This is a genomic window from Streptomyces sp. NPDC054794, assembly GCF_053611585.1.
Map to the genome: position 1 here is coordinate 54,534 of NZ_JBSHAQ010000015.1, position 57,671 is coordinate 112,204.

At 69.4% G+C, this 57,671-nt stretch carries 49 protein-coding genes and 3 pseudogenes (2 of these 52 cut by a window edge); 29 read left to right on the forward strand and 23 right to left on the reverse strand.

The genetic code is table 11. The features are described from left to right. Together ACWGKT_RS17860 and ACWGKT_RS17865 are read left to right on the forward strand one after the other, a co-directional pair. Positions 1–1,001, forward strand: the 3' portion of a protein-coding gene (locus ACWGKT_RS17860) for a molybdopterin-dependent oxidoreductase (RefSeq protein WP_453274383.1). Its footprint begins 145 nt before the window's first position; only the last 1,001 of its 1,146 coding nucleotides appear in the window; its start codon lies beyond the left edge, outside the window; its stop codon occupies positions 999–1,001. After that, on the forward strand, positions 998–1,411 hold the full coding sequence (locus tag ACWGKT_RS17865) for a hypothetical protein (RefSeq protein ID WP_356151270.1): 414 nt from the start codon (positions 998–1,000) through the stop codon (positions 1,409–1,411). The genes ACWGKT_RS17860 and ACWGKT_RS17865 overlap by 4 nt, the downstream gene beginning before the upstream one ends. 591 nt (positions 1,412–2,002) lie before the next feature. On the opposite strand, the gene ACWGKT_RS17870 is transcribed toward ACWGKT_RS17865, so the two are convergent. Then, positions 2,003–2,737, reverse strand: coding sequence for an HAD family hydrolase (locus tag ACWGKT_RS17870; RefSeq protein WP_453274384.1), 735 nt, complete (start codon positions 2,735–2,737; stop codon positions 2,003–2,005). A gap of 107 nt (positions 2,738–2,844) precedes the next feature. Between ACWGKT_RS17870 and ACWGKT_RS17875 the strand changes: the two genes are divergently transcribed. From ACWGKT_RS17875 to ACWGKT_RS17895, 5 genes are all read left to right on the forward strand, one after another. After that, positions 2,845–3,756: an ADP-ribosylglycohydrolase family protein gene (locus ACWGKT_RS17875; RefSeq protein WP_453274385.1), complete on the forward strand. Its 912-nt coding sequence runs from the start codon at positions 2,845–2,847 to the stop codon at positions 3,754–3,756. A 108-nt stretch (positions 3,757–3,864) separates the two neighbouring features. Next, positions 3,865–4,647, forward strand: coding sequence for a glycosyltransferase family 2 protein (locus ACWGKT_RS17880; RefSeq protein WP_453274386.1), 783 nt, complete (start codon positions 3,865–3,867; stop codon positions 4,645–4,647). Then, positions 4,644–5,291, forward strand: a complete 648-nt coding sequence (locus ACWGKT_RS17885; protein WP_453274387.1) for a TIGR04282 family arsenosugar biosynthesis glycosyltransferase — start codon at positions 4,644–4,646, stop codon at positions 5,289–5,291. The genes ACWGKT_RS17880 and ACWGKT_RS17885 overlap by 4 nt, the downstream gene beginning before the upstream one ends. A 29-nt stretch (positions 5,292–5,320) precedes the next feature. Continuing rightward, positions 5,321–6,373, forward strand: a complete 1,053-nt coding sequence (locus ACWGKT_RS17890) for a class I SAM-dependent methyltransferase (RefSeq protein ID WP_453274388.1) — start codon at positions 5,321–5,323, stop codon at positions 6,371–6,373. After that, positions 6,321–7,685, forward strand: a complete 1,365-nt coding sequence (locus ACWGKT_RS17895) for a glycosyltransferase 87 family protein (protein ID WP_453274389.1) — start codon at positions 6,321–6,323, stop codon at positions 7,683–7,685. Before ACWGKT_RS17890 ends, ACWGKT_RS17895 begins: the two co-directional genes overlap by 53 nt. 238 nt (positions 7,686–7,923) lie before the next feature. Here ACWGKT_RS17895 and ACWGKT_RS17900 read toward each other — a convergent pair whose 3' ends face one another. From ACWGKT_RS17900 to ACWGKT_RS17915, 4 genes are all read right to left on the reverse strand, one after another. After that, positions 7,924–8,790, reverse strand: coding sequence for an AraC family transcriptional regulator (locus tag ACWGKT_RS17900; RefSeq protein WP_453274390.1), 867 nt, complete (start codon positions 8,788–8,790; stop codon positions 7,924–7,926). Between the two features lie 292 nt (positions 8,791–9,082). Further along, positions 9,083–9,865 (reverse strand): hypothetical protein, encoded by a 783-nt coding sequence (locus ACWGKT_RS17905; RefSeq protein WP_453274391.1) that lies wholly within the window; start codon positions 9,863–9,865, stop codon positions 9,083–9,085. A gap of 131 nt (positions 9,866–9,996) precedes the next feature. Beyond that, positions 9,997–10,770 carry a class I SAM-dependent methyltransferase gene (locus tag ACWGKT_RS17910; RefSeq protein ID WP_453274392.1) on the reverse strand — a complete coding sequence of 258 codons (774 nt, stop codon included), beginning with the start codon at positions 10,768–10,770 and terminating at the stop codon, positions 9,997–9,999. Positions 10,771–10,840: 70 nt separating this feature from the next. Beyond that, entirely contained in the window at positions 10,841–12,853 is a 2,013-nt protein-coding gene (locus tag ACWGKT_RS17915; protein WP_453274393.1) for a glycosyltransferase family 2 protein, read from the reverse strand. Between the two features lie 326 nt (positions 12,854–13,179). On the opposite strand from ACWGKT_RS17915, the gene ACWGKT_RS17920 reads away from it, so the two are divergent. After that, complete coding sequence (locus ACWGKT_RS17920) at positions 13,180–13,731, forward strand: hypothetical protein (protein WP_453274394.1); 552 nt, start codon at positions 13,180–13,182, stop codon at positions 13,729–13,731. A 114-nt stretch (positions 13,732–13,845) separates the two neighbouring features. Here the strand turns inward: ACWGKT_RS17920 and ACWGKT_RS17925 are convergent, their stop codons facing one another. From ACWGKT_RS17925 to ACWGKT_RS17940, 4 genes are all read right to left on the reverse strand, one after another. Next, positions 13,846–14,274, reverse strand: coding sequence for a contact-dependent growth inhibition system immunity protein (locus ACWGKT_RS17925; RefSeq protein WP_453274395.1), 429 nt, complete (start codon positions 14,272–14,274; stop codon positions 13,846–13,848). Positions 14,275–14,419: 145 nt separating this feature from the next. Then, positions 14,420–15,433, reverse strand: a complete 1,014-nt coding sequence (locus ACWGKT_RS17930) for a hypothetical protein (RefSeq protein ID WP_453274396.1) — start codon at positions 15,431–15,433, stop codon at positions 14,420–14,422. 192 nt (positions 15,434–15,625) lie between these two features. Beyond that, a complete protein-coding gene (locus tag ACWGKT_RS17935; RefSeq protein ID WP_453274397.1) occupies positions 15,626–16,255 on the reverse strand; it encodes a hypothetical protein in 630 nt (209 codons plus the stop codon). A gap of 236 nt (positions 16,256–16,491) precedes the next feature. Next, positions 16,492–16,986 carry a hypothetical protein gene (locus ACWGKT_RS17940; protein WP_453274398.1) on the reverse strand — a complete coding sequence of 165 codons (495 nt, stop codon included), beginning with the start codon at positions 16,984–16,986 and terminating at the stop codon, positions 16,492–16,494. A 479-nt stretch (positions 16,987–17,465) separates the two neighbouring features. On the opposite strand from ACWGKT_RS17940, the gene ACWGKT_RS17945 reads away from it, so the two are divergent. Beyond that, the gene (locus ACWGKT_RS17945) at positions 17,466–18,896 is read left to right on the forward strand and encodes a selenium-binding protein SBP56-related protein (RefSeq protein WP_453274399.1); all 1,431 of its coding nucleotides are present in this window, start codon (positions 17,466–17,468) and stop codon (positions 18,894–18,896) included. Positions 18,897–19,029: 133 nt separating this feature from the next. On the opposite strand, the gene hisS is transcribed toward ACWGKT_RS17945, so the two are convergent. Both hisS and ACWGKT_RS17955 read right to left on the reverse strand, forming a co-directional pair. Then, positions 19,030–20,352 (reverse strand): histidine--tRNA ligase, encoded by a 1,323-nt coding sequence (gene hisS, locus ACWGKT_RS17950; RefSeq protein WP_453274400.1) that lies wholly within the window; start codon positions 20,350–20,352, stop codon positions 19,030–19,032. A 59-nt stretch (positions 20,353–20,411) separates the two neighbouring features. After that, on the reverse strand, positions 20,412–21,569 hold the full coding sequence (locus ACWGKT_RS17955) for an ROK family protein (RefSeq protein ID WP_453274401.1): 1,158 nt from the start codon (positions 21,567–21,569) through the stop codon (positions 20,412–20,414). A gap of 346 nt (positions 21,570–21,915) precedes the next feature. Here ACWGKT_RS17955 and ACWGKT_RS17960 point away from each other — a divergent pair, with 346 nt between their 5' ends. Next, complete coding sequence (locus ACWGKT_RS17960) at positions 21,916–23,886, forward strand: glycoside hydrolase family 5 protein (RefSeq protein WP_453274402.1); 1,971 nt, start codon at positions 21,916–21,918, stop codon at positions 23,884–23,886. Positions 23,887–24,374: 488 nt separating this feature from the next. On the opposite strand, the gene ACWGKT_RS17965 is transcribed toward ACWGKT_RS17960, so the two are convergent. Continuing rightward, positions 24,375–25,409, reverse strand: a complete 1,035-nt coding sequence (locus ACWGKT_RS17965) for a GlxA family transcriptional regulator (RefSeq protein ID WP_453274403.1) — start codon at positions 25,407–25,409, stop codon at positions 24,375–24,377. A 129-nt stretch (positions 25,410–25,538) separates the two neighbouring features. Between ACWGKT_RS17965 and ACWGKT_RS17970 the strand changes: the two genes are divergently transcribed. Then, complete coding sequence (locus ACWGKT_RS17970; protein WP_356151235.1) at positions 25,539–26,462, forward strand: NADP-dependent oxidoreductase; 924 nt, start codon at positions 25,539–25,541, stop codon at positions 26,460–26,462. Positions 26,463–26,628: 166 nt separating this feature from the next. On the opposite strand, the gene ACWGKT_RS17975 is transcribed toward ACWGKT_RS17970, so the two are convergent. Both ACWGKT_RS17975 and ACWGKT_RS17980 read right to left on the reverse strand, forming a co-directional pair. Beyond that, the gene (locus tag ACWGKT_RS17975) at positions 26,629–28,287 is read right to left on the reverse strand and encodes a penicillin-binding transpeptidase domain-containing protein (protein WP_453274404.1); all 1,659 of its coding nucleotides are present in this window, start codon (positions 28,285–28,287) and stop codon (positions 26,629–26,631) included. A gap of 143 nt (positions 28,288–28,430) precedes the next feature. Beyond that, on the reverse strand, positions 28,431–29,129 hold the full coding sequence (locus tag ACWGKT_RS17980) for a hypothetical protein (protein ID WP_453274405.1): 699 nt from the start codon (positions 29,127–29,129) through the stop codon (positions 28,431–28,433). A 382-nt stretch (positions 29,130–29,511) separates the two neighbouring features. Between ACWGKT_RS17980 and ACWGKT_RS17985 the strand changes: the two genes are divergently transcribed. Beyond that, positions 29,512–30,006, forward strand: coding sequence for a hypothetical protein (locus ACWGKT_RS17985; protein ID WP_453274493.1), 495 nt, complete (start codon positions 29,512–29,514; stop codon positions 30,004–30,006). A 31-nt stretch (positions 30,007–30,037) separates the two neighbouring features. On the opposite strand, the pseudogene ACWGKT_RS17990 reads toward ACWGKT_RS17985, so the two are convergent. Further along, a pseudogene (locus ACWGKT_RS17990) lies at positions 30,038–30,346 on the reverse strand (Ohr family peroxiredoxin); the annotation flags it as partial. Positions 30,347–30,399: 53 nt separating this feature from the next. On the opposite strand from ACWGKT_RS17990, the gene ACWGKT_RS17995 reads away from it, so the two are divergent. Both ACWGKT_RS17995 and ACWGKT_RS18000 read left to right on the forward strand, forming a co-directional pair. After that, complete coding sequence (locus ACWGKT_RS17995) at positions 30,400–30,525, forward strand: hypothetical protein (RefSeq protein ID WP_453274406.1); 126 nt, start codon at positions 30,400–30,402, stop codon at positions 30,523–30,525. 308 nt (positions 30,526–30,833) lie between these two features. Next, positions 30,834–31,028 carry a hypothetical protein gene (locus ACWGKT_RS18000; RefSeq protein WP_453274407.1) on the forward strand — a complete coding sequence of 65 codons (195 nt, stop codon included), beginning with the start codon at positions 30,834–30,836 and terminating at the stop codon, positions 31,026–31,028. Positions 31,029–31,297: 269 nt separating this feature from the next. Here ACWGKT_RS18000 and ACWGKT_RS18005 read toward each other — a convergent pair whose 3' ends face one another. Next, positions 31,298–31,861, reverse strand: coding sequence for a CGNR zinc finger domain-containing protein (locus ACWGKT_RS18005; RefSeq protein WP_453274408.1), 564 nt, complete (start codon positions 31,859–31,861; stop codon positions 31,298–31,300). A 172-nt stretch (positions 31,862–32,033) separates the two neighbouring features. After that, positions 32,034–32,381 (reverse strand): annotated as a pseudogene (locus ACWGKT_RS18010) (ABC transporter ATP-binding protein); the annotation flags it as partial. Positions 32,382–32,588: 207 nt separating this feature from the next. On the opposite strand from ACWGKT_RS18010, the gene ACWGKT_RS18015 reads away from it, so the two are divergent. The 3 genes and pseudogenes from ACWGKT_RS18015 to ACWGKT_RS18025 all read left to right on the forward strand — a co-directional run. After that, the gene (locus tag ACWGKT_RS18015; RefSeq protein ID WP_453274409.1) at positions 32,589–33,314 is read left to right on the forward strand and encodes a molybdopterin-dependent oxidoreductase; all 726 of its coding nucleotides are present in this window, start codon (positions 32,589–32,591) and stop codon (positions 33,312–33,314) included. Continuing rightward, positions 33,262–33,912 carry a cytochrome b/b6 domain-containing protein gene (locus ACWGKT_RS18020; protein WP_453274410.1) on the forward strand — a complete coding sequence of 217 codons (651 nt, stop codon included), beginning with the start codon at positions 33,262–33,264 and terminating at the stop codon, positions 33,910–33,912. The genes ACWGKT_RS18015 and ACWGKT_RS18020 overlap by 53 nt, the downstream gene beginning before the upstream one ends. A gap of 115 nt (positions 33,913–34,027) precedes the next feature. Beyond that, positions 34,028–34,876 (forward strand): annotated as a pseudogene (locus ACWGKT_RS18025) (tannase/feruloyl esterase family alpha/beta hydrolase); the annotation flags it as partial. 76 nt (positions 34,877–34,952) lie between these two features. On the opposite strand, the gene ACWGKT_RS18030 reads toward ACWGKT_RS18025, so the two are convergent. Then, positions 34,953–35,396 (reverse strand): peptidoglycan-binding domain-containing protein, encoded by a 444-nt coding sequence (locus ACWGKT_RS18030; RefSeq protein ID WP_453274411.1) that lies wholly within the window; start codon positions 35,394–35,396, stop codon positions 34,953–34,955. 135 nt (positions 35,397–35,531) lie between these two features. Here ACWGKT_RS18030 and ACWGKT_RS18035 point away from each other — a divergent pair, with 135 nt between their 5' ends. The 3 genes from ACWGKT_RS18035 to ACWGKT_RS18045 all read left to right on the forward strand — a co-directional run bounded on the left by ACWGKT_RS18035 (position 35,532) and on the right by ACWGKT_RS18045 (position 38,849). Continuing rightward, entirely contained in the window at positions 35,532–35,888 is a 357-nt protein-coding gene (locus tag ACWGKT_RS18035; RefSeq protein ID WP_453274412.1) for a hypothetical protein, read from the forward strand. 418 nt (positions 35,889–36,306) lie between these two features. Next, complete coding sequence (locus ACWGKT_RS18040; protein ID WP_453274413.1) at positions 36,307–37,356, forward strand: PP2C family protein-serine/threonine phosphatase; 1,050 nt, start codon at positions 36,307–36,309, stop codon at positions 37,354–37,356. A 689-nt stretch (positions 37,357–38,045) separates the two neighbouring features. After that, positions 38,046–38,849 carry a hypothetical protein gene (locus tag ACWGKT_RS18045; protein ID WP_453274414.1) on the forward strand — a complete coding sequence of 268 codons (804 nt, stop codon included), beginning with the start codon at positions 38,046–38,048 and terminating at the stop codon, positions 38,847–38,849. Positions 38,850–38,949: 100 nt separating this feature from the next. Here the strand turns inward: ACWGKT_RS18045 and ACWGKT_RS18050 are convergent, their stop codons facing one another. Then, on the reverse strand, positions 38,950–39,621 hold the full coding sequence (locus ACWGKT_RS18050; RefSeq protein WP_453274415.1) for a hypothetical protein: 672 nt from the start codon (positions 39,619–39,621) through the stop codon (positions 38,950–38,952). 255 nt (positions 39,622–39,876) lie between these two features. Between ACWGKT_RS18050 and ACWGKT_RS18055 the strand changes: the two genes are divergently transcribed. Together ACWGKT_RS18055 and ACWGKT_RS18060 are read left to right on the forward strand one after the other, a co-directional pair. Beyond that, entirely contained in the window at positions 39,877–40,566 is a 690-nt protein-coding gene (locus ACWGKT_RS18055; RefSeq protein WP_453274416.1) for a DJ-1/PfpI family protein, read from the forward strand. An 89-nt stretch (positions 40,567–40,655) separates the two neighbouring features. After that, positions 40,656–40,985: a hypothetical protein gene (locus ACWGKT_RS18060; RefSeq protein WP_453274417.1), complete on the forward strand. Its 330-nt coding sequence runs from the start codon at positions 40,656–40,658 to the stop codon at positions 40,983–40,985. A 305-nt stretch (positions 40,986–41,290) separates the two neighbouring features. On the opposite strand, the gene ACWGKT_RS18065 is transcribed toward ACWGKT_RS18060, so the two are convergent. After that, positions 41,291–41,626, reverse strand: coding sequence for a hypothetical protein (locus ACWGKT_RS18065; RefSeq protein WP_453274418.1), 336 nt, complete (start codon positions 41,624–41,626; stop codon positions 41,291–41,293). 161 nt (positions 41,627–41,787) lie between these two features. On the opposite strand from ACWGKT_RS18065, the gene ACWGKT_RS18070 reads away from it, so the two are divergent. Beyond that, a complete protein-coding gene (locus tag ACWGKT_RS18070; RefSeq protein ID WP_453274419.1) occupies positions 41,788–43,032 on the forward strand; it encodes an alpha/beta hydrolase family protein in 1,245 nt (414 codons plus the stop codon). A 359-nt stretch (positions 43,033–43,391) separates the two neighbouring features. Here the strand turns inward: ACWGKT_RS18070 and ACWGKT_RS18075 are convergent, their stop codons facing one another. Further along, positions 43,392–44,765: a hypothetical protein gene (locus ACWGKT_RS18075; protein WP_453274420.1), complete on the reverse strand. Its 1,374-nt coding sequence runs from the start codon at positions 44,763–44,765 to the stop codon at positions 43,392–43,394. 1,188 nt (positions 44,766–45,953) lie between these two features. On the opposite strand from ACWGKT_RS18075, the gene ACWGKT_RS18080 reads away from it, so the two are divergent. Next, a complete protein-coding gene (locus ACWGKT_RS18080; RefSeq protein WP_453274421.1) occupies positions 45,954–51,713 on the forward strand; it encodes an RHS repeat-associated core domain-containing protein in 5,760 nt (1,919 codons plus the stop codon). 61 nt (positions 51,714–51,774) lie between these two features. Next, positions 51,775–53,478, forward strand: coding sequence for an FG-GAP repeat protein (locus ACWGKT_RS18085; RefSeq protein WP_453274422.1), 1,704 nt, complete (start codon positions 51,775–51,777; stop codon positions 53,476–53,478). Positions 53,479–53,506: 28 nt separating this feature from the next. On the opposite strand, the gene ACWGKT_RS18090 is transcribed toward ACWGKT_RS18085, so the two are convergent. Further along, positions 53,507–53,875 (reverse strand): helix-turn-helix domain-containing protein, encoded by a 369-nt coding sequence (locus tag ACWGKT_RS18090; protein ID WP_453274423.1) that lies wholly within the window; start codon positions 53,873–53,875, stop codon positions 53,507–53,509. 209 nt (positions 53,876–54,084) lie between these two features. On the opposite strand from ACWGKT_RS18090, the gene ACWGKT_RS18095 reads away from it, so the two are divergent. Continuing rightward, positions 54,085–55,026, forward strand: coding sequence for a DUF2690 domain-containing protein (locus ACWGKT_RS18095; RefSeq protein WP_453274424.1), 942 nt, complete (start codon positions 54,085–54,087; stop codon positions 55,024–55,026). On the opposite strand, the gene ACWGKT_RS18100 is transcribed toward ACWGKT_RS18095, so the two are convergent. Next, entirely contained in the window at positions 55,004–55,495 is a 492-nt protein-coding gene (locus tag ACWGKT_RS18100) for a peptidoglycan-binding domain-containing protein (protein ID WP_453274425.1), read from the reverse strand. The genes ACWGKT_RS18095 and ACWGKT_RS18100 overlap by 23 nt on opposite strands. A 128-nt stretch (positions 55,496–55,623) precedes the next feature. Here ACWGKT_RS18100 and ACWGKT_RS18105 point away from each other — a divergent pair, with 128 nt between their 5' ends. The 3 genes from ACWGKT_RS18105 to ACWGKT_RS18115 form a co-directional block, all read left to right on the forward strand. Then, positions 55,624–56,646, forward strand: a complete 1,023-nt coding sequence (locus ACWGKT_RS18105) for a DUF2690 domain-containing protein (RefSeq protein WP_453274426.1) — start codon at positions 55,624–55,626, stop codon at positions 56,644–56,646. A 158-nt stretch (positions 56,647–56,804) separates the two neighbouring features. After that, positions 56,805–57,008 (forward strand): cold-shock protein, encoded by a 204-nt coding sequence (locus ACWGKT_RS18110; protein ID WP_235454530.1) that lies wholly within the window; start codon positions 56,805–56,807, stop codon positions 57,006–57,008. A gap of 87 nt (positions 57,009–57,095) precedes the next feature. Continuing rightward, positions 57,096–57,671, forward strand: partial view of a DEAD/DEAH box helicase gene (locus tag ACWGKT_RS18115; RefSeq protein ID WP_453274427.1) — the 5' end (the start) only. 1,125 nt of this gene lie beyond the right edge of the window; 576 of the gene's 1,701 nt are visible here — the first part of the coding sequence; the start codon lies at positions 57,096–57,098; the stop codon falls past the right edge of the window.

The window sequence follows — 57,671 nt, forward strand, 5'->3', positions numbered from 1 at the left end:
ATCCGCCGGACTGGCTGGCCGACCACATTCCCAGCCGTCCGGCATGGGGCTATCGGGTCTCTCAGGGCCTGCATGTCGCCTCCGGCATCGCGGCGATTCCGCTGCTGCTGGCCAAGTTGTGGACCGTGTATCCGCGCCTGTTCGAGTGGCCGCCAGTGCGGTCGGTGCGGCACGCGCTGGAGCGATTGTCGATCGCGGTGCTCGTCGCCGGGGCCGGATTCGAGTTGGCGACCGGTCTGCTGAACACGGCCCAGTGGTATCCGTGGCCCTTCTCGTTCGTGCCGGTCCACTACGCGGTGGCGTGGCTGGTGGTCGGGGCCCTGTGCCTGCACATCGCGGTCAAGGCGCCCGAGATTCGTACACATTGGAGCCGACGGTCGTCAGGGACGCTCGCTCTGCCACCGCAGGACGGCCCGGAACGTCGGTCGCTGCTCGCCGCGGTGGGTGCGGCCGTGGGTGCCGTCACCCTCACCACGGTCGGCCAGTCCTTCACTCCTCTGAAGGACTTGGTCCTGCTGGCGCCTCGCCAGCCGGACCACGGCCCGCAGGCACTGCCCGTCAACCGGACCGCCGAGGCCGCCGGGGTCGGCCGGATCGCGGACGAGGAGTACCGCCTGGTGGTGGCCGGGCCGCGACCGTACACCCTGACGCTGGCAGAACTGCGTGCGCTGCCTCAACACGAGGTGGAGTTGCCCATCGCCTGTGTGGAGGGCTGGAGCAAATCCGCGCACTGGACCGGCGTGCGGGTCGTGGACCTGCTGGAGCGGGCGGACGCGCCCGCGCATGCGCGGGTGAGGGTGGTGTCACTGCAACTGCGCGGCGGATACCGGGTGTCGGAGATGGGACACGAGCACGCACGAGATCCCCTGACCCTGCTCGCCCTGCGCCTGAACGGCGAGGAACTCGCTCCCGACCACGGCTACCCGGCGCGGCTCATCGCCCCCGACCGTCCCGGTGTACTGCAGACCAAGTGGGTGGGCCGACTTGAGGTGCTGGCATGAAGGTGACGCGCTTCCTCGCGGGTGCGGGTGGCCTGGCGCTCATGGGCGTCGGCGTGTCCCTGCTGATGGACGTCCGTGACCTGACCGGCGTGCTGGTCTGGTTGGGCGGGGCCGTGGTGCTGCACGACGCGTTGATCGCCCCGTTGGTGCTGCTGGTGGGGCTGCTCCTGGTGCGCGGCGGTGTGCGCGGTGGCCTGCGCGGGCCGGTGCGCGGGGCCCTGGTGGTCGCGGGTGCGTTGACCGTGGTGGCGCTGCCGGTATTGCTGCGGCCGGGCCCGAGGGCCAACTCGTCTGTGCTGCCCCTGGATTATCCGCGCAACTGGCTGATCGCACTGGTGGCTGTGGCCATGGTGACGGTGCTGACGATGGCCGTGCGAAGACTCGCCCGCGGCCGGCGGCCACCGTCGTGAGCAAGGCCGGGGCACATCCCGATCCGCCGTCTTACGGGTGTCTTACGCGTTGCCGGCAGCGGCGCTGCGCGGCGGACCGGCCTCCTACGGTGACCGGATGCGAAACCTCCGAGTTCTTCGTACGACTGCCCTGGTGACAGCCGCTCCACTGGTGCTGGCCGTCGCCGGTCTGGTGCACCCCCGGCACCTGACGGCGGCGACGGCGGGCCAGTGGGCGGGACTGCACATAGCCCTGCTGGCCGTGTTCCCCTTGATCGCCCTGGGCCTGGTGGTGCCGTTGTGGGGCAGACCGCGCCGTGATGCCGAGGGGGCGTTGACGGTCCTCGCCTGGGCCGGGTGCCTCTGCTACGCCGTCTACTACTCCGGGCTCGACGCGGTTGCCGGGATCTCCGCCGGTACCGTGGTGGGCCACGGCGTCCACGGGGCGGCCGGGCGGCTGTTCACGACCGGCGACGCGCTCGGCCGGGCGGGGGTGTACGGACTGACCGTCGCCTCTCTCGCCACGTGCGCGGTGCTCGTGCGGCGGCACGGGGTACGGATACTGCCGGGTGCGATGGTGCTGCTCGCCGCCTGCTGGTCGTTCGTCGACAGTCACATCTTCTGGCCCCGGGGCGTGTTCACCATGCTGGGCTTCGCGGTGGCCTTCGCCTTGCTGACGGTGGCTACGGCGTTCCCGGCACGGCCGGACGCGAAGGCCAGGATGTGCGGAACCGCCTCGCGCAGACTGACGAAGTGACGATGTACGCCCTCGACCGCGACGGCGGCGTTCACGCCCCACACCGTCATCCCACTGCGCAACCCGGACTGTACTCCGGACGGGGCGTCCTCGATGACCAGGCAGTCTTCCGGTGCGGCACCGAGCCGTGCGGCGGCCTGCAGATACGGGACGGGAGAGGGCTTGCCCTCCTCGACAGCGGCCGCGTCCACGATCACGCTCGGCATCGGCAAGCCCGTTCGTAGGAAGCGGCCCCGCACCCGGTGCTCATAGTTCGAGGTCACCAGCGCCCAGGACCCGGATGGCAGGCCGCGCAGCAGCTCCGAGGCGCCGTCGAAAGCCGCGTAGACGCCGGACCGGACGTCCTCGTCCTCCAACTCGTGCAGCGCGGCGAGGCACTCGCTCGGATCCTCGTCCGCAGCGACCTGGGCGAACGTCTCCAACGGCCGTGTCCGCAGGGCCACGTGATAGACCTCGTCGGCATCCTTCCCGTACCGCTCCGCCCAGGCTGCCCAGACCCGGCGCTGGTTGCTCACCGCGTCGATCAACGTGCCGTCGACATCGAACAGGACGTACCTCGTGCGGTCGGGCCCTGCGGGTTCACCATTCACCCGTTGATCATGTCAGGCGGTGCTCCGCGCAGGTACGAGCGGGACCGCTAAGCCCGTCCGCTCCAAAACGGAGCGCGGAAGCGCCGTCGCGCTGCGAAACTGTCCCGATGATCACCGTGCCCACTGCTGTGCTGGATTCGTTGTACGGGCTCGCGTTCGGCGACGCCTTCGGTGACCGTTGGTTCGGCATCCTGCGCCGGGACGGTCAGGCAGGCCTTGAGGCGCGGACGCTGCCCCCGGAACCGCTGTGGCGTTGGAGTGACGACACCGCCCAGGCGCTCGTTCTCGTACGGGAACTCGCCGAGGGCGGCGGCATCGTCGACCAGGACCGCCTCGCCCTACGCTTCGCGGCGGCCTACGCCGACGACACGCACCGCGGGTACGGAGCGTCGATGCATGACGTGCTCCGCCGGATCGGCGCGGGCGAGCCCTGGCAGGAGGTGGTCGCCGGGCAGTTCGGCGGTCAAGGCTCCTGGGGCAACGGCGCGGCCATGCGCGCCGCCCCGCTCGGCGCCTGGCACTCCGCCGACCTCGATGCGGTCGCTGAGCAGGCCGCTCGCCAGGGCGCGGTCTCGCACCATCACCCGGAGGCGCTCGCCGGAGCGATGGCGGTCGCCCTCGCCGCGGCGCTGGCCACCCGCAGCCGGGGCGGGCACACCCCGGCCAGGTCGGACTTTCTTCAGGCGGTCGCCGAACGACTCCCCGACAGCGACGTCCGGTCGGGAGTGCGGATCGCGGCCCGGATGCCGGAGCGCACCTCGGTCCGGCACGCCGCGGAGGTCCTGGGCTCCGGCTACCGGATGTCAGGGCCCGACACCGTCCCGTACGCCTTGTGGTGCGCGGCGGGGCACCTCGACGACCTGCAGGAGGGACTGTGGGTCACGGTCGCCGGGCGCGGCGACATCGACACCACCTGCGCCATCGCGGGCGGGGTGATCGCCGCGCGCACAGGCGTCGCCGCGCTCCCCCCTGCCTGGCACGCGGCCTGTGAACCGCTGCCGCCGGTCGTGACGGAGTAGGAACTCCCATGGGGATGAGTTCGGGCGTCTCCATAGGAACACCGGCGTCAGCGATCCGTAAGAACCTCAAATCCCTTATGTCTGCTTTGCGTTCGTAGGGTGAGTGGGGTGATCGAGACTTCCCCCGTCCCCGTCCCCGTCCCCGCCCCCGTCCTGGTGGACGTCGTACTGCCCTGCCTCGACGAGGCCGATGCCCTGCCCTGGGTGCTGGACCGGATTCCGCCCGGCTGGCGGGCGATCGTCGTGGACAACGGGTCCACCGACGGTTCCCCCGACATCGCCCGCTCCCTCGGCGCGTACGTCGTCCACGAGCCGCGCCGTGGCTTCGGCGCCGCCTGTCACGCCGGTCTTACCGCCGCCACGGCCGATGTCGTCTGCTTCAGCGACTGCGACGGCTCCCTCGACCCCGGCCTGCTGCCCCAGGTCGCCGGGCCCGTCCTCGACGGCTCCGCCGACCTGGTCCTGGGCCGCCGCCGGCCCACCACCGTCGGTGCCTGGCCGGTCCATGCCCGGCTGGCCAACCTGGAGTTGGCCCGCCTGGTTCGCCGCCGCACCGGCCTGCGCCTGCGCGATCTCGGCCCCATGCGCGCGGCTCGCCGGGACGCGCTGACGGCCCTTGACCTGACCGATCGACGCTCCGGCTATCCGCTGCAGATGGTGGTCCGCGCCGCCGATGCCGACTGGCGCGTGCAGGAGACGGATGTGCCGTACCAGCCGCGCACGGGCCGGTCCAAGGTCACCGGCACCTGGCGGGGAACTTGGCAGGCGGTACGGGACATGCGCGCCGTCCTTGCCGAGCGGCCCAGCACCGGCCCGGCCGCGGCGGTCGCGGGAGCCAAGAGAGCCACAGGAGCCGCGGAGGTCACGGAAGTCACGGGGGTCGCGCGATGAGCGCCGCCGTGGGGCCGGCCACGCTGCTGGTCATCGCCAAGGAGCCGGTGCCGGGGCGGGTCAAGACCCGGCTGACCCCGCCCTACACGTCCCAGGAAGCCGCGGCCCTGGCCGAGGCGGCGCTCACCGACACCCTCCACACGGTGCTCCGGGCCCCCGCCCGGCGCCGGGTCCTCGTCCTCGACGGGACCCCCGGTCCCTGGCTGCCGCCGGGCTTCGAGGTGGCGGCGCAGGTATCCGGGGGCCTGGACGAGCGGATAGTGGGTGCCTTCGAGCTCTGCGACGACGGCCCGGCCCTGCTGGTGGGCATGGACACCCCGCAAATGCCCGTGGACCTGCTGTCCCGCGTCGGCCAGGACGGCCTCGACGCCTGGTTCGGTCCGGCCTCCGACGGCGGCTTCTGGGCCTTGGGCCTCGCCGCACCGGCCCGCGCCCGGTCGCTCGTACGAGGCGTGCCCATGTCCACCGACCGCACGGGGGCCATCCAGCGTCTGAGACTGGCTCAGGCAAGGCTGACGGTCCGTGACCTGCCGTCGCTGCGGGACGTCGACACCGCGGCCGACGCCGCCGCGGTGGCCGGCCTCTGCCCGCCCTCGTCTCGTTTCGCCACCACCATGGCCTCACTCGCACAGGCCGTCCGATGAGCGGCACGGCAAGTGGCACGGCCATCGGTATGGCAACCGGTACAGAGTCCTCCGCCGCGGGGCGGGTCGAGCCGGCCGTGGCACGACCGCATGCGCACACCGTCCTCCCACTGCCCACCCACCTCGTCACCGCGCAACAGCGCACCGAGCCGCGAGCGCCCGGGGAGCCGGGCGAGCCCTGGACGGACGACCCCTACGCCCATTCCCTCCGCACCGGCCGCGGACCGCTGTACCTGCGCCGCATCGCGCCACGCATGCCCGGGGCGGCGGAACTGCTCCCTCTGGACGTGGAGCGGTGGTGCGCCACCCCCACCGCCGCCGACATCGGCGTGCTGCGCCGCTGCACCGGCCCCGTCCTGGACGTCGGCTGCGGACCGGGACGCCTGGTGGCCGCGTTGACCGCACGCGGCGTGGCGGCGTTGGGCGTGGACGTCAGCCCGACGGCCGTTGAACGGACCCGCCGGCACGGCGGAGCCGCACTGCAGCGATCCGTCTTCGAACGCCTGCCGAGAGAGGGCAGTTGGGGCACCGCCCTGCTGATGGACGGCAACGTGGGGATCGGCGGCGACCCGGTCGCACTGCTGGCCCGGCTGCGGGGGCTGGTCCGGCCCGGTGGCCGTCTGCTGGTCGAGGCGGCCGGCGACGACGTGGACGAACGTCTCACCGTACGCGTCGAGAACGCCCATGGCCGGTACGGCCGCCCCTTCGCCTGGGCTCGCGTCGGCACGACCGCCCTGCTGCATGCCGCGGACGCCTCCGGCTGGACTCTCACGAGCCGGTGGACGTCCGACGGCCGCGCATTCGTGGAACTCCACCACCCGAACCGCCCGAACCGAGGGCCGCTCCCAGGACGCACGACGAGCACCTCACGGCCCACGGAAGGCCCGCGCACCCATGACCGACACCACAACCCCTCACCGACAGGACTCCGGACCTTCCGCACCTTCCGCACCTTCCGTGCCGCCGCCTCCTCACCCCGCCACTCCGGCGAACCGCCGCAGGTCCCGGATCGCGATCACCGCGACCACGGTGCTCCTGACCGCGCTGACCGCCGCCGTCGTGGACACCCTCAACGCAGGTGACAACCTGAGCGCCCCCGGCCGCCTGCTGTCCGGATACGCCGTCGCCTGGGCCCTGTTCGCGGCCGCCGCGTGGACCGTACGTCAGGTTCCGGCCCGCGCGGCGACCGTCCTGGTCCTGCTCGGCGCGGCGGCGGTGGCGCTGGCCGGCCTCGCCACGCAGCCCCGTACCAGCAACGACATGTACCGCTACGCCTGGGACGGTCGCGTCCAGGCCGCCGGTATCTCCCCGTACGCCTATCCGCCCGCCGCCCCCGAACTGGCCCCCTTGCGCGACAACTGGCTCTTCCCCAGCGGCCCGTCCTGCAAGGGCTGGGCGCTGACCCACACCGACAGTGGCCTGTGCGTCCGCATCAACCGGCCCTCCGTGCCCACCATCTACCCGCCCGTCGCGGAAGGCTGGTACTTGGCCGTCCACGCCGTCTCCCCGCCCGACAGCCGCCACAAGCCACTCCAAGTCGGCGGCGCGGTCCTGACGTTCGGTACGACGGTGGCCCTGCTCGTCGTCCTGCGCCGGCGCGGCGATCCGCAGCGGGCGCCGGCCCGGGCCGCTCTGTGGGCCTGGTGCCCGGCCGTGGCCCTCGAAGCGGTCAACAATGCCCACATCGACACGCTCGGCGTCCTGTTCACCGTACTGGCACTGGGCACCACGACCGCCGGAGCCCGCCGCGGCGCGCTGCTCGGCGCCGCCATCGCCGTGAAGATACTGCCGATCCTCGCGCTGCCCGGTGCGCTGTCCGGGCAGCGCAGTCCGGCACGCGTGATGCGCGTCCTCGCGTCCACCGTCGCGGCGATCACCCTTGCCTACCTGCCCTACGTCCTCGCCTCCGGCACGGGGGTGCTGGGCTACCTGCCCGGATACCTCCACGAGGAAGGCTACGACCCGGGCCACGTACGTCGCTTCGCCCTGCTGCGACTCCTGCTGCCGAACGCCGCCGCGGGCGCCACGGCAGCCGTACTGCTCGCCCTGACCGCCCTGTACGTGTGGCGCCGCGGCGACCCCGCCCGCCCATGGCGCGGGGCCCTGCTGATGACCGGCACCGCCCTTCTCCTCTTCTCGCCCAGCTATCCCTGGTACTCGCTCCTCGTCATCGCCTTCGTCGCCCTGGACGGTCGCTGGGAGTGGCTGACCGTCACCCTCGCCGGGACCGTCCTCTACCTTGCGGGCCGACTCCTGCCGGGCTTCCCGCTCCAGGCATGGGCGTACGGGGTCGCCGCTCTGGCGGTCACGACGGGCGCTTGGCTGCGGTCCGGCGCGGCACAACGCCTGGTGCGCGGGTTCGGCACCGCACAGCCGTCGGTGCGCTTGCGGTGATCGCCACGGGCTGCGGCGCCGCCGACGCCAAGAGTGAAGACACTTGGCAGGCCACGCGGGCTCGGCGCCGGGCTGGTGCGGACCGGGGCGCGATTGCCGGGGTGACCGGCGTCGGCAGAGTGAGCGTGGGGCTCGGCCAAGGCCTGCCGCTGGTCCCTTGGCGGTCGGCCCATCGGCGCTGTCGGGGGCAACAGCGGCTGGAGCGTGCGGCGGGCTCGGGGCCGCCGCACGCTGTCGTTCAGACCTCAGTCCGTTCCACGGGGATCCACAGCTCCGCATCCGCCTGTGTGGCGTCCTGTGACAGCCGGACCCGCAGCATTTCCGGTCCCGGCCGGCTCCGGTATGGATTGGACGGGAACCACTGCGTGAACACGTCTCGCCAGAGGTGCTGGAGTGCTTGCGGAAACGGCCCGGTGTTCTCGAAGACGGCCCACGTGCCGGCTGTCACGGTGAGCGCATCCATGTCCTGGGGCACGGCGGCACGGGTCACCACCCCGTGGTAGTAGTCGAGTTCGGTCCCCTCCGCCCGACTCGGGTCGATGTTCTCACTCACCCCTACGATCCCCTGCGGCTCCTGGTCGGACAGACTCTGAATTCGCTGCAGCGTCTGCTGCCCGATGCCCCGGATGAAGTCGGCAATGGCAGGGTTCACCCCCTCGTGCACGAGGGCAACGCGCGCCTTCCTGCCGACCACACGGAACTCGTCCTTCTCCACGACCCGGTATCGCATGCTGCTACTCCCTTCGACGATGAGACGGAAGGACAGCCGTGGCTGAGACTGCAGACTCGCACCGGACCGTCTGGCCTCGCCGGGACCGACGCCGTGCATGACGCGGAACGCACGCGCGAACGCCTCACCCGACGTGTAGCCGTACCCCACCGCGATCTCCAACAGCGTGCGATCCCCGGCCAGCACCTCAGCACCGGCGAGTGTGAGCCGCCTGCGCCGGATGTACTCCGACAGCGGCATCCCCGCCAGCGCGGAGAACAGCCGCCGCAAGTGGTACTCCGACGTCACCACGATCCGCGCGAGGTCGGTCCCCTCGATCCGCCGATCAAGGTGGCACTCGATGTGCTCCATGGCCTGGTTCAGCCGCTCCAGCACCCCGGCCTCCCTCCCTTTCGATCACCAACGTTAGGAAGGACTCACCTTGCCGCACCCGACATCCTGTGCCCGATCCGGTCGGGTACGCCGAGCGACCGACGATCCGAGCACCTCACACCTGCATCGACCGCAACGGGGGACACGGGACCCTGCGATCACATCTCGAACACGCCCTGGGGCCCTCTTCTTTGCCCGTCATGACGACAGCCTCCCAGCCACCACGCCCGCAAGGGCGCGTCCGGCTCAGGTTCGAGATACAACACCCATGACTGTCTCCTACTCCGGAACCCTGTCAGAAGGGTGGGTGCTCAGAGTAACCGCCCGTCCCAGCGGCGCTGTCATTGCGAGGGTGCCGCACCCGGTCAACGGCTGCCTGAACCTCATGGTGACCGGCTTCCTCGCGGGACCAGATGCGTGTGCGGCGCCGCGGGTTTTCGCGAGCCCAGTTGTCTCGGTCCAGGACGGCGACGGTGTCTGACAGGCGCCAACGTGAGGATGCCCAGGAGGCTTCGGGCACGCCGACGAGCCCGGTGAGGAGTTCAGCAGCCGTGGCGGCAGCGGAGTCGCCCACGGGCCAGGGCCTCCATGCCGAGACCGCGTCGGTGAGGGCGTGGGATTCGATCAGGTGAGGGACCGAGGGTGCGAGTGGGAGGTACGGACTGCCGCCGTCGACATCGGTGCCCACGCTTCCGTCGGTGTGGATCAGGTCTCGGCACGGCTTGGACACCCGCTCTCCGGTCCATTCGAAGTACCAGCCGCCCTGGCCTGGATCCTGCCACGCTCGCGTACGCAGCCCGAGGTGGTCGTACTCCCACCCACGGGTGCTCTCGTACCGCTCCCCGCCCATGACCCAACTTTGTCGGACTTGATAGCGCAGGCCGCCGAACCGCTGCTCGAAACCCTCGCACCGGATGATGAGTTCCATGGGTGCGGGTATCAGCCGGCCTGCGCGGTCGCGTACCCGCCACATCTCTATCGGCGACTCGAATCGAATGGGACGCTCACGCCGGCCTGCGCGGCGCAGGAAGTCCTGTGCGCGTGGGGAGAGACCGGACGCATCTTCCAGGATGTGCATCCCGAACTTCACTTCTCAAGGCAAGTCAGACTGTCGGAGGGGAACTTACCGCACCCGGCCCGACCACCACGGCGGCAACAACGCAGAAGCGCGCGCGACGATATTGGCTCCGCTCGTGATCCGCCGACTGGCTAGTCGTCCGAGCCGACAGCCGACGGCGGTACCTCGACGACGAAGAACAGGAAGCAGGTCTTGGTCGAAAGGTCGTGGAAGTCGTCGGGGAACAGTTCACGGGCGGCCGGGTCGGGCTGCGGCTCGCTGATGGCCGCAATGCGGAAGCCGGCGGTGGTGAAGGCATCGGTCATCGCGTGGAACGGCCTGCGCCAGAACCTCATCGGGCAGGACTGCCCATTGAGCGTCCATTCGAAGGTATAGCTGGTGGTCGCGAAGTAGTCGGGCCGAGGATCCTGGAACGTGTAGGCCACGAAGGGGTGGTCCACCGATGCGATCAGCCGGCCGCCGGGCCTGAGCACTCGCCGCAACTCGGCCAGCGTCGGCCCCCAGTCTTCCAGGTAGTGCAGGACCAGCGACGCGACCACGTCGTCGAACGCACCGTCGTCGAACGGCAGCCTGTCGTTGAGGCCGACCACCTGTAGGTCCGCGTCGTCACCGAGCCGCCGTCTGGCCAGCGTCAGCATCCCGGCGCTGGCGTCGATGCCGGTGACGACGGCACCGCGGTCGCGCAGTGCAGCGAACAGGGGGCCCGAGCCGCAGCCGGCGTCCAGGATCCGGCGGCCGGCCACGTCTCCGGCGAGGGCCAGCATCGCGGGTCGCTCGTAGTACGCGTTCACGAGGCTGTTCTCGTTCTCCGCCGAGTACACCTCGGCGAAGCTGTCGTAGTCGTTCGCCTGGGCCTCGTCTGCAGACTCGGCGAAGCTCTCGGGCACGTCGGTTACGCGTTCCATCGGCGCAGCCTAGTAAGTCGCATGATCCGCCGGAAGACCCTCGTACGCCAACCGTAGATCGTGACTCCCCCTACTTGAGACGGCTGGTGAGTGCCTTGACGAGGTCGGTCTTGGCAACGTGGAGAGCGAACCGATCGCGGCTGCCCGGGGCCGGCTTCGCGTACCACGGCAGACCGCGGCGGCGCCATTTGACCGGAGTGAGGTCCCGGGGGATGGGCGGTAGGGCCCAGGTCCACTGCCCGAGGCGCAGTTCGCCACTCCAGTCACCGATCGTCAGCTCGGTGACGGGGATGCGCACGGTGAAGTGGCCGTCGGCGGCTGCCGTTTGGCGGGCGGGGAACGTCATGCTTGAGCCCTGGCTGTCTGTGAGGACGGCCTTCAGGACACCATCGGGGTAGGCGGCCAGTGCGCACCGCCCTGTCAGCTCCAGCTCGGTCGCCGCGTCCTCGGCCCGGCGGACTTCGTCGAGGCTGAGGAGGGGCAGCACCTTGTGCTTGGCCTCGCCGAGGTCGAGGGTGAAGTTGCCGTACGGCTTCGTGGTGTAGAGGGTGAGAGCCCGCAGCCCGTCCTCGATGGTCGCGACCCGCGTGCTCGCCTTGCCGGAGACCTCGGCGGACCGCTTGCTGCCGATACGGACCTCTTTGGACACACCCTGTGCGCCGATGGCGAGGGAGATGTCCCACAGTCCGTCGCCGAGCGGCCGGCCGTCGGCGGCGGTGGTGACGTCGACGGTCGCCTCGAAGCCGGCCAGGTCGTACGAGAACCGGCCCTGGTCAACATCCCTGCCCAGAGCGGGTGTTGTGATGTGCGTGAGGGGCAGCCGGTACTCGACGGCGCTGTCGCGCTCGCGCAGGACCAGTTCGGTGGTGACGTCGTGGGTCTCCACGCGGTGGATGTAGGCGTGGCCGGCCAGGTGCAGCGTCGTGCCGTGCATCTCGGCGCGGGTGACGTGGTGGCGGAGGCCGAGTTGGGCGGTGACGTCGTAGCAGATGTCGGGGACGGCGCGCTCGGGGTCGCGGAGGTAGGGGTAGCGGGCGAGGGCCCTGCCCTGGTCCACGAGGACGGGGGTGGCCGTCTTGCTCCGGTTGGTTTCCTTCTCGAACTCGATGACGTTCAGCAGTTCGTCGAGCATTCGGTGGCGTACGAGGTGCAGGCGCAGCCTGGCCATCGCCGAGAGGCGGTCGTTGATCCCCTCGTGCCACAGCGGCTCGATGGCCTCGGCCAGCTGGTTCAGCATCTTCTCCTGAACGTCGCGGGGCTCGAAGACGAGTTGGTCGGCGAGGATCTGCTGGACCTCGACGGTCAGATGACGGTGTGCGAGGTGGTCGCGGCCGGGGCCGGGCGGCACGTTGTCCAGGATGAGGTCGACCATGCGGGGCAGGAACCGCAGCCGGCGCTCCGAACCGGTCAGCCGGCGGGTGATGTTGCCCTCGTCCTCGCGCAGCACCCAGTACAGGCAGTCGTAGTCGGCGACCACGGAGATGCCGGAGGCGTGCAGGTAGGCCGCGCCGACGAAGAGTTGGTCCTCGCCGATGGCCAGATCCGTGGGAAACCGGAGCCGGTGACGCTCCAGCAGGTCCCGGCGGAAGAGCTTCATGGGGTTGAGCGTCCAGTACACGCGGGAGGAGAAGACGTCCGTGCGTGGCTGGTTGCGCTTGAACATCGACGTCGGCGCACCGCGACCGCCGACGCCCACCATCTTGCCGAGCACGACGTCGGTGTCGTTGTCCTCGGCCATCCGCACCATGCGCTGAAGGGCCTCGGGGCCGAGATGGTCGTCGGCATCCAGGAAGAACACGAACGTGCCCTGCGCGTGCTCAAGGCCGGCGTTGCGTGGGGCCGACGGCCCGCCGGAATTCGTCTGGTGGAAGACACGCATCAACCCTGGATACAGGCCGGACAGCCGCTCCAGTTCCGCGGCTGTGCCGTCGGTCGATCCGTCGTTCACCACGACTAGCTCAAGAGCGCTCCGGCCGATGGTCTGTTCGGCGACAGAAGTGATGCAGCGCGCGAGATAAGGCATGGCATTGTACGCTGCAATAATCACCGAAACGGTGGGGCCAGGCATTATCACGCTCTCCATTCAGTACCGGGGACGCCCCGTCAAGTGAGGGCTCCGATATGGGTGATGGAGGCTCTAATGCGTGGGGCAAGAGGCCGAACAAGCTGTGAACCTATCATGATCCTTCTGTGGACGCGAAGTTGACGTCGGGTGAAGGGTCTGTTCCGGGACTGGTCCCGGCCACGTTGTCTGATGGCTGATTCACCACCTCTTCTCGTGAGGTGCCTGTCGTGCGGTGCGGGTGCGATTCTTATCTGCCTCATATTTAGTTGGTGCTTATGGCATGCGCCTGTGGGCTGGGGCCAATAGCCGCGGGGTTGTCAGTGGCACCGGTTACCGTGCTGGGCATGACTGAGTGGATCAAAAACGGCGTCATAACCTGGGTGAGAGCCGACCGGTACGGGGACGACGAAACCGTTCTGGTGTACTTCAAGGGGACCGGCCTGACCGCCATGGCCGAGGGGCTGAGCGCGCTGCACCGGCCGCCGTTCGCCTATGGCCCCGATGCGGCACCCGGCGACTGGGGTGTCATCGTGCACCACATGCTCAACCCGTCCCGCGGCGAGTTCGCGGACATCGACTACCGCAAGCTGTGCCCCCAGGGCGCCGAGCTGATGGTGTTCATCCCCAACCCGTGCGTCGCCAAGGCCCACGGCCCCAAGGCGTACCACTACAAGGACGGCCAGATCTCTTCCTGCATCGACTACGAGGGCCCGGAGCACAGCGGCGAATACTGGCCCAACGCGATGGCCCCCCTCATCACGGCGGCCGGGCTGGACCACGAGAACGACAACTACGAGGAGCAGCTGACTCAGCTGATCTGCGACCACCTGGGACTGCCCGCGCTGAACCGCGACACCATCACCGTGGACCGCGACCTGATGGCCTCCTACTTCTAGCCCGCCAGGCCCTTGGCGACGCACTCGCTCGCCGTGCACGAACAGCGTGACTGCGCCGGTTGGTTCTGAGATGCGTCACGGTGCGGGCCATGCCGGCGGTCGCGCATCAGGTGGTCAGGATCGGTGGGCGTCGTGTTGCGCGACGAAGCGGGCCAGTTCCTCGGCGGCGCCGCGGGGCAGGTCGGCAACCGCTGCCTCCGGCAGTGCCACGATCGAGGAGCGCAGCCGTGCGCCGAAGTCGGGAAGCAGGGCCCAGGCGGATGCCGGGGCACCGACGGCAGCGAGCAGCAGGTCTCCCTCGTAGAAGTACGCTTCCAGCAAAGGCTCATTGAGCAGTAGTCGCACTGCGAGGGGAAGGACGTACGGCAGGGCCACCTGCTGTGAGACGAGTACGCGCAGATCCGCTGGACCGAGTTGACCCAGCGGAACGTGCCGCAACCCGTGCACCTTGCGGATCAGTCGGGTCGCGTCGGCGTCGGCCGGGGGCCAACGGGGTGGGTCCAGCTCGTCGAGCGTGCGGTCGAGGTGCAGCAGATGGTCCATGGGGTTCATTCTGAGCCCTCGATCGGAACTCATCCGTTGCGGCCGGCCACCGTACGAGGGGGCAGCCGGCCACAGCGGACGGGCAGGCCTACGCAACCGGATCAGGCAGGGATTTCTGTCCCGGGCGTGGGTGTCTCATCGACTCTTACGGGCGCCAGTCCGCTTCCAGGTCGTGGGAGTCGGTCTTGGTGAGCTGCGTCAGCCCGGTGCCGTCGGCCCGTACCAGGAAGAGGTGTTCGGGATCCGCGTCGTCGGTTCCGCCTCGGGTGAAGACCAGGCGGCGGCCGTCCGGGGACCACGAGGGGTTCTTGTCGTTGAGGCGGGCGTTGGTGATGCGGTGCAGTCCGGTGCCGTCGGGGCGGACGACGTAGAGGTGGGCGAAGCCGGTGGGGTCCACGCGGCTGAAGGCGAGGTGGTTGCTGTGCGACCAGTCGGGCGTCCAGTCGTGGGAGCCGGCCGCGGTGACGGCCGTCTGGGTCAGGGTGGACAGCTGGATCCGCATCACCCTGCTGTGTCCGGCCGCGTCCGCGCGGTTGAACGCCAGGTACTTGCCGTCCGGGGACCAGCTCGGGTGGAGGTCGTCCGCCGCGGTGTGGGTGAGTCGGGTGGCGGGGGTGCCGTCGATGTCGGCCACGTAGATCTCGCGCTGTGTGCCGACCGGCTTGGCGTAGGCGATCCGCTTGCCGTCCGGGGACCACGCGGGGTCGGACGCGCCCTTGGTGCCGGGGACGGCCTTCAGGCCGCCGCCGGTGGTCTTCATCGTCCAGATGCCGTCGATGGCGCCACCGGATCCATAGCGGACGAAGGCCACCCGCTTGCCGTCCGGGGACCAGCTGGGCATCACGTCGCTGACGGTGGAGGTGTGGGTGAGCTTGACGGGAGTGCCGCCACTGGGGGAGATCGCGTAGAGGTCTTCGATGGGCGCCGCCGCGGTGTAGCGGGCGAAGGCGATCGGATGGTCTGCCGCCGCCCCCGCCTCTCCCGCGGTGCCGAGGGTCAGCGGTGCGGCGACAGCGACTGCCATGGCGAGCGCCGCGGCGGTGACGGTCGCCCGGTGCTGCCGCGTGGTGCCGCTTGCGCCGGTCGTGCCGTCTCTCCCCGCCTTGCCGACGGTTCTGCTCTTGCCGGTGCGGTGTTGTTGGCGCGTCAAGGTGTCCACCCCGTTCACTCCGTGCCGCCCGTTGCGGGCCGCTCCGGCCGGTAAACATCCCATTCGGTGGGGCTCTGGGGGAAGCGGCGGTACGTGGCGGTACGAGCCCTGTGACATGTTCCGTACGCCGCTGTCACATGTGCTGTCACATGCGATGTGACGCGACCGCGGTGCTGGGCGGGTGCGGCCAAGGCCTCTCGGTCAGAGCCAGCCGAGCGATCCGAACACGATCAGGGCGATCGCGTCGACGCCGAGGATGGCGCCCACGGTGAGCGCCTTCGTCCGTACTCGGGGCATGTCGTGCACGGCGAAGCTGACCACGAAGAACGGGGCGTACCCGAGGAGAAGGATGAGGTAGGGGACGTCGGCCTGCCACCAACTCCAGTCCCAGGTGAGTACTCCGACGTGGTGCAGCCAGATCTCGACCGCCACACAGGCGGCCGAGTTCACGCCGATCAGCAAGGGGCGGTTGGGGATCCCCAGGACACGTGTGTCACGCGGGGGCAGGAGCTTCGCCGCTGCGATGCCCATGACGGCGAACATGAAGCAGATCTCGATGTTGAGTCCGATGAGGATCTGATAGGCCGTCCTGCCCGACGCGCCCCAGACCGGGGCCCGTTCGGTGAAGTGGAAGACGAGGGAGTTCCATATCTCGTTGAACCAGTCCATGCCCCACAGCGCGAGGCCGGCGAACAGCACGTTCCAGTTCCGCCGTTCCGCTTCCACGGCGTAGACGTAGATCACGAGCAGGAGGAGGAGGGGGATGACGTACCACGCAAAGTGGCTGTTGACGCGTAGCAGTTCCAGCGCTGCACGGGCATGGTCGGTCACGGTCTCCGGGTCCCCCGTCGGTCGGGCCGCCGACTTCTGATGGATCGTCTTCAGGGCGAGGGCACGGCCGGTGCGGCGGCTACGGCAATCCTTACCGGCCGGTAACTATGGCGGTCCGGGGGCTTGGGCGTCAACGGTCTGGGACGATGAGCTGCACTGAGGTGTTGCCGTACGGGCCCGGTCGGCTGTCCCAACTGGCCGCTGCCGCACGCCGGATGACCGGCTATTGGGCAGCCTCACGGTGACATCCAGCAGCAGAGCTGATGGTTGGCGTCGTGTGCCCGCCGGGCAAGCGAGATGAGCTCCTTGGCCAGTGGCCGCATGTCTTCGGCGCGTGCTCCGTGCAGTTCCTCCGCTTGCACCCAGTGGGCGACGACGGTCGGTACGTCGGCGTCGCGTACGCCTGCCAGCGCGTCCCGTGTCAGGGGATGGAGTTCCGATACCCACGGCCCCGTCGCCCACGGATCGTCCTCGGTAACCGGGCTGTCCGGGCCCGGGGTCGGGGAGGTCGGCCATACGGTCGTCTCCTCCACCAGGTTCACTCGCCACGGCACCTGACGGATGGCTGCGATCAGCTGCGCCAGGACGACGGCCGGATCGACGCGCTTGGCCTCAACTCCATCGAACACGGGGGGATTTGCGCAGAGCGGGGACCCGCCATCAGCCTGCTTCAGTGCCCGCACGACCGATGCGGCGTCCACCGCGCGGAAGTAGTCGGTCAGAACGCCCATCGCTTCTCTCCCGGTTCCTGGTTCGTGGGCTGGTAGTAGATCAGACGCCGCTGGCGGGTCCGGACGCAGACGTATGCCTAATCCGGTGATTTACCTTTACCGATTCCCGGGCGACGTAATTTCCCATTACTCATCTTTCTTGCATCGCGCCATCTCGTAATTCGGTCTACCGCCAGTACCCCATTTGTGATCCGAAGGCAATTTCAGCGGCAGCTTCTCAGTCCCGAAACCAGGTGATCTGGCCCTCCTGGTGACGCCGTCGGCACTGTCGGCGTCGATGTGGGCGCAGCTGGTGATCTCGGCGGAGGGGCCCTGGGGCGGTCCGCGCTGTCGCCTTGGCAGGGCTCCCAGGGGTGTGAAACGCTCGATCTATGACATCTCCGTCACCCGTCTCCGCGTCGACCTCGAACGAGTGAGCCCGGCTGCTCTGTCGGGAGCCCACCCGGGTCCAGGCTCCCGTTCGGGAGTGAGGAACAGCCATGAGGACGACCGAGAACGCTGACCACAGCGACAATCACAGTGACCCCACCTTGTACCGCACTCCGGCGGATGCCGTAGCCGCGCCCCCGGAGACGCTCGCCTACGTCGTCGGTTTCGACCCGACCGCACAGCGTGCCGACGCGTTGTTCACCGTCGGTACCAACCCCGCATCCCCCGGGTACGGCCGCGTGAGCTCCCACGCCGAGCTGCCCGACCGGGGCAACGAACTGCATCACTTCGGCTGGAACGCCTGCTCCAGCGCGCTGGCCCACGCCGGCCACCATCACGCCGCGCGTCGCTACCTCATCGTCCCGGGACTGCGCTCATCCCGGCTGCACGTCTTCGACACCAGCCCCGATCCCGACCGCCCCCACCTGGTCAAGGTGATCGACCCCGAGGTGCTGGCCGCCAAGGCCGGATACTCCCGCCCGCACACACTCCATTGCGGCCCCGACGGAATGTTCCTGTCCTGCCTGGGCGGCGCGGACGGCGCGGACGGGCCTGGCGGCGTCGCGCTGCTGGACCACGAGAGCTTCGAAGTGCTGCGCGCCTGGGAGACCGAGCGCGGACCGCAGCGGCTCGCCTACGACGTCTGGTGGCATCTGCGCCAGAACATCGCTGTGACCAGCGAGTGGGGGAGCCCCTCGATGATCGAGGACGGCCTTGTCCCCGAACTGCTGCTGGATCGCAAATACGGCCACTCACTGCACTTCTGGGAACTCGACTCCGGCAGGCATCTGCAGAGCGTCGATCTCGGGGACGAGAACCAGATGGTGCTGGAACTTCGCCCGGCGCACGACCCCGAGGCGACGTGGGGATTCACGAACACCGTGGTCAGCGTGGAGGACCTGTCGGCCTCGGTGTGGTTGTGGAACCGGGAGGGCGAGAACTTCGTGATCCGCAAGGTGATCACCATTCCGGCCGAGCCCGCGCCGGCGGAGGACCTGCCCCCGGCGCTGCAGCCGTTCGGCGCCGTGCCCCCTATGATCACCGACATCGATCTGTCGGTCGACGATCAGTGGCTGTACGTATCCGCGTGGGGCACCGGCGACCTGTTCCAGTTCGACGTGAGTGACCCGTTCCGGCCCAGGCAGACCGCGTCCGTACGGCTGGGGGGCGTCGTCGGCCGACAGACGCACCCCGCCGAGCCGGACATGCCGCTCACCGGCGGATCCCAGATGGTCGAGCTCAGCCGGGACGGGCGGCGCGTGTACCTGACGAACTCCCTGTATGCCGCCTGGGACGAACAGATCTACCCCTCGGGCATCGACCCGTGGATGATCAAACTCGACGCCGACACCTCGCACGGCGGCCTGACGGTCGACAGCGGCTTCTTCCCGCACGGCCCGGACTTCCTCGGGTTGCGCGTGCACCAGACACGCCTGCAAGGCGGTGACGCCTCCTCGGATTCGTACTGCTACCGCCGATGACGTGAGCTCGGAAACGCTCCCTGATCCTCGAGAGCGCTCGCCCGCGAGGCCACTTGCGCGTCAACTCGCGAGACCAAGTGCCCGCGAGCCCACGAGACCACGTGCCCGCAAGACCACGTGCCCGCAAGACCGCTCAGCCGCGGCCCCAGGTCTCCGGATCAGCGACGACCTGCTCGCCGGTGGCCAGGTTCTTGACCTCGTGCTCCCGGTCGTCGGTCAGCGGCGGGAACCAGACGTACGCGATGCCCTTACGTGCCGCGTAGCGCACCTGCTTGGCCACCTTGTCCGGCTGGTGGTAGAGCTCGACGTTCATGCCACGGCGGCGCAACTGGGCCGCGGTCCGTGCGGCGACGGCCGCCCGCGGCCGGTCCTCGGGCAGCACCATGAGTACTTCGGTCGGGCACGACGGTCCGGTGGGCAGCAGGCCTTCGGCCAGCAGCTTGGAGAAGATGCGGGTCAGGCCGATGGACATCCCGATGCCCGGAAGGCTGCGGCGGATGAAGCCGCCGGCGAGGTTGTCGTATCGGCCGCCGGAGCAGATGGTGCCGAAGTCCGGCCAGTCGGTGAACTTCCCCTCGTAGACGGTGCCCGTGTAGTAGTCCAGGCCGCGGGCGATCGACAGGTTCGCCACCAGACTTCCGACGGGCAGGTCGCTGAGCGAGTCCATCACGAAAGCCAGTTCGTCCAGGCCCTGGGACAGCAGGTCCGAGCGCACCCCGATCGCGGCGACGTCCTCCACCACCGACGGGCCCGTCCCGCGCACATCCGCAAGTTCCATACAGGCGTCGGCCTGCTTGCCCGTCAGGCCCGCCTTCGTCGTCAGTAGTGCCCGGACGCCGTCGGTGCCGATCTTGTCGAGCTTGTCCACCGCGCGGAACACCTCAAGCGGGTCGTCCGCTCCGACACCCTGGTAGAAACCCTCAAGGATCTTGCGGTTGTTGACGTTGAGCGTCCACGCCGGGAGGTTCAGCCCGCTCATGACTCCGTGAATGATCCGCGGCAACTCGGCGTCGAAGTGCAGCGGCACGTGGTCGACATTGATCACGTCGATATCGCACTGCGTGAACTCCCGGAACCGTCCCTCCTGGGGACGCTCCCCGCGCCACACGCGCTGGATCTGGTAGCGCTTGAACGGGAACACCAACTCGTTGAAGTGCTGGGCCACGTACCGCGCGAACGGCACCGTCAGATCGAAGTGCAGCCCGAGCCTGGAATCCGACGCGTCGCGCGGATCCTCCTGCAGTCGTCGCAGTGTGTAGACCTCCTGCGAGGTCTCGCCCTTCGACGTGAGCACGTCGAGAGACTCCACGGAGGGGGTTTCCACGGAGCAGAAGCCGTAGCTTTCGAAGCCCGCCCGGATCAGGTCGAGCCAATGCTGCTCGACCATCCGCACCTCGGGAAGCCACTCGGGGAATCCGCTGACGGGCGTGGGGCGGACGATCTTCTGCTCGGTCATGGGCACATGATCCCCGGGAGGCGCTTTTCCACGCCATCCCTTTCTCTGCCCACCCTGTCTCAGGGGAACAGTGCCTGGATGCCGGCGACGGCGGCGCCGCGGGCCCACTCCTCCCACGGAAGCGGACGCACGGTCAGCGGACATCTTGCCGCCGCTTTGAAGCAGTGCGCGACGTAGGCCTCCTTGATGTGCGTGCCGAAGAGGTCGTACGCGTCGAGTCCCTCTCCGGTGACCACGACGCGCTCCGGTCCCACGAGGCTCACCAGGGTGGCGATGCCGATGCCGATGGCGCGACCGGCCCGGACGAAGGCTTCCCGTGCGACCGGGTCTCCGCCGCGGGCGAGCCGAACGGCACCGTCGAAATCGAGGTCCGGATCCGCGACGGCGCGGCGGACGGTGGCGACAATCGCGTCGCTGGAGGCGATGGCCTCCACACAGCCGACCGCGCCGCAGTGGCAGCGGGGCCCCGACGGGTAGACGCAGACGTGGCCCAACTCACCGGCGACTCCGTACGCACCGGTGAGCAGCTCGCCGTTGACGACGACGGCGGAGCCGATCCCGGAGCCGATGGTGACCAGCGCGAAGTTCCCGGTACCGATGCCCTCGCCGAACCAGTGCTCGGCGGTGGTCAGAGCCTTGACGTCGTTCTCGACCGTGACGGTCAGCCCGGTCGCCCTGCCCGCGATCTCGGCGAGCGGTACGTCGCACCAGCGGGGGCGGACGGAGTAGCGGACGCGACCGCCCTGGCGGTCCACGTCACCGGAGACCGCGATGCCCAGGTGCCGGGTACGGTCCCTGAACTCGGGCTCGGTGTCCAGTAGTTCGGCGACCAGGTCGGCCAGCAGCTCGCACACGGCATCCGGATCGCGGTTGCCGAGCGGGCGGTGGGCGCTGGCGCGTATCCGGGCCTGGAGGTCGCAGACCGTGCCGTCCAGGGTGTCGGCACTGATCTTGACCCCGATGAAGAACTCACGATCAGGGACGACGGCCAGCGGGTTGACGGGGCGTCCGGCCCCCGGAGCGGTGCGTTCCGGAGGCAGTTCACGCAGATAGCCGCTGTCGATGAGCGGTCTCGCGGCCTTGGTGACCGCCGTCGAGGACAGGCCCGTGCGGCGGGCGAGTTCGACCCGGCTGAGGGGGCTCTCGGCGAGCAGCAGGGCCAGGACTGCGGCGTTGGCCGGTGCGGTGACCAGCGGATGCGCGTGGTTCGGGGGCACGGCGGCAACGTACTGGGAAATAAATAACTTCGTCCAGTATTGATTTACGGTCCCGCCGTTCCCTACGCTCTGGCCACCTCCGTGACCCACTGGAGCCGTACGTTCAGGGCCGGCCGCCCCGTCCGGGCCAAATCCCCACCGTCGCCGCTCACTTGATGGGGCCACCTGTGCCGTCCACACCCACGTCCGTGCTCAGGGCTCTGGTACGGGAAAGGGGATTGCTTCACGTGGCTCACGTGGCCCTTGCGCACCGTGACCGGCCACGACTCGGGTCCCCGGAACCGCGGCCGAAAGCCCTGGACCAGTGCAGTTGCCCACCCCCCTCATCCCTTTGGAGGCAACCATCATGAGATCCGTTGGATCGGCCCGTGTCGGCCGAAGGCTGCTCGCGCGGGTCTTGGCAGTCACGACGACCCTGACCGTGCTCAACCTGGGACCGGCCGTCGACTCCTTGGCCACGCCCCTCACCGACGAGGCAGCCCAGCCCGCTGCCTCAACTCCGTTGACCGGCGCGCAGCTTGCGGCGTCATGGACTGGCCCGCTCAGTACCCGAGGACGCTACATCGTCGATGCCTCCGGCAACCGCTTCAAGCTCAAGGCAGGCAACTGGGCCGGAGTCCAAGGCACTTGGGAAGGCAGCGGAGACGTCAACGACCCGGCGAACCACCAGGCCCATCAGATGTCCCGCAACATACCTCTGGGACTCGACCGGACGCCGATGGCGAAGATCCTCGCCGACTTCCACAGCCTGGGCCTCAACAGCATCCGGTTGCCCTTCGCCAACGCGCTGATCCACGACACCACCCCGGTGCCGGACGCCGCCGTCGCCGCCAACCCGCAGCTGAAGGGCAAGACCCCCCTGCAGATCTTCGACGCGGTCGTAGAGGCGCTGACCGCCGACGGTTTCGCGGTCATCCTGAACAACCACACCACCAGCTACCGGTTCTGCTGCAGCCTCGACGGCAACGAGCGCTGGAACAGCGGCCAGTCCACCCAGCAGTGGGTGGACGACTGGCTGTTCCTGGTGAACCGCTACAAGGCGAACAAGCGAGTGGTCGGCGCGGACCTGCGCAACGAGGTCCGCCGTGACACCTGGGACAACCCCAACTGGGGCTGGGGCAACGACAAGGACCTGTATGCGGCCTTCGAGGAGGCCGGCAACAAGATCCTCCAGGCCGACCCCGACATGCTGATCATCATGGAGGGCATCAACTGGCAGGGCATCCCCTCGGCCCTCTTCAGCCACGGCAGGCCGATGCTCACCCCGGTCGGCAACCTCTCCCACACTCTCATCAACTCCGGGAAGCTCGTCTACTCCGCCCACTTCTACGGCTACACCGGACCGGCCAACACCGGCGCGGACAGCGGCTTGGGCTCGACCAGCGACCCGCGCTACCGCGACTTCACACCGGACCAACTCGCCCAAGTCGTCACCGACGAGGCCCTGTTCGTCACGCGGTCCGGACAGCACTTCACCGCTCCGGTATGGATCAGCGAGTTCGGCGTCGCGGGCCGTGGTTCGACCGACGCCAACGAGCAGGCCTGGTTCGACCATTTCACCGACATCCTGGTCAGGAACGACACCGACTTTGCCATCTGGCCACTGGTCGGCTGGACCGACGCCGAAGGCAAGCCCCAGGACAACTGGGCCCTGATTTCGTACGACACCACCGGCAAGCGGCTGAGCCTCGACGACCCCGGCGACTGGCGCGCGGCCGACTGGAAGAAGCTGATCGAGGCACCCGGCCGCACCGGTGCGGTTCCCCAGGTCAACCACTGGAACATGCTCGACCTCGACTTCGGCGACCAGAACGTCTCCACCCGCATGCTCGCCAAGCCGGACTGGAGCCCCGGCAACCGCAAGGGCAACTGCCCGGACTCCCAGCGGCTGGTCGGTCTCGGCCGCAGCGACAGCCGAGGCCTGTGCACCGACGCCGACCAGCCCGCGAAGGCCGGCGGCGACTGGGTGACCGTCACTGACGAGCGGTACGTCACCCACGGCGACTGGGCCTCCGGCTACAACAAACTCCAGTGCCCCGACAACACCTTCGCCGTCGGCTACAGCGTCAACGGCAACTCCATGTCGGCCCTGCTGTGCGCACCCTCCGGCAAACCGCTGCCCACCACCGGCCGCAACGTGTGGTTCGACCACGGCGACAACCGCCCCTCCTCGGGCGGCTCGAAGGACAGCGACTGGGCACCGGGCTACTACAAGGGCCAGTGCGCCGACGACGAATACCTCGCCGGTGTCGCCTACACCTGGAAGTGGCTGCACTACGGAGTCCCCGACGCCCTCCTGTGCCGTCCGCTGAACTGACGCACCACCGGATCGACCCGGTCATGGCTGTGCCCACCCCCACACCCTGACCGGCGACGTCCTCGGCACCGACAGGCGACCACAACTCGCGTGCCGAGGACGTCATCGCCGTACAGGTGCAAGTTCTGTTCAGGGGGCGGTATCGCTGTCAACAAGCCGGCGTAGGGCGGCGGAGGCGCCAGACCGCCTCGATGCCGCTGCCCGACGGAGCCGCGGGTGGTGCTGTCGGCTCACGCCGGACTTCGGTGAACCCCAACCGGCGCGGTACGGCGGCACTGGAGGGGTTGGCCCGGTCGTGCGCGAGAAAGTCTCGGGTGCTCTTCTCGCTGTGCTGGTCGACCCACGGCATCCACGGGCGAAGGGGGTCCACGGACTCCTCGATCAACCTGAACGCCGGAGCGAAATCGCTCTGTCCCCGCCAGCGCCGCAGGACGAAGTCTCCGCACTCGATACGGGTCACCGCAACGGGGTGCGGGGAACCGGCGCGATCACTGGGGCTGGTCACTGGGGCTGAAGGTTCGCCGGTAGGCGGCGGGTGAGACCCCGAACGTCGTTCTCATGTGCGCGCGCAGGGAGTTCGCGGAGCCGAAGCCCGCTCGGTGCGCGACCAGGTCGATCGGCAGATCGGTGGTCTCCAGCAGTTGCTTGGCCAGTTCCAGACGTTGTGCGGTGAGCCATTGCACCGGCGTCATGCCGACCTCGTCGCGGAAGCGCCGGGTGAAGGAGCGCAGGCTCATCCGGGCGTGTTCGGCGAGCTGGGCCAGGGACAGGGGCTCGCCGAGGTGCTCCAGGGCCCAGGCGCGGGTGGCGGTGGTGCTGGCGACGGTGGGTTCGGGCACCGGACGGTCGATGTACTGGGCCTGTCCGCCGTCTCGCCAGGGCGGTACGACGCACATGCGGGCGGCCCTGTTGGCGGCGGCCGCGCCGTGATCGCGGCGGATCATGTGCAGACACAGATCGACGCCCGCGGCCACGCCCGCGGAGGTCAGCACGTCGCCGTCGTCGACGAAGAGGACTTCCTCGTCGACCTTGACCTTGGGATAGGCCCGGCGGAACTCGGGGGCCAGGTTCCAGTGGGTGGTGGCGGGGCGGCCGTCGAGCAGTCCGGCGGCGGCGAGCACGTACGAGCCGCTGCATATCGACACCAGCCGGGTGCCTGGCCGAATGCCGGCGATGGCCGCCGTGACCTCGGGGGGCAGTGGGCCGCCGCGGCCGAGTTCGGGCATGGCGTGGGTGGGCGGGACGATCACGGTGTCCGCGGCGGCCAGCGCCTCGGGGCCCGCCGCGGGCTGCACCGTGAAGCCGGCGTCGCTGAGCACGGGGGCGCCGTCGGCGGTGCAGACGGTGACGTCGTAGAGCGGGTGACCCTCGGCGTCCTCCACGCTGCCGAAGACACGAGAGGGTATGCCGAGCTCGAAGGGTGGCACCCCGGGCAGGGCGAGCACCGCGATCCGGTGTCGCCGAGGCGCTCCGGCGGCCTGGTCCCTCTTGTCGGCCAGGGTTGCACACTGCGGGTCGCTCATGGCCAGATCCTGTCACACAGTGGCCAAACGGCCAACACCGCGGGAGGCCGGGCTGCCGGATCGTGGACTGCGTCGCGCCGGGGATCTCCCGGTGACGAGCCGATCGAAACGAAGGACGAGGCAGACAGCATGCGCGCGGTGGTCGTAGAGCAGTGGGGCGGACCCGAGAACCTGGTCGAGCGGGAGGTCGAGCGGCCGGAGCCGGGACTGAACGAGGTCCTGGTCCGTGTGCACGCGGCCGGAGTGAACCCGGTGGACTGGAAGACCCGCGCCAGTGGGGCCCTGATCGAATGGGGCGCCGTACCGGTGGTGGGCTGGGACGTGTCCGGCACGGTCGAGGCCGTCGGGCCCGGTGTGGGGATCTTCCGTCCCGGCGACGAGGTCTTCGGCATGCCGCTGTTCCCGCGCCAGGCGGGCGGGTACGCCGAGTACGTGGTGGCGCCGGCCCGGCACCTCGCCCCGAAGCCGGCGGGTCTGACGCATGTGGAGGCGGCGGCGCTGCCGCTCGCCGCGCTGACCGCCTGGCAGGCGCTGGTGGACGTGGCGGACGTACGCCCCGGAGAGCGGGTGCTGGTGCACGCGGCGGCCGGCGGGGTCGGCCACTTCGCGGTGCAGATCGCCAAGGCCCGTGGTGCGTACGTCATCGGCACGGCCAGCGCCGGCAAGCACGACCTGCTGCGGGAGCTGGGCGCGGACGAGGTGATCGACTACCGAGCGGTACGGTTCGAGGACGCCGTGTCCGACGTCGACGTGGTGCTGGACGGGCTGGGCGGCGAGACGGCCGAGCGCTCTCTGAAGGTGCTCCGGGCCGGCGGCCGGCTGATCACCTTGCCCGGCCCCGACGACGTGCCCGCCGCCCAGGACGGCGTGCGGGCGGTGTGGGCCCTGGTCGAGCCCGACCACCTCGGCCTGCGCGAGATCGCCGCCCTGGTGGAGCGGGGCGCCCTGAAGCCGGTGGTCGAGACGGTCCTGCCGCTGGCCCAGGCCGCGAAGGCGCACGAGATCGGCGAGCAGGGCCGCACCACCGGCAAGATCGTCCTGACCGTTGCCTGATCCGCGGCCGTAAGGCGGCCGGGTGGACGTGGGATACGCACCCGCGAGCGGATACGGGACAAGTCCTCGACCGGGTGCGTATCCGGGGCCGGGCTTCGACCAGGTGCGTACCCGGGCGGCGATCAGCCTGTGCCCTCACAGCACTGGGCACAGGCCGCTGTCGCCGTCAGCTGCCGGTCAGCAGTTGTCGCACGACGTGCCCGGCGGAGTCCACACCGGAGCTGCCGCCTTCGACCAGGGCCGCGACCGCGATGCGTGAGTCGTACGCGGTCAGCCAGCCGTTGGTGTGGTCCCCTTCCTCGGCCGTACCCGTTTTCGCGCCGACGCCCGGCAGCCCGCCGAGGCGCGGCGCAGCGGTGCCGCTGGTGGCCACGCTGCGCATCATCGACTGGAGGTAGCCCGCGGTCCGAGCGGTGATGGGGCGAGGGGCGGTCTGCTGGTGCTGGTCCGGCAGGATGATGGGCTGCTTGAAGCCGACGCCTCGTACGGTGGCCGCCACGGACGCCATGAACAGCGGTGTGGCGGTGACCCTGCCCTGCCCGATGAACTGGGCTGCCTGGTCTCCGGCTTGAACGTCCGTAGGGATGCTCGGATCGGTCGTGGCGACCCGGCCGCCGATCGACCAGCTGCCCATGCCGAAGACGTCGACGGCCTCGTTGTGCAGGGCGGAGGCGTCTCCGTCGTGCACGAGGTAGTGGAAGCCGTCCTTGATGAAGGCGGTGTTGCAGGACACCGTGAACGCCTGGGCGAGGGTGGAGCCGGGGTTGGCCTTCAGACCCGGGTCGTTGTGGAACAGCTGGCTGTTGGCGACCAAGGAGTCGGTGCAGGGCGCGGGGCTGTTCGCGGTGAGGCCCGCCTGGTCGAACAGCGCCGCGGAGGTGATGATCTTCATGGTGGAGCCCGGCGACTTGATGCCGTTGATGGCGATGTCTCCGTCCCCACCCGTGTGCGCCAGCGCGAGGATGTGGCCGTTCTTCCAGTCGAGTGCCACTGTTCCGGCGGGCTTCTCCTGGAGTTGAGGGTTCTTCACGGCGCTCTCGGCCACTGCCTGGAGGCGGGCGTCGATGGTCGTCCTGATGACCGGGGGCCGGCCCTTGGAGAAGTCCTTCAGCGCCTTGACCCCGTCACCGTCACCGTCGACCACCGCCACCCCGGTGCCCGTGGTGCCGCCCGTGGGTTTGGCGTTCTGGCCGATGGTCGTCGCGATGCCCCGCAGCGAGGCGAACGTGGACAGGTCCGTCTTGCCGTCGCTCGCCACGACCTTCGCCGAGCTCGCTCCGGCGGGGAGCTTGCCCGCGGTGAGCGACTGGTCGTCGCCGAGGCCCGGATAGAGCACCGACTTGTTCCAGTGCACCGCCGACACGCCGTTCGTGCTGCGCACCACCGCCACGGCGCTGGAGTACGTCCAAGTGCCGCCCGCCACCTCGGCCTTCACATCGAAAGTGACCTTGGTGGCGCCCGGAGTCACCGTCGACGGACCGGCCGAGAGAATGTGGTCGAACGTCAACTTGCTCAGGTGCAGGCCATCTTTGTAGTCCCGCAACGCCGGGGCCGCTGTGCCGGGCCTGTCGGTGTCGCCGGCCGCACCCTCCAACCGCTGCTCGGACCAGCTGTCCAGGAACGCTCGGGCTCGCTCGACCGCCTCGGTGTTCGACGGCGGTGTGCTCGACAGCGTGGACGGATCGAAACTGCCCGACGAACCGGACTGGCCGTCCTGCGATGCCCCGGCGGTCAACCCGTGGACGAGGTTGAAGATACCGATTCCCCCGACGACAAGCAGTGCCGTGCATGCCCCGACTAAGCCGAGCTTCACAGGTCTGTTCATGACAGGGATTCTTTCGACCCGGAGTTGATGTTGCCTGAGTACGCGTACTCAGGTGACACCGGTCAACACACCTTGCGGAGGCCCTGGTTCGCCCTTCGGGACGGCCTCCAGGGCCGGTCCTGGATCCCTGCGCGGGCACGCGGTCAGGTCGACGGCAGCGGCTCGATGGGGAGCACACGGTCCGGTGAGGCGTCCTCGCACACCTCGTAGTCGGGGTAGACGCGCAAGGCCTCACCGTCCACCCGCAGCACGGGACAGGTCCACGTCTGCGTGGCCTCGGGCACGAGTACCCGCGTCGTGGCCCGCTCCACGTCGTGGACCACCAGGGACAGGATGTTCCAGCACAGGTTTCCCATCGCCAGGCCTTGTTCCGGGTGGTCTTTGGGACCCTCGGTCTGCACCACGTAGAACCGACTGCTCGCCCAGTACCCGGAATGCTCCAGCGCGAGCCCCTCCGCAACGCGGACACCGTCGATCCAGAGCATGCAGCGGTCCGACGGGTCCTGGATGTGCACCGCACGGTGCCGGTCGTCGGGCGTGAACTTGACGTTGATGCCGTACGTGGTCCAGCAGTCCTTGAAGCCACCGCAGGCGCCGGGAATCGGACCCGTGCGGTTCGGGACGGTGACTGCCTGGCCGTCGGGTGGGTCCTGGCTGCACGTCTTGGGATCACGACAAGGTCGGTCGATACGACGTGTGCACCCGATCCCCAAGGCCGCCACGTCCCGAGGCGAGGCACGGGAGATGAGCTCGGCAAGCCGGGCACGGTAGCCTTCCGGGCCGGCGTGGGCGAGGAAGGTGCCGCCTTCGTCCCGCCACCACGCCAGCAGGTCGGTGCCCACCGGAGAACGGCGCAACCAGTCCTGCCACTGATCACCCCAGGGGTCGGTCTCCGGCGTAGTACCGGATTCCTGCCCCCTGCCCTTCTCCCTGCGCCATCGCCACATCACAGTCCCACCCCGGTTCCCCCCCCAAGCGGCTGAACAGCGCGACAGCGGGCGGCCGGCCGGTGCCCCAAGGATGGTATGCAGGTTCCTCGAACGCACCGGGAGATTTTCCAGCGGGTGCGCCGCACCAGCCTGTGGAACGCCGGTCGGCGAGGCCTGGTGAGTCCAGCGCTGCCCGCAGTCGCGTGAGCCCCCGAGTCATCGGCACGAAGCGGGATCGGTCGACGCGCGGGAGAGACTCCGCGGTCAACTCGCCGCGCCAGAAGGGTCGCTTGCCGTGCCGGACGTCACGCTGCCGCCGGTCCACCTCGACAAGGTGGTGGAGGCACTCGCAACGAACCCCGCGCTACCGCCCGAGCTCGTCCGCCGCCTCTTCGCCCACCGCGGCGGCTTCGGCGGCGTTGCCGAGCGCTCGGACCTGACCGACGACATGATTGCCGAAATCATCGCACTCGACGACCACTGGCTCACGCATTCCCTGGCGCTCAACCGCAGCCTCCCGCATGCCTTCCTGATGACGCTCGCCGAGCATCCGGCTCCGGCGATACGCGCGGCCGTGGTGGTTGGCGCGGACGACGCGCCAAGAGAGCTGTTCGAGCGGCTGCTCGACGACGACCCGCGGGTGCGTGAGCACCTGGCGGAACGCGATCATGTGCCGACGGAGCTGCGCGCCCGACTGGCTGCCGATCCCGACCCGAAGATCCGGGCGACTCTTGCCCAATGGTGGACACAGGCCCCGGAATCGGTGCGACGGATCCTGCTGACCGCGTGAGTTCCTCCGCGGTGGCCTGGTCCACGCCGCCGAGGACCGGGCTGAGGAGTGCGGAGAGGGAGAACTCCCCGTCGTCGCCATGGGTGAGCGCGATCTCGGCGGTGATCGTGGTGCCGGTGAGCCGGATCTTGCGGATGGCGGCGGCGCGACGCAGGGCGCCGAGGAAGCAGGCGGCCCAGCCGGCGGCCAACAACTGCTCGGGGTTGGTCGCGTCGCCCGCGCCGCCGAATTCCTTGGGGGTGGCGAGCTGGGTCTCCAGGAGGCCGTCGGAAGAGTGGACGTGGCCGCCGTTACGGCCCTCTCCGTCGACGTCGACTCGGGCGGTGTAGGTGACTGCCATGGCTCGTGCTCCCCATCTGGGTCGAAGGTTTCGATTGGCCTCGGATCCGGGACGTGTTCACCCTCGACCCGGCCCTCGACTCCTTCACCCCCGCCGGCGACGGTTCCGCCTACCGCGACCACTTCACGGGCCGCTACGAGCACCGCACCCTCGCGCACATCGGGCACAACCTGCCCTAGGAGGCGCCGACCGCCTTCGCGTAGGCCGTCGTCGACGCCGACCGCCTCTGACCGGTGAGTCCACAAGATCGAAGGGCGGCATCAGTCGCGAGCACGACACGGTAGAGCTCGGCGCCTACGCCAAGTACAAGGGCCGTCACCGTTCGACGGACGTCGGCCCGTCCGGCGACGCACGTGTGCACACTCTCGCACTCGTCACCGCCTTGACTGGTGACGCATGCGGGTGCATCCTCGGGGATGTCAAGTGCGACATCAGGACGGACGCGATCCGCTCGGCATGAGAACACCGACGAAGTGGAGTACGGGTCATGAACAAGGAACTCGCGGCGGACGCCGCCGCGGCAGCGGCACGGCACGCGCGCTTTGGCAAGCTCCCCGAGCGCATCCGCTTCGAGGATATGACCCAAGAGGTGGAGAGCGGGGCGGGCGGGACCGCCACCACGTACAACCCCGAGGGCTCGTGGCAGTACTTCTCGTGCCTCGCCCTCGATCTCGGGCTGTAACCGGCAATCACCCTGCGTGACTCCACCCGTCCCGGTCGGCCCTGACCAGGGTGTACATCACGGGCAGCTCGACGAAGGCCGGCCCGCCGCGGCGCGCCGGCCTTCGTCGAGCCGGACGCTGCCTCGGCCGGGGTGCGTCCTGTTGTGGCGTTCACTCACTGTCGTCGGCGATGCTGTGCAAGCTACCCACGCCGAGGACCACCTGTAGACGTGTCTGCCCGGCGGCGACACATGTGCCCACTGACCGGGGCACACGTGTTGCCGCCGACTCAGCTCCCGGCCGCGGTGGGCGTCGTCTTCTTGCGGGCGCGGTAGGCCGCTGCCTTGATCTTGTTGCCGCAGGACTCCATGCCGCACCACTGCCGCCGCAGGCCCCGGGAGCGGTCGATGTAGACACGCGTGCATTCGGGGTTGCCGCACTCCTTGAGCAGCGGGACGTCCGGGCCGCTGAGCAGTTCGACGGCCTGCCGGGCGACGGTGGCCAGGGCCTGCTGCGGGGTTGCGTCGGTGTGCCGGCCCCCCAGGGTGAGCTGTGGCGTTACCGGGACCTGGCGCGCGGCGGCGTTCAAGACCGCCAGGGTCTGCCGGTCGAAGTCCTCGCCGAGGCGGCGGTCGGTGACGAGCCGGTAGATGGCCTCGCGCAGCGCGATCGCGGCCCGGACGTCGTCCGGCTCGCCGGGTGTGATCGTGTCCACGAGCCCGGACTCCAGGTACCAGGCGTTGAGCCGGTCCGGCGTCACGAACATCTCGAACCGAATCGAGCGTCGGGCGCGCAGCGTGGCCGCGAAGTCGAGCGCCGGGTGCCCGCACACGAAGACATGGTCAAGATTCACGTCACCATCTTGACAGGTGACTGTGGTATGGCGCAAGGCTCGGGCAGGGCGCAAGCCTCACTCCACCCGCAGCCCGCGCGCGGGTTGCGGCACAGGGAACCGGCCCACGCGATCGCCGGTCGGCCCGTCGGGCACGGGGCCTCGGATGCGGGCCGTTGCACACGCCGGCGGCTCACACCTCGGGCGCTCCCGTCTCCTCGATGCTCCCATCGGCCAGCCACAGCCAGCGGTTCACCCTGATCTCGGCGAGGAACCGCTCGTCGCGGCTGGCCGCCATGAATGCGCCCCGATAGGAGTTGCGCGTGCCCTCCGGTCGCCCCGCGCTGAACAGGTCCAGGTTGTTGGTCGGCTCGTCCAGCAGCAACTGCGGCGCCGGCTCGGCGCACAGGACGCAGGCCAGGGTGGCACGCGGCCGTTCACCGCCGGAGAGCGCCCCGCCCGGCAGATGCGCCCGCGCACCGCGGAACAGGAACCGCGCGAGCAAGTTCATCCGCTCCGCCTCACCCCGCTCGGGCGCGAAACGCGATCTACCTCGCCGACCGCGTAACAGCCTCCTTCTCGCGCCCACTTGCGTCCCACTGCTCCCCGGTCGACCGTCGCGGCCGGATGCGTGTGTTGACAGCCCGAGACTCCCATGCCAGCATCGTCACCGGTTAAACCGGTGATGATGACTCGGGGCGGCGGGCCGGCAGAGTTCACACGTGTGTCGCGAAGGAGCGCAGTCACCATGCCAGGAGGAACACAGAAGCGGGCGTCCGAGGGAGCCCCGGTGGGACGGCGGGCGCTGCTCGGCGTCCTCGGCGCGGGCGCCGCCGGACTCGCCGCGGCGCCCTACCTCCAGCACGGCTGGGAGAGATTCCTCGGCGCCGCCTCCCAGGCCGACCCCACGGGCCTGACCGGCCTGCTGCCCAACCCGGGAGGCTTCCGCTACTACAGCGTCGTCGGCTCGGTGCCGCGCAAGGACGCCAAGACCTACCGGCTACAGGTCGACGGCCTGGTGCGCACACCGCGGACGTACACCCTCGACGCACTGCGCGCCCTGCCGCAGACCCGGATCGTCCACGACGTGCTGTGCACCGACGGCTGGCGGGTGAAGCAGACCCCCTTCACCGGGGTGCGCCTCGCGGACCTCCTCGACGCCGCCGGCGTGCGCCCGAGCGGCGCGGCGGTCCGCTTCACCTGCTTCGACGGCGCGTACAGCGAGAGCCTCACCCTGGAACAGGCGCGCCGCTCCGACGTCCTGCTGGCCCTGACCATGCAGGACAAGCCCCTCACCCACGAACACGGCGGCCCGGTCCGGCTCTACGTGGCGCCCATGTACTTCTACAAGTCGGCCAAGTGGCTGTCCGGCATCTCGGTCACCGACAAGGTCGTCCCTGGCTATTGGGAGGAGCGCGGCTATGCCGTCGACGGCTGGCTCGACGACGCCGACCGGCACGACAGGGCGGCCTGAACTCCGCGACCGCGTAAGCCGCTTCAGCATCGCCGAGCGCACGGTCCACCAGACCACCGCCCTCCTGATGCTGCTGTGCGTGACCACCGCGGCCTGCCTCTACTTCGCCCCGCTCACCCAACTCATCGGACGACGGCACCTGTTGGCCACGATCCACGTATGGTCGGGCATCACCCTGCCGCTGCCCTCCCTGCTGGGCCTGTTCTCCGCCGCGTTCCGCGCGGACCTGCGCAGGCTCAACCGCTTCGCTCCGTACGACCGACAGTGGCTCAGCGACGCCCTCCGGCGCCGGACCGCACCCGAGGCCCGCCCGGCCGGCAAGTTCAACGCGGGCCAGAAGCTCTACGCGGGCTCCCTCGCCGGCGCCGTCCTGGTCATGCTCTTCACCGGCCTGCTGATGTGGTGCGTGGGTCTGCTGCCCTTCATCTCCCGCACCAGCGCGATCTTCGTCCACGACCTCGTGGCCTGGGCGATCGCCATCGCCCTCATCGCACACCTGCGCAAGGCCCTGGCCGACCCGGAAGCGCTGCTCGCCATGCGCAGCGGACACGTCAGCCGGACCTGGGCCGAACGTCACCACAAGCACTGGCTGCCGTAAACACCCCCTGCCTGACCGCCCTGCATCCACTCCTTGATTGCCTCTTGCATTGCCTCTTGATCGGGGAAACACCATGAGATGACGACTTCTTGCTGCCCTCGCGACCGGCGTACCGCTGATCACGGCGGCGGTCTACCTGCCGACCGCGTCCGCACTGCCGCCACAAGGCCCCGCCTCCGTATCCACCCCTGTCACCTGCTCCCCGCAGTCCGTCAAGGCCCCGTCCGGCACCACGGTGGAGAAGGTGACGGCCGTCCGGCACGAGGCCGGCACCGTGGACGTACCCGAGGTCTGGCCGCTGCCCGCGGACCACGTCGACGACGTACCGGCGTTCTGCGACATGACAGTCACGCTCGCTCACCCGGGAGCCGGCGATCACGCCAAGGTGCGGGTACGGCTGCCCCTGCAGGGCTGGAACGGCCGCCTGCAGACGATCGGCGGCAGCGCCTACGCCGCCGGTGACTACGGCAAGGGCCTGGCCAACGCGGTCAAGAACGGCTACGCCGCCGCGACCACCGACGCCGGCGTCAGCACCTGCATCGACACCAGCTGGGCGCCGCACAGCGACGGCCAGGTCAATGCGGCGTTGCTGAAGAACTTCGCCGGCCGCTCCGAGCACGAGGCGGCGTTGATCGCCAAGGAGGTCATCGGCAGCTTCTACGGCAGGCCCGCCTCCTACGCGTACTTCAACGGCTGTTCCACCGGCGGACGCCAGGGCTACGCGGAGGCCCAGCGCCACCCCGACGACTACGACGGCATCCTGGCCAACGCGCCCGCCGTCAACTGGGACGAGTTCGAGGTCGCCACCCTCTGGCCGCAGGTCGTCATGAACCAGGAGAAGACCTACCCGACCCCGTCCGAGCTGGATGCCTTCACGAACGCCGCCATCAAGTCCTGCGACCCGCTCGACGGAGCCGAGGACGGCCTGGTCGACGCCCCCGAACGGTGCGGTTTCGACCCGCGCATCGCGCTCCCATCCGGACAAGGCGATGGCCCGCCACCTGCGGTGGCGGGCCATCGTGCGGAGTGCCGGATGACGGTCAGGCGTCGCGCAGCGGGCCGCGCACCGAGAGCTTGTCGCACAGCTGCGAGCCGTTCATGGCGCGCCACTGCCACTCCATCGCGTCACGGGTGTTGGGGCCGTAGACACCATCGGCGGTGAGGTGCAGGGAGCTCTGGACCTGCTTCAGCGCCGACTCCGTCTTCGCGCCGAAGACACCGTCGAAGCCGCCCGTGTCCTTGCCGTAGCAGTAGTCCAGGGTGACCTGGAGCGTGTAGACGGCATTGTTGGAGGCGCCGCGGCGCAGCGTGCAGAAGTTCGTGCCACGCAGTCCGACGGTCGGGACGTCGGTGTAGTACCCGTGCGTGTCGTAGTACTTGGTCGTGGTGCTGCACCCCGAAGCGGCCTGAGCCGACGGACCGCTGATGACGAGACCGGCGGTGATGGCGGTCAGGGCGCCGAGGCATGCGAGAGCGCGTTTCATGGTGGGTGTTCCCCCCGTGGTATTGGTCGTTACGCCGCAGGTCAGGCGGCGGCTGACAACATATCAGCAATGGGGACCTCAAGATCATCTGTCTGCGGGCGGGGTCTCCCGGACGGGCGTCGTAGGCTCCAGGACATGCACAGCACCCTGACGGAGCATGCCCGGTGTCTCTACGGAGACGAGTACGGGCCCACGCCGGATTGCGACCAGGAACACCGGGAGCACTACTTCGTCGAGGAACTGACCTTCGCGGACGCGGAGGACATCCTTGCCATGCTGCGTGAGCTCAGTCCGCATGGGGTGGACGGCCGGCTGCCGGTCTGGGTCAGGAATCTCGCCTATCGGCTGGTGTTGTTGCAGCGGCCGGACGAGCCGGCGCTGATGCGGGAGGCTGCCGAGAGTCTGTGGCTGCACGGACCGGACTGGGACGACATCGCGGCGGATCTGGTGAGGCAGGCCGATTTCCTGGAAGCCGGCGACAAGGGCTCGTAGGCGTCGGGACGGATGCTCTGGGGCGGGAGTTCACGATGGCTTTTTTACTCTGCGTAACCGCCGTAGGTACATGATGTGAGAGTGGGCTTGCTCGGTGTCTCCTCGGCCGTCGACAGTCCTTGCTTGAAGGCAGAAATGCCGACGTTCGAAGGCAGAAATGCCGGCGGATCCCAGCAATGCCGCGATCAGCTGCACCGGGAACCGTCCGGCCGGTGACCTGACGAACACGGAGCGGGGGAGCCGCATCTGCGTAGGCTTCGGGCGGACGGCGATAAAATTGCCCAAATCGGTGGCCTGGCTTCCGGACCTAGGCTGCTGCTCGGCCTGTGTGACCTTGGGGAGCGGCACGGTGGCGAGGTCTCCTGAGGATCGCGGAGTCCCGCGCAGAGGTCGTGCGCGGGGCAGGTTGCTGCTCGTCGTGCCCGCTCTGCTGCTGCTCGTCGGCCTGCTGGTCGGCCTCTTCACACCCCGCGATGTCAGGCCGGATGCCTTCCTTGCCACGGCCATGGTTTCCGCCGCCGCACTGCTGCCCCTGTGGGGGACCGTGTTCACCGGAGTGGGCGCGTGCGGCATCTTTCTCGGCCTGATGGTGGACTTCGATGCGCTGCGGGACGCGACCGCCTACTCCGAGCTGGCCACCCTCGTGGCGATCGCGGCATTCTCCGTCTCCTTCAACCGCCTGCTGAGCCGACGCGCCCATCAGCTGCTTCAGGTCCGCTCAGTGGCCGAGACCGCCCAGCTGGCGGTGCTGCATCCGATACCGCGACACCTCGGGCACGTCACGCTGGAGAGCCTCTACCTGGCTGCCGCGGCGGAAGCCCGGATCGGGGGCGACCTGTACGAGGCGATACGCACCCCGCACGGCGTACGGCTGCTCATCGGCGACGTACGGGGGAAGGGCCTGCTCGCGATTCAGGCGGCTGCCACGCTGCTCAGCGCCTTCCGAGAGGCCGCTCACGACGCGCCCGACCTGCCCCGCCTCGCGAGCCGCCTGGAGACGAGCATGAGCCGCTACTCCGCCCAGTACCCGGAGGTTCCGGGCTCGGAGCCCACGGAACGCTTCATCACCGCTCTCCTCGCCGAGATCCCGGACGACGAACCGGTCGTCCGGACCGTCACCTGCGGCCACCCGCCCCCGCTGCTGCTGCACCGCGGCGAGGTCCGTGAGCTGCATCCCGCCGCTCCCTCGCCGCCGCTCAACCTGGGCAACCTGGTGAGCGACGGTTACCACGTCGACCTCGCCCCCTTCCACCCCGGAGACCAGCTCCTGCTGTACACCGACGGAGTCACTGAGACCCGTGACCGCTGCGGCGCCTTCTATCCCCTCACCGATCGCATCCGCTCATGGAGCGTCGAGGCGCCCCACCAGCTCCTCGACCATCTCCACAGCGACCTGATCGCCTACAGCGGCGGCGCGCTCGACGACGACATCGCCGCCCTTGTCGCCAGGCGGCGCCCGCGCCTGTGATCATGCGGCGCGACCTGTTCACGGACGGTGTGGTCGTCCAGCTCCAGCGGCCCGGAACGCTGGCGTGCGCATGCGCGGGCTGGCTCCACAGCCGCGCATGGGCAGCCCTCGGCCCACAGCTGCTGCGCCACGCAGTCAGTCGACAAACGACCGTCGAACCACCCAGCACTCTGGAACGTTCGGCTGTGGTGACAGCCGCAGGAGCACGGCGGCCGGACGGAAGACGACGACCTGCTGTGGAGGGCTTGGAGGGCGACGCCATGACTGCCTGCTCATCGAGCCTCGTGCGGTGCAGGACGCCCCGAAGCCGATCGCGCTGCATCCTGGCGACGCGGACGACATCGGTGGCTGCTGGACGGTGCTCTCGACGTCCCCGGACCCCATGGAGCCCGGCACCGAGCAGTTCCCGGCGGCCCACGACAGCGCTGGCCCCTGGACCGTGTCCGGAACGCTCGCCGTCACCAGCGACGAGGACGGCACCCTGCGGGCACGCCGGCTCGACAGTGACGCCGATCCGGTCGTCGCCCGCCCGGAGGCCGGACCCGTAACAGCCCTGGCCCGCATCGAACTTCCGGACGAGGGGCCGCTGATCGCGGGCGGGTACCCCAACGGGACGCTGTACCTGTGGATGCCGGACACCGGCGACGGCCCGCTTCGGGCGGCGCGACAGAGCCCTCAGTTGACTCGCATTGACCGGCACCGCCAACGGGACGTTTCTCGGCGCGAGTTGGCGCGACGGCATGGTGGCGCTGTGGGACATCGCGTCGGGCGAACGCGCCGACTTCGGCCCCGGCATCACCACGGTGCATCCGGACGCCGACCTGCGTCTGACGGTAGGCGGGCCGAGCGGACACGCCGTCGTCCAGCTCGACGTCGACGCGCTCTGGCCGGCCCGCGAGCTCATGCTCCGTGTGGTCTCCTTCGAGAACGCCGCCTGCGCGACGGACAGCGACCCGAACGACGTCCCACGACACCTCGCGAGGCTGCTGTCGTGGGACGCCGACGACGCACGGCGCGCATACGTCGAACTCGACACGCTCCTGGCCCCCAGAAGGGAGTTGAGCTCGGCCGCCGTACTGGCCGTCATGTATCTGACCCAGATCGGCGCGGCAATCGGAGTGGGAGCACACCACTGCCACGTCAGGCGCCCGGTGCTCGGCCTGGCACTGCGCATCATCAGGGCGCTGGACACGGCGGAGGGCCACTGGCTCGCGGTCGCCCGCGAGATACTCGCGGGAATCGTGCCCCTACTCCCCGACATGCTGAATGAGGAAGATCCCGTCACACGCACGGCAGGCGCACTGCTCATCGTGGCGCTGCCGGAACGCGACGAGGAATCGAACCCGCTACTCCGGGCGCTCGCCACCGGCGATCCCGATCCGGAGGCCTCGGCCGCGGCCGCACTGGCACTGGGCGATGCCACCGCCGTGGACGCGCTGATATCGGTCGGCTGGGAGCGGACGGATGTGGACGCCGTCCTGCCGGGACGGTGACGCGGTCACCTGCCCACTGCCACCGCGGTTCTCGTCCTGGACGGTGAATGCCGGCAAGGCGTCCGGCCTGTGCCCGGGTCGGCAGACCCGGTCGGCGCCCTCAAGCCGAGTAGCCGATCAGTGCAATGTCCTCGGCCACGCCGGAAAGCTCGATGTCTGGGTTGAGCACGGCGACGATCTCCGCGGTCAGCGGGTGCCCGGCCAGGATGTGACGGACGGCCTCAACGTGGACGGGAACCTCGTAGTACTCGGACGCCCACTTCGCGTAGGCCTCCGGCGAGCGGTCGACGAGGAGCTCGAAAAGGACGTCAGCACCGTCCGGGGCGCCGTCCCCCTCCTCGGGGAAGACAATGGCGCCGGTCTGCCAGAGGGTGTCGGGTGTCCGGCGCCAAGGGCAGCGGGTGATGGCGGCGACAGCGTGCTCGTCGCAGAAGGCGGGCTCTTGGACGTACGGGCGGAAGACCTCCGGCACGTCGTCGACCGCGCCCGGCCATACCGCGGGTACGTCCATGCGTGCCCAGGGACTCATGAGCGACTCGTGGTCGAAGCCGCGGACGTAGGCCCCGGCGGCTGAGAAGACGATCGCGCACTCACCGCCGATGCCGTCCCGCATCGACGCCATCTGCTCGCCCTCACCCCAGTGGACGTCGTAGGAGTAGAACCGCGCATCCCACTCCGGGCTGAGTACGGCGTCCAGCAGCGCGAGCCCTTGGCAATGGTTGCGCAGCGCCTCGATACCCGGGAGCGCCCTGGTCACGTCATGCACGGTCACGTGGCCATTCCATCGCACCCCAATGGCAGCCGGGCGAGCGCTCCGCATGGTGTGAAGGGCGAGAAGGTACCTCCCGGCGGGCTGCGGATCAGCCCTTGCTCCGCACGGATGGAGCCCTGGCGTTTTTCCGTTGCACAGTGACACTTTTGCCGCTGGGAGGCGCGTCGGAGGCCGCATAGCGTCGAGGACGTCCGCAGCCCGATACCGGGCCGGTTTCGACGTAGACCCGTTCTCCGTAATCCCCGAGGAAGTGTCATGCACGTTCAGATCGTTCTGTTCGACGGCTTCGACCCGCTCGACGTCATCGCCCCCTACGAGGTGCTGTATGCGGGCGGCATGGCCTCCGACGGTGCGGTGAGCGTGGAACTGGTCTCGGCCGAAGGCCCCCGTGAGGTGGTCAGTGGTACGGGAGGGCTGGTGCTGCGTGCCACGGCGGCCCTGGACGCCGAACGGCCGGGCTACGTCCTGGTGCCCGGCGCCTCGGGCCGCATCGGCGAACCGGGTGAGGTTCCCGAGGAGGATGAGGGGTCCGGCAAGGCGGAGCAGGACGAGCTCATCCCCGTGCTGCTCGGCCGCACCCTCACCACCGAGCTGCCCGCGCTGCTGAAGACGGCGATGGCGCATCCGGACGTCACGGTCGCCACGGTATGTGGCGGCTCGCTGGTCCTGGCCATGGCCGGACTGCTGGAGGGCCGCCGTGCCACCTCCCACCACCTGGGCCTGGATCTGCTGGACGCCACCGGCGTCCACGTGGTGAACGCCCGCGTCGTGGACGACGGCGACCTCGTCACCGGCAGCAGCGTCACGTCCGGACTCGACCTCGGCCTGTACCTCCTGGAACGCGAGGTGGGTCCCCGCGTCGCACACGCCGTCGAGGAACTGTTCGCCCACGAGCGGCGCGGTGTCGTCTGGCGCGCCCAGGGGCCGGCACCCGTCTCTTTCTGATTCTGACTCCGATTCGATCTGGATCGTCTCCTTCTGACCCCGACCCGCACCGCTTTGTCGTGCACCACACCGTGAGGAAGCAACGCACCATGCAGTCCGCTGAAGGCACCTGGGATCTGACCATGTCCACCCCGATCGGCCGGATGAGGGCCGTGATCGAACTCCGCTCCCGGGACGGCGTCCTGACCGGGACCGCCCAGGGGACGGGCGAGGAGGTTCCGCTGACCGAGGTCGTCCTCGACGGCGACCGGCTGACCTGGAAGCAGGCCATCACCAAGCCCTTGCGGCTGAACCTGGCCTTCGACGTGAGGCTCGACGGCGACACCCTCACCGGCACGTCCAAGGCCGGACGCCTGCCCTCCTCCAAGATCACCGGCGAGCGGCGTCGCGTCCACCCCGAATCCGTCAACGAGGTGTGAGCGTTGGGTACTTGCGGTCGCTGCGCATCGCGGCGCATGTCGAACTCGGCACCCTGGTCCTCATGTTGGTCAACCTCGCTACGGCCCACCTCCGACCCGTCTCCGCCGTGATGGGCCCTAGCCACGGGTGCGCCTACCTGTTCGTCGTCGGCGCGGCCTGGCGGCTCAGGCAGGCCCCGGCCACCGCGAAAGCCATGGCGCTCGTTCCGGTGTGGGCGGTCTGCTGGCCCTGCGCCACCTCGACCGTTCCGGCACGTGCCGTCCGTAGACCGAGGAGTCCACCTCGTCATGACCTCGTGCGATGCCTACTCCGGAGGGCTATGTGTCACGTCGTTGGGCTTCAGCAGGCGGTCGGCCTCCGTATCGTCCGAGGGGAAGCCGATGTGCTCGGGCCGAACGACGGCCCGGCTGAAGGAGTCGCACAAGACGTCGAAGAACTCTTCATCCGAGCGATCGGGAGCGGTCTTGCCCAGTGCCGTCAGGCCTGCTTCCACGATGGTGTTGATGTACCGCCTGCGTGCGTTCCTCTGGTGTCGAGCCTCGCTGGAGGCACTCTCCTCGCTCACCTCCACCACGCGAAACCTGCCGGGGCCGCTGCCAGGCCCGCTACTCGGCCACTCGTCGGATTCGCGGACCTTCACCAGGGCCTCCTACGTGATGTGTATGGGGCGTAGTGCAAGTGGACAGCACTGGACAGTCACCGCCCCTGTACGGCCTGGAAAGTGGACACCAGCCGCGAAGAGCCTGTGCTCCATGAGCCTTGCACGCTCACTCGGCAACACCGACGCCAAGGAGAAGCTTCATGGAGCGACTGCTGTTTCCCGGTGACCCCCAGTTCTGGTACGAGACCCTGCGCTCGTTCGGCCATATCGCCTACGGCGGCTCCGACTTCGGCGAGGTGGTCGCCGCCATCCGCGGCATCGTCGCGGGCGACTACGGCAGTTGGCACGACGAGTGGCTGAGCACCGCCGACCGGGTGGCCGGCGAGGCCGCACGGGCCCTGGACGCGGGCCATGCGGTAAGCGCCCGGGACGGTTTCCTGCGGGCCTCGAACTACTACCGGTCGGCCGAGTTCTTCCTGCACGGCCAGCCCTGCGACCCACGGCACGAGCATGCCTACGCGCGCTCCGTGGACTGCTTCCTGGCGGCGGCTGCCCTCTTCAGTCCCCGGATAGAGCCGGTCCGGATCCCGTACGAGGACACCACGCTGCCCGGCTATCTCTACCGGGCCGACACCTCGGGGGAGCCACGCCCGACCGTGGTCATGCACAACGGCTTCGACGGCACCGCGGAGGAGATGCACTACTCCGGAGCGATGGCCGGCGTCGAGCGCGGCTACACCGTGCTCGCCTTCGACGGTCCCGGTCAGCCAGGACCGCTGCACCGTGAAGGTCTGGTCTTCCGTCCCGACTGGGAGAACGTGGTGGGTCCGGTGCTGGACTTCGCCATGGAGCTGCCCGAGGTCGACAGCAGTCGGGTCGCCCTGCTCGGCAACAGCATGGGCGGCCTCCTCGCCCCCAGGGCCGCGGCCTTCGACCACCGTCTTGCGGCGGTGGTCGCCCTCGACGGCGTCTACGACCTGGGCCCCGCCGTCACCGACCTCCTGCCCGGCGAGCGCGGCGAGTTGGAGCGTCGACTGCGTGCCGACTTTGACCCGGAGCTCGATGTCCTGCTTGACCGGTTGATGACCGAGAACCCCGTGCTGCGCTGGGCGATCAACCACGGCATGTACGTCATGGGCGCGGCCACACCACGGGAGTTCGGCGCCGCCTACCTCGACTACCACCTCCGGGACGGCATCGCGTCGCAGATCAGGTGCCCGGCTCTCATCTGCGACGCCGCCGAGGACCTGTTCTTCGGCGGACAGGCCAAGCAGCTCTATGACGACCTGACCTGCCCCAAGACCTTCCTGGAGTTCACGGCGGAGGAGGGCGCCGACGCCCACTGCCAGGTCGGCGCTCAGCGGCTGGCCATGGCCCGGATCTACGATTGGCTGGAGGACACACTCGGTACCGGGCGGGACGCTGTGCGCGTACTGCCCGACTGAGACGGGCAAGCGAAGGGCGGCACCTCGCGCTGGGGGTCGCCCTCTCGGAGTCCGCCCCTCGGATTGAACACGTTCAATTCTCTTGGCGAGATGACTCACGAGGCGGCTGTCGGCGTGATGAGCCGTGCTGACCGGCATGCCGCGAGGGGGGATGGCGCCTCCGTTCATCGGGCTCCCCTCCATCCTGATCACCTTGCTCTACGGGCTGTGCAGCCCTCGGACAGGCCTGGCCTTCCGGCTGGTGTGCGTCATACGAGCCCCGCTGGTGGGCCCGTCCCGGCTGCGTAGGCGACTGGCCACGTCCGCCGCTCTGAGAGGTCGTTCTCCCGGGTCGGCCATCGCGAGGTGGATCACGGATGTCACGGCTGCGTGAGGATGTCGCTCACCCGGTGGGCGTAGAGCACGCGGCCGCAAGGCGTGGGGTCGGTCAGGGCGCACGAAGGGTCGGAGTTGTCGGCACGGTGCTCGCTCTGTGACCAGAGCAACGGCGCCGCGCCCGTGGCCTGCCCGTGCTCGTAGTACATGTCCTCGGCGCCGACCGCGGTGCGGATTTCACCGCCGGTGATGGACAGGACCCCGTCGCCGTCCACCGCTGCCCGCCACAGGCTGGCGTCGCTGTAACGGTGGCTCTGGTTGAGGTACCAGTGGTCGGCATAGCGGGCGGCGCCCTGGATCTGCCTCATGGGCAGCGGGTATGTGCCGACCGCCGACACTTGACCGTCGGCCGTGCTCAAGAGGGATCCGTCCGTGTCGTCGATGGGCAGGGCACCGATGCGGCCGTTGCCGGGATGACCGGAGTCGGTGGTGCAGTACTCGCCCAGGATGAGCTGCGGAGGAGTGCTGCTGCGGTCGACCGAGAGGTACGACGCCTTGGGTGCCCCGCTCGGCGCGCAGGTGCCGGCGGAGCTGTTGTACTGGGCGCTGACGAATTCGTAGGAGCCCACCTGCGGCAGGACGTAGCGATAGCCGTACGCGTACCAGACGTTGCTCTGCCGCCCCACCTTGCCGTTGTCCTGGACGTTGCTGGTCAAGCCGTCGGGAGTGCCGTCGTTCGTGGCCGGGTTCCGGTCCGGGTCGAGGTCGAGGATGTCGCGCAGGTCGAACACGCGCAGACCGTGGAGTGCATCGGTGACGTAGAGGCGGTACTTGTACCAGGCGATGCCACCGGCGTGGATGTCGATCGCCCGGTACGAGATGTGTCCGTACGAGTTGTAGTACGGGTACGCGAGCAGCGCGTGGCGGTACTTGCCCGTGGCCGGGTCGACGAAGGACAGCCGCACCCCCTTGTCGGCACACGCGGGTGTCCCCGCTGGCGTGCAGGCGGTGGAGTCGTCGTACCAGGACGTGATGAGCGGCCGCTTCGTGCCCCAGTACTCGTCGGCCTGGGCATCCGAGACACCGGTGATTCCCTGAGGGATCCACTCCTTGCTCCGGGCGTCGTTGTTGCTCCAGCAGTACTTCGTGGCGGGGGCCAGCGGGGCGACGCCGCCGTCCCCGACGCCGAACGGATCGGTCGTACAGGCTGTTCCGGTGCTGACGGACTGATCGGCCTGGGCGAGCAGGTTCTGGACGCCCTGAGTGGGCAGCGAGGCGGTCAGATCAGCGACGCGATCGCTCAGATCGGTCGCCGCGAGGTCGAATCCACTGTCGCTCGTCGGCGATGCCGACGCCTGACCCGGCTGCCACAACAGTGCGCCGACGGCTAGAGCCAGGGTCAGGAAACTACCGGCCACCGCCAAGAGGCGGCTGCCGACCGGGACAGGGCGGCGTCGATCGGCTGGAGTCTTCATCGTCACATCAACCTCTGGGTCGAGGGCGGGGGAGCAGCGGACGGGCGGGCCCGCGCAGGCGCAGTTGCCCCACCCTGCGATCGGTGGAGCATGCGACGACGACGGTGCGCCGGGCAAAGCTGCTCGGTCAACCTCCCGAAGACACCGAAGTCGGGCTCGCTGGGCCACGACAAAGGTGCACAGATGCCTCTCAATTGCCCGCGTCGGCAGCAGGTACGCCGGCATGGTCATTGCCGACGTAACACCGTCTCCAACTGGCCTTCCGTGTCGACTCACCCCGGTCGCGACAGCGCACACCGGACTCGTAAGCCGTGGTGGCCACCGCAGGACGAGGGGCTCGCAGCATTGCACTGAGCAACAAAGCCTTTGCGTTCACCGTCAATGCGGCGGACAGCCGCCGGTGACAGGCTCGCCGCGGCTCCACTGTTGAGGGTGCTGCCGCACACGGCCGGCGGCCGTCGTGTACAGGCTGAGGGGGAGGGCCTTGTGAAGGTGCGCAGACGGACGGTGAGGACCGCGCCGACAAGGCCGGGTCACCCGGCGGCGGCCGGCCGCACAGGCTCACCCTCATACGGAGCCCGTACGGTGGCGGGGCTCTTACGGCCCCGCCACCGTACTCGCGGACTGTCGTGGTGGCTCGCGCTGTTGCTTCCGCCACTGGTCCTCGCCGGACTGCTGCAGTGCACCGGCCCAGCGTCCGCACTGACCAGCGCCACCAGCGCCACGAGCGCCGACGCGAAGCTCTCCGCGGGTCCCGGGACACCGCACGCGGAGAAGTCCGTACCCGCTCGTCCCCTGCCCGCCAAGGCCAGGCATCGCGACCGGGAGGCCTTCTCCACCGCGCCACCGGCAGCACCCAGCTGGCCGGCGGCGCGTTCCGCCACACTCGGTGTCGCCAAAGGCCACACCACAAAGCTTCCGGGAACCGGGCTCTCCCTGAGGGCCACGACGCCCACGACGGCGACGCCGGACACCACGACCCGAGTCGCGGTCCGCACCTACGACCGTGCCCTGGCACGGCGGTTGGGAGCCGCCGGATACGTCTTCACCGCCGTCAGCGCGGGCGACGCGCCGTCACAACCAGGACCCGCAACCGCACCTGCACGGGCACCCACACCCGTGACCGTCACAATGAACTACGCATCGTTCCGCCACGCCGCCGGCGGCGACCTGGCGAGTCGGCTGCGGGTCGAGCGTCTGCCGCGATGCGTGCTGAACGCCAGACCCTGCCGCGCGCGGGCGACCTTCGTGCCCGCGGACAACGACGTCGACAAGGGGCGGATCAGCGCCCGGGTCCCGCTGGCCGACGACGCGGTGTACGCATTGGTGAGCACCGCGTCCGGCGGTTCCGGCGACTACCGGGCGACCGACCTCAAGCCGTCCGGCAAGTGGTCGGTGGGCCCCGAGTCGGGCGACTTCCAGTACTCGTACCCGCTTCCCTTGCCCCCTCCGCCATACGGCAAGGCACCCGACCTGTCGTTGCAGTACTCCTCGCAGTCGGTCGACGGCCGGACCTCGGCCTCGAACAACCAGGCGTCCTGGGTGGGACTGGGCTGGGACCTGAACCCCGGATTCATCGAGCGCAAGTACCGGGCGTGCGTGGACGACGGAAGCCCGACCCTGTCCGACCTTTGCTGGCATTCCCCTTACTCGGGCGCGGAGGACGGTGCTGAGTACGTCATCTCCCTGCAGGGCACGACCACCGAGCTGATCAGGGACGGCAACGGCAGGTACCACGCCGAGGACGACCCGGGCTGGAAGATCGAGCACACCTACGACGGCGCCAACTCCGACAACAGCAAGGAAGCGTGGGTGGTGTCGACGGACGACGGCACCCGCTACTTCTTCGGCTACCACGAGGACTCCAACTGGACAGTGCCGGTCATCGGCAACGACAGCGGCGAGCCCTGCCACGACGCGGCGCAATCGCTCTGCCGCCAGACCTACCGGTGGAACCTGGACGAGATCCGGGACCCCAACGAGAACGACACCCGGCTCACGTGGGCCAAGGAGACCAACTCCTACAAGCGCTTCTCCAACGGCGACAAGGAGTCCTACGACCGGGGCGGATACCTCAGCCGGGTCGAGTACGGCATGCAGACCGGCGAGAAGCCGGCCGACCGTGTGGACTTCGCCTCCGTCTACCGCTGCCTGTCCGACGTCGCCAAGCAGAGCCCCGACTGCTCCGCTCCGACCACCACCAGTGACACCGACTACCCGGACGTACCGGTCGACCTGATCTGCACGAGCGGACAGGACTGCAGCAAGAACTCACCCGCCTTCTTCGTCACCCGGCGACTGGCGTCGATCACCACCCAGGTCTGGGACCCGGCCACGTCGGCCTACCTTCAGGTCGACCGCATTCAGCCCACGTACGCGATGCCCGACCCGGCCGGTTCGACCGACGCGATGCTTTGGCTCAACTACATTCAGGTACAGGGAACTTGGGCGGAGAACGTCACCCTTCCCGCAGTGGACTTCGACGGCGCCTGGCTCAACAACCGCGTCGACTACCCGAGTGGTGAGCCGAGCAAGGCCATGCCCATGCGTCGCATCACCAGCATCCAGAACGGGCTCGGCGGCGAGACGGACATCCACTACGGCCACGGTTCCGCCGCTGCCACCTGTCCGAGCGACGGATCCGACTCCACCTGGGAGTCGGGCAAGCACTGGGACACCAACGACCAGGAGTGCTTCCGCGTCGACTACCGGCCAGAGGGAGCCACCTCGACCGTGCACGGGGTATTCCAGAAGTACCTGGTGACCAAGGTCGATCAGGTCGACCTGGTCGCCGGCTCGCCGACCAGGACCACCCAGTACGAGTACCTGGGCACACCGGCCTGGCACTACGACGACGATCTCACCACCCCTACCGACCACCAACAGTGGGCCGATTGGCGCGGCTACGCCACCGTCCGGCAGACGGACGGGAGCGGGCCGACCGGGCAGCGCACGGTCACGGAGACCACCCACTTCCGGGGCATGGACGGGGACCGACTCAAGAGCGGGGGAACCAAGAACGTCACCGTCACCGACTGGGACGGCAATCAGTTCGCCGACAACCACGCCAAGAGCGGCGAGACGCTGCAGGGCCGCCACTACCGCCTGAATTCCGACGGCTCGCGCACCGAGCTCGCCTCCGAGCGGTACACCTACTGGGACTCCGGCGTCACGGCGAACGGTCCCGGTCTGCACAACGCCCATATGATTCGCCCCTATCAGACCCGTGCCCGGCAGCTGAGGTCCGACGGGACCTGGCGGCAGACGGGCAGCGACCAGGACGGCTACAGCGCCGCCAACGGGGGACTGCCCACCCGGACGGTGCAGTGGGGCGAGATCGGGACCGCTGCCGACAACACCTGCAGCGAGATCACGTACGCGCAGAACACCACTGACTGGCGCTGGATGCTCGACTATCCCGAGACCCGGGAGACACACAACGGCGACCCGGACCCGGCCGGCACGCAGTGCCCGGGACCGGTGGTGGCGCGCAAAGTCACCCTGTACGACTCGGCCACGGCTCCCGGCACCAACGACCAGCCCATCGACGGTAACCCGACCGAGATCCGCCAGTACTGGAACGACACCTCCCACGCCGACGAGAAGAAGGTCTACGACCAGTACGGCCGCGTCACTTCGGACACCGACCCGCTCAACCACACCACCACGACGTCCTACACGCCGACCAGCGGCTGGCCGGTGAACGGCACCAGGACCACCAATCCGCTGAGCCAGAGCACCACGACGTACACCAGCCGGGCCTTCGGAGTGGTCACCCGCAGCGTCGACCCCAACGGCCTGACCACCACCAGCGATTACGACGGCGCCGGCCGGCTGGTCCGGGTATGGCTGCCGACCGAACCCAAGCCGAACGGTGTGGACGTGCCACCACCGACCGGAGCGGTGCCCTCCTACGAGTACGCCTACCGCGTCACCGTCGGCGGCACCGCCCCCAACGCGCAGCCGGACAAGCCGACGGTCGTGACCGCGCGCCAACTGCAGTCGCTCACCAACGGCACCCCGCAGTGGCTTCCCACATACACGTACCTCGACGGCTTCGGCCGCACGCGGGAGGTCCAGGCACCCAGCTTCGCCCGCACCGGCGGCCGTACGGTCACCGTCACGACGTACGACGACCGCGGCCTGACCAAAGGCACCTCCGCCCCACTCTTCAACACACAGACACCCGGCGACGATCCGGGCCTGTTCCTCAACCCGGCCGTCACCGAGATCCCGTCGTGGACCGAGAAGACCTACGACGCGCTGCAGCGGGAAACCTCCACCACCCTGTACGGCTACGGCGCGACCGACTGGACGACCACCACCGCCAACTACGGCGACGGAAAGGTCGTCACCCCGCCGCGCGGCGGCCGGACCGCCTACTGGAACGACGGCCTGGACCGACTGGCCAAGGTGCAGGAGAACATCCCGTCCGGCAGTGACGGGCCGCCGTCCGTGACCCCCACGACCAGCTACACGTACACACCTCGCGGTGAGGTGGCCACCATCACCGACGCGGCCGGCAACCTCACCTCGTACGGCTACGACTGGCTCGGCCACCGCGTCAGCACTCGCGATCCCGACGCCGGATCCTCCACCAACACCTATGACCCGGTGGGCAATGTCCTCACCGCCAAGGACGCGGCCGGAAAGACACTCGCCTACACGTACGACGCGTTGAACCGCAAACGCACCGAATGGTCCGGGGGAGTGGGCAACACCAAGCTCGCCGAATGGACCTACGACACCACGCCCATGGCCGGTCAGACCGGCACACCCACGAAGTTCGTGCTCGGCCGCCTCGCCACGACCACGCGCTGGAGCGGAGGACAGGCCTACCGCGTGGACGTCACCGGGTACGACCTGCGCTATCAGACCACCGGCCGCACCTGGACGGTGCCGAGCGCCGAAGGCGCACTGGCCGGCACCTACACCTACGGCTACGGATACGACCGCGCCGGACACCAGACCTGGATGACCTATCCAGCGGCCGGCGGTCTGCCCGCCGAGAAGGTCACCACCGGATACACGTCCACCGGCCGCCCGGACACCGTGACGGGCGACGCCGCCACCTACGTGAAGTCCACCATCTACTACGGCAACGGAACGATCCAGGGCCGGAGTTACGGGGCCGACGGCAGCGTGCAGCGGCAGTACGGCTACGAGAACTCCAGCGCCCAACGCCTGTCGTCCGTACAGAGCTTCGTGGCCGGTGACCGGGTGCAGTACGACACCTACGCCTACGACGACGACAGCGACCTGACCTCCGTCACCGACCAGAACCAGGCCGTACCGCAGAACCAGTGCTACACCTACGACGCACTGCAGCGCCTGAGCAATGCCTGGACCACCACGGCGGCCTGCTCCGCCGGCCCGTCGGGCGCCGACACGACCGGCGCCGACCCCTACCGGCTGGCCTACTCCTACGACGCGGTCGGCGACATGAAGGCCGTCACCGATGACGTCGCCACCCGTAGCTACACCTACCCCGACCCCGGGCCGACGGCGGTGCGTCCGCACGCGGTCACGTCCGTGGGCTCCGACGCCTACGGCTACGACGCCGACGGGCGCCTCACCTCACGCTCCGTCGGCGGCACCGCGGCCACCCTCGCCTGGACCGACAACGGTTCGCTCGCCTCGGTCACCAGTGCGGGTGCGACATCGTCGTACGCCTACAGCGCCGACGGTGACCGGCTGGTCCGCCGTACCGCGAGCGCGACGACGATCTACCTGGGCGGCATGGAACTGACCCGCACCGGCACCGCGGTCGGCGCGACGCGCTACTACACCTCGGGCGGCAGCGTCGTCGCGGTACGCACCCCTGACGCCCTGCAATGGCTCGGCAACGACCAACAGAACTCGACGCAACTCGCCATCGACGCCACCACGGGCAAGGTCTCGCGTCAGCGATACCTCCCCTACGGCGCACACCGCGGCGGCACGGACGCCGTGCCCCTGACCGACCGTGGCTTCCTCGGCAAGACGGAGGACACCGACACCGCCCTCGACCAGATCGGCGCCCGCTACTACGACCCTTCGCTGGGCCGCTTCATCTCCCCGGACCCCCTGTACGACAAGACCAAACCCCAGTCCCTGAACCCGTACACCTACGCCGACGGCAACCCGACGACATTCAGCGACCCGACGGGCCTACGCAAGTGCTGGCACGACCAGGACGGGCCTACGTGCGTTGCCACTCCGGGGGACAATGGGGGCGGGGGCAGCCCCGGTAACCCCGGCAGTGGTGGTAGCAACGTGTGCGGCTACTGCGGTGGTTCTCCGGGCCCCGCCCCGGTCGCCGCTCCTCAAATGCCTCAGATGCCGCCCGTTTTCCAGCCTTGGTCGCCCCGCCTGCCGTTCCTGTGCACCATTCCCAACCTCATCGGCCAGGACAACTGCGGGTTTTCCAAGCCCAAGTGTCCTCACAACTGCAATGACGACACGAGTCTCCTGGCCCATTGGATGAGCTGGGGAGGCAACCGCAACGAGGTCTTCACCCAGAACGACCCTCTCACCCAATACCTGATGACATCGCCTTTCATCAGGAGGACCGGCCTGCGGATTGCCGACGATCTGCATCGGTCGGGACTCAGTTCGGGCACGGCGGTCTATCAAGATCCCCATACCCCCGCCCAGATTCTGAGAGATTACTCCGGGTATGTCACGCATGGTCGTTTCGGTAGTAACTATGCCGAAGCGTTCCTCGGCTCATATCAGTTGTCCTGGAGTACCACGCCTGTCGGTGAAGGCGTCGCCGTTGCCCACTTCACCGTCACCAATGTCACCTCGATGAACTCGGTGCTCCATCCCGAGATGGTGGGCGTGCGGATCAAACTGCCTGGGCCGATCCTGCGCGAGACATTCCTCTTCGACCAGGCCGTCCGCTATTGACCAGCCGGTCACAGAACTCACCCGACGCGACCCGGTCGTCCCCGCCAGCGCCATAGGAGCCATGTTGCCCAACCGTCGATTCCAGTCTCTGCTGGCAGCGTTTGCCGTGCTGTCCGCCGCACTCGTCCCCGCCGCCACCGCAGCGGCCAGTCCGCGCACGTCCCACGCCCACGAATCGACGTCGGCCGTCGCCCCCGGCGGCGCAGCCACCCGCGCCGACGTCACCGGAGACGGCATCCCCGACACGGTCGTCTCCACCGGGGCCCGGCTCACCTTTGCCGGGGACCCGAATGCCGAAGGTCTCGACAAGGGAGGCTCCATCTACGTGATACCCGGTGGCGGCACGCTCCCCGCGGGGCCGGCCGTGGCTGTCAGTCAGGACAGTCATGACTTTGTGCCGGGCACCGGGGAGTCGGACGACACCTTCGGGGCGTCTCTGGTCACCGGGGACTTCAACGGGGACGGGCTTGCCGACGTCGCCGTCGGCAATCCGAGCGAGGGCATCGGCAGCAACCTCGCCGTCGGCATGGTCACCATCCTGTACGGCAAGCGCCAGTCTCCCTACCTGGGACTGATCCCGAACGGCCTCGCCCAGATCGATCAGGGCGTGCCGGGTATCCCCGGCGACAACGAGGCGGGCGACCGCTTCGGAGCGAGCCTGGCCGTCGGTGACTTCGACGCGGACGGCTTCGCGGACCTGGCCGTCGGCGCCCCCGGAGAGGCCATCGGCGGCACACAGCGCGCGGGCGCCGTCACCGTCCTGTTCGGCACCGGCAACGGCATCACGGCGAGCCGTTCCGTCGGGATCTCCCAGGACTCGACGGGGGTTCCGGGGGCACCGGAGACGGGCGACAAGTTCGGCTGGTCGGTCGCCTCCGGGGACGTGACCGGCGACGCCAAGGACGACCTGGTGGTCAGCGCGCCCGGAGAGGCGATCAGCGGGGTGTCCAACGCCTGGGGCGGCGTCGTGGTGATCCCCGGCTCGTCGGGAGGCGTGAACGCGGCCGCCACCAGCTCCATCAGCGTCCAGGACACCAACACCCAGGACCACCTCCGCACGGTCGCCGTCGGCCGCTTCCACGGCGGCAACAACGCCGACGTCCTGGTCTTCGCCGACCGCGCCACGGGCACCCCGCAGTACTCCGGCGCCCTCGTCGTCGCCCGCGGCGGCTCCGGAGGCATCAGCCCCGGCCGCGTACAGACCATCAGCCAGAGCAGCCCGGGGATACCGGGAACCCCCGAGGAGAACGACTTCTTCGGCGGCTCCCTCGCCGTCGGCGACCTCGACGGCGACGGCTACGCCGACCTCGCGACGGGATCCCTGCGCGAGAACAACACCGGCACGGTCACGCTGCTGCGCGGCGGCGGCGCGGGCCTGCTGTCGGCCCCGGGCGCCACGTTCGACGAGAACGCCGCGGCGATCGGCGCGAGTGCCCAGGTCGGTGAGGGTTTCGGCTACGGCCTGCGGATCCTCGACGTGACGGGCGACGGCCGGCCCGAACTCCTGGTCACCGCCCCCTGGGAGGACGGCTCCCTGCAAGCCGGAGCCCTGTTCGTCCTGAACACCGCACTCGGTGGCGACAGTCTCGCCGTCACCGGCTCGCAGGTCCTCACCCGCGGCGCACTCGGCGCAGGATCCAACTTCGGCCCCGCAACTCCCTTCGCAGGCGGCGCGGTCGTCACGCTCGACTCCAACGAACAGCCGCAACGCGCGCCCAGAAACCTCCTGGCCGCCGCACGAGCGGAGCGTGGCGCTCACCGCTGAGGAAGACTCAGGTGCTGGCGCCCGGGGCCTACCGCAGCAGTCGACTGCGGTAGGCCCCGGGCGTGACCCCGTACGCGGACTTGAAGGCCCGGCTGAACACCGCCGGGTCGCGAAAGCCCCAGTGCCGCCCGACCTGGCCGACACCGCGACCGGCGAGAGCGGGATCGGCCAGATCCGCCCGGCAGCGCTCCAGCCGCCGCTGACGTACGTATGTACCTACCGTGCGCCGGTCCCGCTGGAAGAGGTGATGCAAATACCGTACGGAGATGTGGTGGGCGGCGGCGATCGAGGCCGGTGTGAGACCGGCGTCGGCCAGGTGGTTCTCGATGAAGGTGTTGATGTCGTGGAGCAACCGTTCGATCGGTGACGCCCCGGTGACGTGGCTGACAGCGTTCACGTGAACCCCCGAAGTGTGTACGTACGGCTGGTCGGCCGGGTGCAACGCACAGCCGCCGCGGATGCCGACGAGTCTGGTCGGGCCCGGCGGCGGCGGCCAACGGTGCCGGGCAACTGACCCAAATCCGGGACGCCCGGCTCGTGACCTGCGACGATGCCAGGGGAGTGGGCAACGCGGCGGGACGCTCGAAAGCCCCCCGCGGAACGTGTGTGACGGACCGGGTGGGGGAGGGGCGCGTCGTGGGGCACTGGCGGCCATTGCCGGGGGACCTGCCGATCGAGGCCGTCCGGCTGGTGCGGGAACTGCGCCTGTGCCTGGACAGATGCGAGTCCGGCGCGGCGACCGTCGCTCTCAGGACCGGGTACAGCCGCAGCTCCTGGCGACGCTATGTCAACGGCTCACGGCTGCCGCCCTGGCCGGCCGTGGAGGCACTCGGCCGAGTGGCGCATGCCGACCGCGAGCAGTTACGGGTGATGTGGGAGTCGGCCGCTCTCGCCTGGCAGCAGGGACAGCAGGGACAGCCGAGGCAGCCGATGGACTCCGGCCCGGAACCGGGCTCGGTCCGGCCGCTCCCCGCCACGCTCCCGTCCGGGCCGACCGCAGAGCCTCCACTGAAGAATTCCGTGCTGATCGACCACTGGGCGGTGTTCGGCGTCGCGGTCCTCTGCATGGCCCTCGCAGCCGTTCTCTGCGTATGGCCGTGGCAAGCGGGCTCGGGCGATCGTCCACCGGAAGGTGTGCCGACCGGCGCACCCGCCTGGCCGTACCCCCTGGCGAGCAAGGCCGAAACCGCGGCGGCCGGTTGCCGGTCGACCGCCTGCGAGGGCCTCGATCCAGACCGCGAGCGGTGTGACGACGATCGCGTGACCGTCCACCGCCTGCGAGCGTACGGTCAGGTGCTGGAACTGCTCTACAGCCCGGCGTGCCAAGCCAGTTGGGCCGAGGCCAGGACCGTGGGGGCCACGGCCCGTCTGCGCATCGCCACGCGGAGCGGAGACGAGAAGGTGGCCCCCGCCGGCGCGGTCCGCACAGCGATGATCGCGGGCGGTCCTGGAGCGGCAACTGCCACCGTGGTCGTCGGCGGCCATCAACTGGGGGTGACGCGGTACGACAGTTGGATCGACACCGTCACCGACACAGGGTCAAGGTAACCGCGTCGGCGCGCAGTCGGTGGAACGTCCCGGTGTCGTAGACCTCCAGGGCTCCGTTCGCGTCGCGGCGCAGCGGAAGGTCGTAGCGTTCGCCGTGGTAGACCGTCCAGTGACCCGCCGTGGCCAGACGAGCCGCCGCCGCGCCCCAGGTGGCCGGGCCCACGATCCCGTCCGCCGACAGGTGGTGGTTGCTCTGCCATGCGCGCGTCGTGACGGCCGTCGAACCGTCGTACGCGCAGGAGACCCGGTGTCTCGCCAGGTAGCCGTCGGCCCACAGGATCGCCTGCCACAGCCCCACGACATCATTGGGCGCGGTTCGGCCGGACTCCAGCAAGTCCACCGCGTGCAGGTCGGACAGGAGTACCCGACCGCCCGGTCCCCGCTCGCCCTCCGTCCGAGCGGCCCCGGCGCACAGGGCTCCCACGACCAGTACGCACAGCGCGGCGCTCGCCGCGGTCCTCCCACGCATCCACCCGTCTTAACCGCGTCCGCAGCCAACGGCCAGTGAATTTGGCGGAATTGACGGTGCTGGTGGCCTATGCCACGTCGGTACGGTGAGGCGATACGGGAGACAACTGGTGGTGCCGGGGGACCTCAGTGGCCGAGTGGAAAGCGTTGCCGGACGACCTTCCATCGGACGTCCGCCTTCTGGTCGCCGAGTTACGGGCGTTGAAGATCCGCAGCGGACTGAGCCTGGCGGCACTCGCCGAGCGGACCCCGTACAGCAAGTCGTCCTGGGAGCGGTACCTCAACGGCAAGACGCTGCCGCCACGGCAGGCGGTCACCGTTTTGGGGAAGCTGTCGGACGCGGAGCCCGCCCGGCTCGCCGCGCTGTGGGAACTGGCCCAGGCTGCCACCCACGATCAGCAGGCAGGAAGCGGACGATCGGTGCAGGCCGCGCCGCCGGAAGCAGCCGTCGACCTGACCGCGGCCCCCGCCTCGACGCCGTCCGCCTCCGCGACCGAGGCGACCGCCTCCTCCGACGACAGCGTCGCGCCCCGAACGCCGGTTGCCACCACAGGAGACGTGGGGCGATGGCGTCCTCTCCGAAGCGTACGGCTGCTCTGGGCAGGGGCTCTCCTCCTGGCCGTCGTACTCCTGGGCACCTTCGCCGTGCTGATGAACGGTGACTCGCCGGCACGCACCGCACGAGCCGCCGTATCCGCCACCGACACCGCGGGCAGGCAACTGGACGTGAACTGCTTCGCGGACAGCTGCGCCGGCAAGGACCCGAAGGAGGCCGGTTGCGGGGGTGACGCGTGGACCTCGGCCATGACCAAGGTGCAGCAGGTCTATGTCGAACTGCGCTACAGCGACGCCTGCAGGGCCGCGTGGGCCCGCATCAGCTGGGGACGCCCCGGCGACATCGCCCGCGTCGTGGGCCCGGGCAACAGCGCCCACCAGAACGAGGTGCACTACGACACCGACACCTACAGCGCCATGCTCGCCGCCCCGACCCCGTCCGCCGTCAGGGCCTGCGCCGTCCTCACCTCTGGTCGACATGGCTGTACGGGTCCCGGAGGCTCGCAACGCCTCACCGAACCACCGAATCCCCCGGTCCCGTCGCTGTCCGCCACCCAGCCGCGATCGACAGGCCCGAGCCGTTCAGGGACGGGGTGACCCTCCGCACGGGTCGCCGGACCTGTGTTAAGGTTCCCGAGTTGCAGTTGTGGTACCCATGAACCCATGTGCGCCTGACGGGAATGTTTATCCTTCAGGCGCATTATTTGTTTTCCGGCATCTCCGGATGGGGCCTCTGCCTATTGAAGGAGAAAGTCATGGCACAGGGAATCGTGAAGTGGTTCAACTCTGAAAAGGGTTTCGGCTTCATCGCGCAGGACGGCGGCGGTCCGGACGTCTTCGCCCACTACTCGAACATCGCGACCCAGGGCTTCCGTGAGCTCCAGGAGGGCCAGCGGGTCTCCTTCGACGTCACGCAGGGCCAGAAGGGCCCGCAGGCGGAGAACATCGTCCCCGCCTGATCACGGGACGCGTATCCACTCACCGGGGTCCGCACCGTCATGGTGCGGACCCCGGTTTGTGCTGTTTCCAGGAAGGCAGATCACCGCATGTCCCGCAGGCCCCAGAAGCCGAACCGGCGCGCCTCGTCCCGCCCACCGTCCGCGTCGTCACCGAGTGAGTTCCGGCTGCCGGAAAGCACGACGCCCGCACTTCCCGCCGTCGAGGACTTCGCCGGTCTGGACATGCCCGCCGCGCTGCTGAAGACCCTCACGGCGCAAGGTGTGACCTCCCCCTTCCCCATCCAGGCCGCCACCCTGCCGAACTCGCTCGCCGGCCGTGACCTGCTGGGACGGGGACGCACCGGCTCCGGCAAGACCCTCGCCTTCGGGCTGGCCCTCCTGGCCCGCACGGCCGGACTGCGCGCACAGCCCAAGGCGCCCCTCGCCCTCGTGCTGGTGCCCACCCGTGAGCTCGCCCAGCAGGTGGCGGACGCGCTGACCCCTTACGCGACGGCGGTGAACCTCCGGCTGGCCACCGTGGTCGGCGGGCTGTCCATCACCAAGCAGGCCGGTGCGCTCCGGCGCGGTGCCGAGGTGCTCGTGGCGACGCCCGGCAGGCTGAACGACCTCGTGGAGCGCGGGGACTGCGTGCTCGACCATGTGCACATCACGGTGCTGGACGAA

Excerpts from the sequence above, each read along its gene's own strand:
- ACWGKT_RS17865 (WP_356151270.1), top strand. The coding sequence starts at position 998 with ATGAAGGTGACGCGCTTCCTCGCGGGTGCGGGTGGCCTGGCGCTCATG.
- ACWGKT_RS17875 (WP_453274385.1), top strand. The coding sequence starts at position 2,845 with ATGATCACCGTGCCCACTGCTGTGCTGGATTCGTTGTACGGGCTCGCG.
- ACWGKT_RS17885 (WP_453274387.1), top strand. The coding sequence starts at position 4,644 with ATGAGCGCCGCCGTGGGGCCGGCCACGCTGCTGGTCATCGCCAAGGAG.
- ACWGKT_RS17890 (WP_453274388.1), top strand. The coding sequence starts at position 5,321 with ATGGCAACCGGTACAGAGTCCTCCGCCGCGGGGCGGGTCGAGCCGGCC.
- ACWGKT_RS17905 (WP_453274391.1), bottom strand. The coding sequence starts at position 9,865 with ATGCACATCCTGGAAGATGCGTCCGGTCTCTCCCCACGCGCACAGGAC.
- ACWGKT_RS17910 (WP_453274392.1), bottom strand. The coding sequence starts at position 10,770 with ATGGAACGCGTAACCGACGTGCCCGAGAGCTTCGCCGAGTCTGCAGAC.
- ACWGKT_RS17915 (WP_453274393.1), bottom strand. The coding sequence starts at position 12,853 with ATGGAGAGCGTGATAATGCCTGGCCCCACCGTTTCGGTGATTATTGCA.
- ACWGKT_RS17920 (WP_453274394.1), top strand. The coding sequence starts at position 13,180 with ATGACTGAGTGGATCAAAAACGGCGTCATAACCTGGGTGAGAGCCGAC.
- ACWGKT_RS17925 (WP_453274395.1), bottom strand. The coding sequence starts at position 14,274 with ATGGACCATCTGCTGCACCTCGACCGCACGCTCGACGAGCTGGACCCA.
- ACWGKT_RS17940 (WP_453274398.1), bottom strand. The coding sequence starts at position 16,986 with ATGGGCGTTCTGACCGACTACTTCCGCGCGGTGGACGCCGCATCGGTC.
- ACWGKT_RS17945 (WP_453274399.1), top strand. The coding sequence starts at position 17,466 with ATGAGGACGACCGAGAACGCTGACCACAGCGACAATCACAGTGACCCC.
- hisS (WP_453274400.1), bottom strand. The coding sequence starts at position 20,352 with ATGACCGAGCAGAAGATCGTCCGCCCCACGCCCGTCAGCGGATTCCCC.
- ACWGKT_RS17960 (WP_453274402.1), top strand. The coding sequence starts at position 21,916 with ATGAGATCCGTTGGATCGGCCCGTGTCGGCCGAAGGCTGCTCGCGCGG.
- ACWGKT_RS17965 (WP_453274403.1), bottom strand. The coding sequence starts at position 25,409 with ATGAGCGACCCGCAGTGTGCAACCCTGGCCGACAAGAGGGACCAGGCC.
- ACWGKT_RS17970 (WP_356151235.1), top strand. The coding sequence starts at position 25,539 with ATGCGCGCGGTGGTCGTAGAGCAGTGGGGCGGACCCGAGAACCTGGTC.
- ACWGKT_RS17975 (WP_453274404.1), bottom strand. The coding sequence starts at position 28,287 with ATGAACAGACCTGTGAAGCTCGGCTTAGTCGGGGCATGCACGGCACTG.
- ACWGKT_RS18000 (WP_453274407.1), top strand. The coding sequence starts at position 30,834 with ATGAACAAGGAACTCGCGGCGGACGCCGCCGCGGCAGCGGCACGGCAC.
- ACWGKT_RS18015 (WP_453274409.1), top strand. The coding sequence starts at position 32,589 with ATGCCAGGAGGAACACAGAAGCGGGCGTCCGAGGGAGCCCCGGTGGGA.
- ACWGKT_RS18020 (WP_453274410.1), top strand. The coding sequence starts at position 33,262 with ATGCCGTCGACGGCTGGCTCGACGACGCCGACCGGCACGACAGGGCGG.
- ACWGKT_RS18030 (WP_453274411.1), bottom strand. The coding sequence starts at position 35,396 with ATGAAACGCGCTCTCGCATGCCTCGGCGCCCTGACCGCCATCACCGCC.
- ACWGKT_RS18035 (WP_453274412.1), top strand. The coding sequence starts at position 35,532 with ATGCACAGCACCCTGACGGAGCATGCCCGGTGTCTCTACGGAGACGAG.
- ACWGKT_RS18055 (WP_453274416.1), top strand. The coding sequence starts at position 39,877 with ATGCACGTTCAGATCGTTCTGTTCGACGGCTTCGACCCGCTCGACGTC.
- ACWGKT_RS18060 (WP_453274417.1), top strand. The coding sequence starts at position 40,656 with ATGCAGTCCGCTGAAGGCACCTGGGATCTGACCATGTCCACCCCGATC.
- ACWGKT_RS18070 (WP_453274419.1), top strand. The coding sequence starts at position 41,788 with ATGGAGCGACTGCTGTTTCCCGGTGACCCCCAGTTCTGGTACGAGACC.
- ACWGKT_RS18080 (WP_453274421.1), top strand. The coding sequence starts at position 45,954 with ATGAACTACGCATCGTTCCGCCACGCCGCCGGCGGCGACCTGGCGAGT.
- ACWGKT_RS18085 (WP_453274422.1), top strand. The coding sequence starts at position 51,775 with ATGTTGCCCAACCGTCGATTCCAGTCTCTGCTGGCAGCGTTTGCCGTG.
- ACWGKT_RS18100 (WP_453274425.1), bottom strand. The coding sequence starts at position 55,495 with ATGCGTGGGAGGACCGCGGCGAGCGCCGCGCTGTGCGTACTGGTCGTG.
- ACWGKT_RS18110 (WP_235454530.1), top strand. The coding sequence starts at position 56,805 with ATGGCACAGGGAATCGTGAAGTGGTTCAACTCTGAAAAGGGTTTCGGC.